54 protein-coding genes (2 of these 54 only partly in view) are annotated in these 55,067 nt (G+C 64.6%); 22 read left to right on the top strand and 32 right to left on the bottom strand.

Annotated elements, in window-relative coordinates; all coding sequences use genetic code 11:
- On the bottom strand, window positions 1–189 hold the 5' portion of the coding sequence (locus tag I6F33_RS06215) for a Lin0512 family protein (protein ID WP_225125733.1). 159 nt of this gene lie to the left of the window's left edge; only the first 189 of its 348 coding nucleotides appear in the window; its start codon is at window positions 187–189; the stop codon falls past the left edge of the window.
- A 213-nt stretch (window positions 190–402) separates the two neighbouring features.
- Complete coding sequence (locus I6F33_RS06210; protein WP_225141569.1) at window positions 403–2,058, bottom strand: acetolactate synthase large subunit; 1,656 nt, start codon at window positions 2,056–2,058, stop codon at window positions 403–405.
- A 162-nt stretch (window positions 2,059–2,220) separates the two neighbouring features.
- Here I6F33_RS06210 and I6F33_RS06205 point away from each other — a divergent pair, with 162 nt between their 5' ends.
- Together I6F33_RS06205 and I6F33_RS06200 are read left to right on the top strand one after the other, a co-directional pair.
- Window positions 2,221–3,093 carry a bifunctional helix-turn-helix transcriptional regulator/GNAT family N-acetyltransferase gene (locus tag I6F33_RS06205; protein WP_225140226.1) on the top strand — a complete coding sequence of 291 codons (873 nt, stop codon included), beginning with the start codon at window positions 2,221–2,223 and terminating at the stop codon, window positions 3,091–3,093.
- 55 nt (window positions 3,094–3,148) lie between these two features.
- Window positions 3,149–3,535, top strand: a complete 387-nt coding sequence (locus I6F33_RS06200) for an ester cyclase (RefSeq protein WP_109144036.1) — start codon at window positions 3,149–3,151, stop codon at window positions 3,533–3,535.
- Window positions 3,536–3,556: 21 nt separating this feature from the next.
- Here the strand turns inward: I6F33_RS06200 and I6F33_RS06195 are convergent, their stop codons facing one another.
- Window positions 3,557–4,777 carry an MFS transporter gene (locus I6F33_RS06195; RefSeq protein ID WP_225141568.1) on the bottom strand — a complete coding sequence of 407 codons (1,221 nt, stop codon included), beginning with the start codon at window positions 4,775–4,777 and terminating at the stop codon, window positions 3,557–3,559.
- 342 nt (window positions 4,778–5,119) lie between these two features.
- Between I6F33_RS06195 and I6F33_RS06190 the strand changes: the two genes are divergently transcribed.
- Window positions 5,120–5,575, top strand: a complete 456-nt coding sequence (locus tag I6F33_RS06190; RefSeq protein WP_109144039.1) for a cupin domain-containing protein — start codon at window positions 5,120–5,122, stop codon at window positions 5,573–5,575.
- Window positions 5,576–5,588: 13 nt separating this feature from the next.
- Here the strand turns inward: I6F33_RS06190 and I6F33_RS06185 are convergent, their stop codons facing one another.
- Together I6F33_RS06185 and I6F33_RS06180 are read right to left on the bottom strand one after the other, a co-directional pair.
- Window positions 5,589–6,164: a DUF308 domain-containing protein gene (locus I6F33_RS06185; protein ID WP_225141566.1), complete on the bottom strand. Its 576-nt coding sequence runs from the start codon at window positions 6,162–6,164 to the stop codon at window positions 5,589–5,591.
- Window positions 6,165–6,241: 77 nt separating this feature from the next.
- On the bottom strand, window positions 6,242–6,826 hold the full coding sequence (locus tag I6F33_RS06180; RefSeq protein ID WP_225141563.1) for a TetR/AcrR family transcriptional regulator: 585 nt from the start codon (window positions 6,824–6,826) through the stop codon (window positions 6,242–6,244).
- Between the two features lie 80 nt (window positions 6,827–6,906).
- On the opposite strand from I6F33_RS06180, the gene I6F33_RS06175 reads away from it, so the two are divergent.
- Entirely contained in the window at window positions 6,907–7,407 is a 501-nt protein-coding gene (locus I6F33_RS06175) for a peptide deformylase (protein WP_036034193.1), read from the top strand.
- 163 nt (window positions 7,408–7,570) lie between these two features.
- Here I6F33_RS06175 and I6F33_RS06170 read toward each other — a convergent pair whose 3' ends face one another.
- Together I6F33_RS06170 and I6F33_RS06165 are read right to left on the bottom strand one after the other, a co-directional pair.
- Window positions 7,571–7,933: a helix-turn-helix transcriptional regulator gene (locus I6F33_RS06170; protein ID WP_057028929.1), complete on the bottom strand. Its 363-nt coding sequence runs from the start codon at window positions 7,931–7,933 to the stop codon at window positions 7,571–7,573.
- A complete protein-coding gene (locus I6F33_RS06165) occupies window positions 7,933–8,595 on the bottom strand; it encodes an SRPBCC family protein (RefSeq protein WP_036000961.1) in 663 nt (220 codons plus the stop codon). The genes I6F33_RS06170 and I6F33_RS06165 overlap by 1 nt, the downstream gene beginning before the upstream one ends.
- Before the next feature lie 173 nt (window positions 8,596–8,768).
- On the opposite strand from I6F33_RS06165, the gene I6F33_RS06160 reads away from it, so the two are divergent.
- Entirely contained in the window at window positions 8,769–9,119 is a 351-nt protein-coding gene (locus I6F33_RS06160; protein WP_109144042.1) for a cupin domain-containing protein, read from the top strand.
- A gap of 161 nt (window positions 9,120–9,280) precedes the next feature.
- Here the strand turns inward: I6F33_RS06160 and I6F33_RS06155 are convergent, their stop codons facing one another.
- The 5 genes from I6F33_RS06155 to guaA form a co-directional block, all read right to left on the bottom strand.
- Window positions 9,281–10,537: a serine hydrolase gene (locus tag I6F33_RS06155; protein WP_225141562.1), complete on the bottom strand. Its 1,257-nt coding sequence runs from the start codon at window positions 10,535–10,537 to the stop codon at window positions 9,281–9,283.
- A gap of 307 nt (window positions 10,538–10,844) precedes the next feature.
- A complete protein-coding gene (gene cydB / locus I6F33_RS06150; protein ID WP_225141559.1) occupies window positions 10,845–11,855 on the bottom strand; it encodes a cytochrome d ubiquinol oxidase subunit II in 1,011 nt (336 codons plus the stop codon).
- On the bottom strand, window positions 11,852–13,297 hold the full coding sequence (locus I6F33_RS06145; protein ID WP_225141557.1) for a cytochrome ubiquinol oxidase subunit I: 1,446 nt from the start codon (window positions 13,295–13,297) through the stop codon (window positions 11,852–11,854). The genes cydB and I6F33_RS06145 overlap by 4 nt, the downstream gene beginning before the upstream one ends.
- Window positions 13,298–13,595: 298 nt before the next feature.
- Window positions 13,596–14,033, bottom strand: a complete 438-nt coding sequence (locus I6F33_RS06140; protein WP_225141555.1) for a nuclear transport factor 2 family protein — start codon at window positions 14,031–14,033, stop codon at window positions 13,596–13,598.
- Window positions 14,034–14,246: 213 nt separating this feature from the next.
- On the bottom strand, window positions 14,247–15,845 hold the full coding sequence (gene guaA / locus I6F33_RS06135) for a glutamine-hydrolyzing GMP synthase (protein WP_225141552.1): 1,599 nt from the start codon (window positions 15,843–15,845) through the stop codon (window positions 14,247–14,249).
- Window positions 15,846–16,104: 259 nt separating this feature from the next.
- Between guaA and I6F33_RS06130 the strand changes: the two genes are divergently transcribed.
- Together I6F33_RS06130 and I6F33_RS06125 are read left to right on the top strand one after the other, a co-directional pair.
- Complete coding sequence (locus I6F33_RS06130; protein WP_225141550.1) at window positions 16,105–16,437, top strand: DHCW motif cupin fold protein; 333 nt, start codon at window positions 16,105–16,107, stop codon at window positions 16,435–16,437.
- Window positions 16,438–16,700: 263 nt separating this feature from the next.
- Window positions 16,701–16,910, top strand: coding sequence for a cold-shock protein (locus I6F33_RS06125; RefSeq protein WP_008141931.1), 210 nt, complete (start codon window positions 16,701–16,703; stop codon window positions 16,908–16,910).
- A gap of 205 nt (window positions 16,911–17,115) precedes the next feature.
- On the opposite strand, the gene I6F33_RS06120 is transcribed toward I6F33_RS06125, so the two are convergent.
- Complete coding sequence (locus tag I6F33_RS06120) at window positions 17,116–18,417, bottom strand: RsmB/NOP family class I SAM-dependent RNA methyltransferase (RefSeq protein WP_225141549.1); 1,302 nt, start codon at window positions 18,415–18,417, stop codon at window positions 17,116–17,118.
- A gap of 28 nt (window positions 18,418–18,445) precedes the next feature.
- Window positions 18,446–18,868 carry an MAPEG family protein gene (locus I6F33_RS06115; RefSeq protein ID WP_036000992.1) on the bottom strand — a complete coding sequence of 141 codons (423 nt, stop codon included), beginning with the start codon at window positions 18,866–18,868 and terminating at the stop codon, window positions 18,446–18,448.
- Window positions 18,869–19,021: 153 nt separating this feature from the next.
- Here I6F33_RS06115 and I6F33_RS06110 point away from each other — a divergent pair, with 153 nt between their 5' ends.
- The 3 genes from I6F33_RS06110 to I6F33_RS06100 all read left to right on the top strand — a co-directional run bounded on the left by I6F33_RS06110 (window position 19,022) and on the right by I6F33_RS06100 (window position 21,281).
- Complete coding sequence (locus I6F33_RS06110) at window positions 19,022–19,636, top strand: acriflavin resistance protein (RefSeq protein WP_225141548.1); 615 nt, start codon at window positions 19,022–19,024, stop codon at window positions 19,634–19,636.
- 69 nt (window positions 19,637–19,705) lie between these two features.
- Window positions 19,706–20,548, top strand: coding sequence for a metallophosphoesterase (locus tag I6F33_RS06105; RefSeq protein WP_225141547.1), 843 nt, complete (start codon window positions 19,706–19,708; stop codon window positions 20,546–20,548).
- Window positions 20,549–20,750: 202 nt separating this feature from the next.
- A complete protein-coding gene (locus I6F33_RS06100; RefSeq protein ID WP_050995857.1) occupies window positions 20,751–21,281 on the top strand; it encodes a DUF992 domain-containing protein in 531 nt (176 codons plus the stop codon).
- 18 nt (window positions 21,282–21,299) lie between these two features.
- Here I6F33_RS06100 and I6F33_RS06095 read toward each other — a convergent pair whose 3' ends face one another.
- The gene (locus I6F33_RS06095) at window positions 21,300–22,241 is read right to left on the bottom strand and encodes an alpha/beta fold hydrolase (protein WP_225141546.1); all 942 of its coding nucleotides are present in this window, start codon (window positions 22,239–22,241) and stop codon (window positions 21,300–21,302) included.
- Between the two features lie 230 nt (window positions 22,242–22,471).
- On the opposite strand from I6F33_RS06095, the gene I6F33_RS06090 reads away from it, so the two are divergent.
- Entirely contained in the window at window positions 22,472–23,068 is a 597-nt protein-coding gene (locus I6F33_RS06090) for a phasin family protein (RefSeq protein WP_036001015.1), read from the top strand.
- A 174-nt stretch (window positions 23,069–23,242) separates the two neighbouring features.
- On the opposite strand, the gene I6F33_RS06085 is transcribed toward I6F33_RS06090, so the two are convergent.
- The 3 genes from I6F33_RS06085 to I6F33_RS06075 form a co-directional block, all read right to left on the bottom strand.
- Window positions 23,243–23,536, bottom strand: a complete 294-nt coding sequence (locus tag I6F33_RS06085; protein WP_225125753.1) for a hypothetical protein — start codon at window positions 23,534–23,536, stop codon at window positions 23,243–23,245.
- Window positions 23,537–23,793: 257 nt separating this feature from the next.
- On the bottom strand, window positions 23,794–24,816 hold the full coding sequence (locus I6F33_RS06080) for an NADP-dependent oxidoreductase (protein WP_225141545.1): 1,023 nt from the start codon (window positions 24,814–24,816) through the stop codon (window positions 23,794–23,796).
- Between the two features lie 187 nt (window positions 24,817–25,003).
- Window positions 25,004–26,569: a winged helix-turn-helix domain-containing tetratricopeptide repeat protein gene (locus I6F33_RS06075; RefSeq protein ID WP_225141544.1), complete on the bottom strand. Its 1,566-nt coding sequence runs from the start codon at window positions 26,567–26,569 to the stop codon at window positions 25,004–25,006.
- A gap of 195 nt (window positions 26,570–26,764) precedes the next feature.
- Between I6F33_RS06075 and I6F33_RS06070 the strand changes: the two genes are divergently transcribed.
- The 3 genes from I6F33_RS06070 to I6F33_RS06060 are packed head-to-tail and all read left to right on the top strand — an operon-like array spanning window position 26,765 to window position 29,048.
- Window positions 26,765–27,535, top strand: a complete 771-nt coding sequence (locus tag I6F33_RS06070; RefSeq protein ID WP_225141543.1) for an SDR family oxidoreductase — start codon at window positions 26,765–26,767, stop codon at window positions 27,533–27,535.
- The gene (locus tag I6F33_RS06065; protein ID WP_225141542.1) at window positions 27,532–28,353 is read left to right on the top strand and encodes an alpha/beta fold hydrolase; all 822 of its coding nucleotides are present in this window, start codon (window positions 27,532–27,534) and stop codon (window positions 28,351–28,353) included. The genes I6F33_RS06070 and I6F33_RS06065 overlap by 4 nt, the downstream gene beginning before the upstream one ends.
- A 47-nt stretch (window positions 28,354–28,400) precedes the next feature.
- A complete protein-coding gene (locus tag I6F33_RS06060) occupies window positions 28,401–29,048 on the top strand; it encodes a hypothetical protein (RefSeq protein WP_057028914.1) in 648 nt (215 codons plus the stop codon).
- A 129-nt stretch (window positions 29,049–29,177) separates the two neighbouring features.
- Here the strand turns inward: I6F33_RS06060 and guaB are convergent, their stop codons facing one another.
- A complete protein-coding gene (gene guaB / locus I6F33_RS06055; protein ID WP_036001027.1) occupies window positions 29,178–30,671 on the bottom strand; it encodes an IMP dehydrogenase in 1,494 nt (497 codons plus the stop codon).
- 453 nt (window positions 30,672–31,124) lie between these two features.
- Between guaB and I6F33_RS06050 the strand changes: the two genes are divergently transcribed.
- On the top strand, window positions 31,125–32,615 hold the full coding sequence (locus I6F33_RS06050) for an MDR family MFS transporter (protein ID WP_225141541.1): 1,491 nt from the start codon (window positions 31,125–31,127) through the stop codon (window positions 32,613–32,615).
- Between the two features lie 105 nt (window positions 32,616–32,720).
- Here the strand turns inward: I6F33_RS06050 and I6F33_RS06045 are convergent, their stop codons facing one another.
- Together I6F33_RS06045 and I6F33_RS06040 are read right to left on the bottom strand one after the other, a co-directional pair.
- Window positions 32,721–33,407: an RlmE family RNA methyltransferase gene (locus I6F33_RS06045; protein ID WP_225141540.1), complete on the bottom strand. Its 687-nt coding sequence runs from the start codon at window positions 33,405–33,407 to the stop codon at window positions 32,721–32,723.
- A gap of 2 nt (window positions 33,408–33,409) precedes the next feature.
- The gene (locus I6F33_RS06040; protein ID WP_036001035.1) at window positions 33,410–34,483 is read right to left on the bottom strand and encodes a Ppx/GppA phosphatase family protein; all 1,074 of its coding nucleotides are present in this window, start codon (window positions 34,481–34,483) and stop codon (window positions 33,410–33,412) included.
- A gap of 210 nt (window positions 34,484–34,693) precedes the next feature.
- On the opposite strand from I6F33_RS06040, the gene I6F33_RS06035 reads away from it, so the two are divergent.
- Window positions 34,694–37,066 (top strand): xanthine dehydrogenase family protein molybdopterin-binding subunit, encoded by a 2,373-nt coding sequence (locus I6F33_RS06035; RefSeq protein ID WP_225141539.1) that lies wholly within the window; start codon window positions 34,694–34,696, stop codon window positions 37,064–37,066.
- Window positions 37,067–37,236: 170 nt separating this feature from the next.
- On the opposite strand, the gene I6F33_RS06030 is transcribed toward I6F33_RS06035, so the two are convergent.
- Entirely contained in the window at window positions 37,237–38,037 is an 801-nt protein-coding gene (locus I6F33_RS06030; protein WP_225125768.1) for a hypothetical protein, read from the bottom strand.
- A 106-nt stretch (window positions 38,038–38,143) separates the two neighbouring features.
- Here I6F33_RS06030 and I6F33_RS06025 point away from each other — a divergent pair, with 106 nt between their 5' ends.
- Genes I6F33_RS06025 through I6F33_RS06015 form a run of 3 tightly spaced genes read left to right on the top strand, consistent with a single transcriptional unit; the run spans window position 38,144 to window position 41,532 of the window.
- A complete protein-coding gene (locus I6F33_RS06025) occupies window positions 38,144–38,635 on the top strand; it encodes a YaiI/YqxD family protein (RefSeq protein WP_057028908.1) in 492 nt (163 codons plus the stop codon).
- A gap of 2 nt (window positions 38,636–38,637) precedes the next feature.
- Complete coding sequence (locus I6F33_RS06020) at window positions 38,638–40,449, top strand: ABC-F family ATP-binding cassette domain-containing protein (RefSeq protein ID WP_225141538.1); 1,812 nt, start codon at window positions 38,638–38,640, stop codon at window positions 40,447–40,449.
- Window positions 40,450–40,452: 3 nt separating this feature from the next.
- Window positions 40,453–41,532: a D-TA family PLP-dependent enzyme gene (locus tag I6F33_RS06015; RefSeq protein WP_225141537.1), complete on the top strand. Its 1,080-nt coding sequence runs from the start codon at window positions 40,453–40,455 to the stop codon at window positions 41,530–41,532.
- Window positions 41,533–41,642: 110 nt separating this feature from the next.
- On the opposite strand, the gene I6F33_RS06010 is transcribed toward I6F33_RS06015, so the two are convergent.
- From I6F33_RS06010 to I6F33_RS05975, 8 genes are all read right to left on the bottom strand, one after another.
- On the bottom strand, window positions 41,643–42,860 hold the full coding sequence (locus tag I6F33_RS06010) for a TIGR03862 family flavoprotein (RefSeq protein ID WP_225142031.1): 1,218 nt from the start codon (window positions 42,858–42,860) through the stop codon (window positions 41,643–41,645).
- On the bottom strand, window positions 42,857–43,774 hold the full coding sequence (locus I6F33_RS06005; protein ID WP_225141536.1) for an SDR family NAD(P)-dependent oxidoreductase: 918 nt from the start codon (window positions 43,772–43,774) through the stop codon (window positions 42,857–42,859). Before I6F33_RS06005 ends, I6F33_RS06010 begins: the two co-directional genes overlap by 4 nt.
- A 118-nt stretch (window positions 43,775–43,892) precedes the next feature.
- Window positions 43,893–44,372, bottom strand: coding sequence for a MaoC family dehydratase (locus I6F33_RS06000; protein ID WP_036001055.1), 480 nt, complete (start codon window positions 44,370–44,372; stop codon window positions 43,893–43,895).
- Entirely contained in the window at window positions 44,373–46,091 is a 1,719-nt protein-coding gene (locus I6F33_RS05995; RefSeq protein ID WP_225141525.1) for an AMP-binding protein, read from the bottom strand.
- Window positions 46,091–47,011 (bottom strand): 3-hydroxyisobutyrate dehydrogenase, encoded by a 921-nt coding sequence (gene mmsB, locus I6F33_RS05990; protein WP_276324953.1) that lies wholly within the window; start codon window positions 47,009–47,011, stop codon window positions 46,091–46,093. Before mmsB ends, I6F33_RS05995 begins: the two co-directional genes overlap by 1 nt.
- On the bottom strand, window positions 47,007–48,071 hold the full coding sequence (locus I6F33_RS05985) for an enoyl-CoA hydratase/isomerase family protein (RefSeq protein WP_225141523.1): 1,065 nt from the start codon (window positions 48,069–48,071) through the stop codon (window positions 47,007–47,009). The genes mmsB and I6F33_RS05985 overlap by 5 nt, the downstream gene beginning before the upstream one ends.
- Complete coding sequence (locus tag I6F33_RS05980; RefSeq protein ID WP_109144067.1) at window positions 48,068–49,213, bottom strand: isobutyryl-CoA dehydrogenase; 1,146 nt, start codon at window positions 49,211–49,213, stop codon at window positions 48,068–48,070. Before I6F33_RS05980 ends, I6F33_RS05985 begins: the two co-directional genes overlap by 4 nt.
- A 120-nt stretch (window positions 49,214–49,333) precedes the next feature.
- A complete protein-coding gene (locus I6F33_RS05975; RefSeq protein ID WP_225140193.1) occupies window positions 49,334–50,830 on the bottom strand; it encodes a CoA-acylating methylmalonate-semialdehyde dehydrogenase in 1,497 nt (498 codons plus the stop codon).
- 101 nt (window positions 50,831–50,931) lie between these two features.
- Here I6F33_RS05975 and I6F33_RS05970 point away from each other — a divergent pair, with 101 nt between their 5' ends.
- Window positions 50,932–51,840 carry a LysR family transcriptional regulator gene (locus I6F33_RS05970; RefSeq protein ID WP_036001074.1) on the top strand — a complete coding sequence of 303 codons (909 nt, stop codon included), beginning with the start codon at window positions 50,932–50,934 and terminating at the stop codon, window positions 51,838–51,840.
- Window positions 51,841–51,978: 138 nt separating this feature from the next.
- Here the strand turns inward: I6F33_RS05970 and I6F33_RS05965 are convergent, their stop codons facing one another.
- Both I6F33_RS05965 and I6F33_RS05960 read right to left on the bottom strand, forming a co-directional pair.
- Window positions 51,979–52,599 carry a TetR/AcrR family transcriptional regulator gene (locus I6F33_RS05965; RefSeq protein WP_036001077.1) on the bottom strand — a complete coding sequence of 207 codons (621 nt, stop codon included), beginning with the start codon at window positions 52,597–52,599 and terminating at the stop codon, window positions 51,979–51,981.
- Window positions 52,600–52,663: 64 nt separating this feature from the next.
- Window positions 52,664–53,197 (bottom strand): PaaI family thioesterase, encoded by a 534-nt coding sequence (locus I6F33_RS05960; protein WP_192893237.1) that lies wholly within the window; start codon window positions 53,195–53,197, stop codon window positions 52,664–52,666.
- A 155-nt stretch (window positions 53,198–53,352) separates the two neighbouring features.
- On the opposite strand from I6F33_RS05960, the gene I6F33_RS05955 reads away from it, so the two are divergent.
- The gene (locus I6F33_RS05955; RefSeq protein ID WP_225140192.1) at window positions 53,353–54,123 is read left to right on the top strand and encodes an enoyl-CoA hydratase; all 771 of its coding nucleotides are present in this window, start codon (window positions 53,353–53,355) and stop codon (window positions 54,121–54,123) included.
- Window positions 54,124–54,393: 270 nt separating this feature from the next.
- Window positions 54,394–55,067 carry the 5' portion of an acetyl-CoA C-acyltransferase gene (locus I6F33_RS05950; protein WP_225141521.1) on the top strand. It continues 517 nt past the right edge of the window, so 674 of the gene's 1,191 nt are visible here — the first part of the coding sequence; it begins with the start codon at window positions 54,394–54,396; its stop codon lies beyond the right edge, outside the window.

Genomic DNA, 55,067 nt, shown 5'->3' with positions numbered 1-55,067 from the left:
TTCTGGATTCGGCACGCCGATCGTGACGTCCACGTACATGTCGTTCGCGGTCTTGCCGATCATCCGGAAGAAGCCGAGGCTGGAATGCCTGATGGCATCGGAGACCGCGCGCTTGGCCGCCTTGGTGGCGTCCCTGCCGTGGACGTCGACGCCCATGCCCATCTCGGTGACACAACGAACGCGAGGCATGCTTTATTCCTGTGGCTGGTTGGGTAGTGGAGAGTTTCGACGATCGGCACGCCCAACACAAGTGTGGTTGTCATGTTGAACCGAGACGTGCGCCACAGGCTCCGTCATTGCGAGCGCAGCGAAGCAATCCAGAATCTTTCCGCGGTGACAGTCTGGATTGTTTCGTCGCAAGGGCTCCTCGCAATGACGAACGGTGAGAGCGTCGCACAAAATTCACGCCTTCGCCTTCTCGTGCGCCCGCAGCTCGTCGACCAGCACCCGTACGTTCTCCGAATAATCGATCGGGACCACGACCAGATGCACGCCGCCTTCCCTGAAGGCGGCATCGAGCGTCGTGCCGAAGCTGTCGATGCTTTCGATTCGATGACCCTTGGCGCCATAAGCCTTGGCGTATAGTGCAAAATCCGGATTGCCAAACGTCATGCCGTAATCGGCAAAGCGGTCGACGGCCTGCTTCCAGCGGATCATGCCGTAGGCCTTGTCCTCCAGCACCAGCACGACCAGGTTGAGCTTGAGGCGGACCGCCGTCTCTATCTCCTGGCTGTTCATCATGAAGCCGCCGTCGCCGGCAACCGCAAGCACGCGGCGGTCGGGATAGAGCATCGCGGCCATCATCGCCGACGGCAGGCCGGCGCCCATGGTCGCCAGCGCATTGTCGAGCAGCAGCGTGTTGGCGACGCGGGTGCGGTAGTTGCGCGCAAACCAGATCTTGTACATGCCGTTGTCCAGGGCGACGATGCCGTTCTCCGGAATCACCTGGCGGATGTCGTGCACGATGCGCTGCGGCGTCGGCGGCCAGCGCGCTTCGGTGGCGCGGTCGGCGATGTGCTTCAGTATCTCTTCGCGCAGCGGCAGCAGCGCCGCGGCCTGCGGCAGCTTGCCTTCGAGGCGATCCGCCAGCAGCTCCAGGCTCGGGCCAACATCCCCGACGACCTCGGCATCCGGGAAATAGACCTGCTCGACGCTTGCCGGCGTGTAGCTGACGTGAATGACCTTTGGCCCTGACGGCCCCATGATGAATGGCGGTTTCTCGATCGGGTCGTGACCGATCGCAACGATCAGGTCGGCAGCGTCAATGGCATCATGCACATAGTCGCGCTCGGATAAGGCGGCAGTGCCCATGTAGAGATTGGTGCCGCCGGGCACGGTGCCCTTGCCCATCTGAGTCGTGAAGAACGGAATGCCGGTCCGCCGCACGAAGCTTGCGATGCCGTGTGTCGACCGCGGCCGGCTGGTCGCAGCGCCCATCATCACCAGCGGCCGCTTGGCGGCCATGATCATCTCGGCGGCGCGGTCGAGCGCGGCGCGATGGGCGACCGGGATTTCGATCGGATGGACCGGGATCACGGGGACCGCAGGCACCTCGTCCCCGGCAACGTCCTCGGGCAGTTCGAGATGCACCGGCCCGGGCCGCTCCTCCATCGCGACGCGAAAGGCGTCGCGCACCACGGTCGGGATGCTGGAGGCGCTGACGATCTGGCGCGACAGTTTCGTGAGCGGCTTCATGGTCGCCACCACGTCCACGATCTGAAAGCGGGCCTGCCGGCTGCTCATGATCGGCTTCTGGCCGGTGATCAGGATCATCGGCATGCCACCGAGATGCGCGTAGGCGGCGCCCGTCGACAGGTTGAGAGCACCCGGGCCGAGCGTCGACAGACAAACGCCGGGCTTGCCGGTCAGCCGCCCGTGGGTGGCGGCCATGAAGGCCGCGGCCTGCTCGTGGCGGGTCAGGATCAGCTCGATCCTCGAAGCACGCAGCGATTCGACCAGATCGAGATTCTCTTCGCCGGGGATGCCGAAGATGCGGTCAACACCCTCATTCTCCAACGCCGCGACAAACAGGTCCGATCCCTTCGCTTTGCGTTCCATCCCGCCCAATGCCGCCTCCGCTCGTTGTGAATTCAGACTCCCCGAGCGGCCGCATGGTAACGGCTCCCGACACGGGAACAACTCACAAAGAGGCGCGCAACTGCAACTCGATCAGCTCTCGCACGATTGACAAGCCGCGATATCTGACTAAAGTCAGATATCATGCTCAATCCCGTCTCCCGCGTTCGCCGCTTCAACCGCGCCGTCACCTCTGCCGTCGGAGCACTCGATACGTCGTTTCTCGGGCGCGGCCGGCCGCTGGGTGCCGCGCGCGTGCTCAATGCGATCGGGCACGGGCGATCGGACGTGGCGGAGATCCGCGACTATCTCGGTCTCGATTCCGGGCTGATGAGCCGGCTGCTCCGCAGCCTCGAGGACGAAGGGCTGATCGAGACCGCCGCACGCGAGGACGATGCGCGGCGGCGCATGGCAACGCTCACACGGGCGGGCCGGCGCGAGTTCGCAGCCTACGAGGCGCTGTCCAACGCGCAGGCCGAAGGCCTCCTCGCGCAACATTCGCAACGCGAGGCGTTGCTGGCGGCGATGGACCTGATCGCCTCCGCGCTGACGCGCGAGCGCGTCGCGCTGGAGGAGACGGATCCGCGCTGCGAGCAAGCGCGCTACTGCCTCGGCGAGTACTATGCCGAGCTCGGCCGCCGCTTCAGCCAGGGCTTTGACGTCTCGCTGTCACGCGACCCCGACGCCAAGGACATGCGCCGGCCGCGCGGCACATTCCTCGTTGCGATGTCGGACACGCTGCCGATCGGCTGCGTCGGCTTGAAGGGCACCGATCACGGCTACGCCGAGATCAAGCGGCTGTGGGTCGCGCCCGCCGCGCGCGGGCTGCGGCTCGGCCGCCGCCTGATGGATGCGGCCGAGAGCGCCGCGCGCGAGCTCGGCATCGCACTGCTGCGGCTCGACACCAACAGCGCACTGCCCGAAGCCGGTCAGCTCTATCGCAGCACGGGCTGGCGCGAGATCCCGCGGTTCAACGACGATCCCTATCCGGACCTCTTCTTCGAAAAGCGCCTCTGACGCTGGACCGGTTCGCGGTCCTCGCGCGTTGGTCGAGGCCGTGGGAGCTTCGATAATGATGAGAGACGACCTCGCCGACATCTACCGCGCCTACATCGCTTGCCTGAATCGGCGGGATTGGCCGGCACTCGGACAATTCGTGCATGAGGAGGCCACCCACAACGCGCGGCCCCTTGGGCTTGCGGGCTATCGCGCGATGCTGGAACGGGATGTTCGGGAGATCCCCGATCTGCAGTTCCATATCGAGATGCTGATCTCCGATCCTCCCCGCATCGCCGCCCGATTGAAGTTTGACTGCACACCGGTCGGGACATTCGTTGGTCTTGCGGTCAACGGGCGGCGCGTGTCCTTCTGCGAAAACGTCTTCTACGAATTTCTCGACGGCAAGATCCGGCAGGTCTGGTCGGTGATCGACAAGGCCGCGATCGAGGCGCAGCTCTGACGCCACGCCTCGATCTCGAATTCACGCCGCCGCGGGCGCCACCTCGCCTTGCGGCTTTGCGAAGGGGCGGAACGTCATGGCCATCAGGAAGGCCCCTAAGCCCATCGCCCAGGAGGCGATGTAGAGCCAGGCATAGCTGGAGAAGGCATCGTAGATCAGGCCGCCGGCGAGCGGGCCGGTCGCCATGCCGAGGCTGCCTGCCATCGCCGTGCCGCCGATCACCGTGCCCATCATCTTGAGCGGGAAGTTCTCGCGGATCAGAACGGCATAGAGTGGCATAGTGCCGGCATAGATGAAGCCGAAGATCGCGCCGACCGCATAGAACGTCGTCAGCTGTTGCGCGAAGACATAGGCGAGCGCGCCGAAGGCCTGCAGCAGCAGGCCCGAGACCAGCACGCGCTTGGCGCCGAAGCGGTCGCCCATCAGGCCGAAGGCGATGCGCCCGCCGAGGCCGGCAAATCCCTCGATGCTGTAGATCGTCACCGCTGCGACCAGCGGGATGCCGCAACTCACGGCATAGCTGACGGTGTGGATGATCGGGCCGGAATGCGTCGCGCAGCAGAAGAAGTTGGTGGCGAGGAGGATCAGGAATTGCGGCGAGCGCAACGCCTCGCCCATCGACATCTCGTTTTGTCCGGCGGTTTCGCCGGCGGGCGCGGCCGGACCTTGCGCGAGCGCCGGAGGACGGCGCACCAGGAACGAGACCGGGATCATGATGGCGCCGACCACGAGCGCGATGATCTGCATCGAGGTGCGCCAGTCGTGGCCGGAGACGAGCCAGGCCGCCAGCGGCGACATCGTCATCGGCGCCATGCCCATGCCGGCCGAGACCAGCGACACGGCGAGGCCGCGATTGGTGTCGAACCAGCCCGTGACGGTCGCCATCATGGGCGCGAAGATCGCCGCGCAGGCGGCGCCGACCAGCAGGCCGAACACGATCTGGAACACGAGAAGCGAGGTGGCGTGGCTCGCCGCAAACAGGCTGAGCGTCAGCACGACCGATCCCGTCACCACCACCGGCAGCGGCCCGAACCGGTCGGACAGCGTGCCCCAAGCCATGCTGGTGAAGGCCATGGCCAGAAAGCCGATCGTCATCGCGCTGGAGATGCCGGTCACCGACCAGCCGGTGTCCTTGGTGATCGGCTGCAGGAACACCGGCAGCGAAAACATGCCGCCGATCGCGACGCAGCCAAGCACGCCGCCGGCGGCGACGATCACCCAGCGATAGTTGGACGAAGTCATTTCAGTCTCCCGTCAGGTCTGTCTCGCGTGAAAGACGAACGGGAACTGCGCCCGCCGACAGGCCGACGTCATTTTTGCCGCACGCTTTCGTGAGCGGCCAGCAAAACTCGAAAAACAACCCCATGCACAGTAGCCGGCGCTAGCGGGATCAATGACTTACCTACCAGGAACGACAGCTCAGCGGCTCCCTGTCCTCGCGCGACATCATCACAGATCGGTTTGACACGTCGGGCAAAACAGCCGCAGAATGACAGCATCCCACACATATTGATCTGGTCCGCGATGTTCATCGTGATGATGCTTCGCGCCGCCGGTCTGTTGGTGGATTGCAGGGAGTCCCACATGCCAAAGATCGACGTCGCCGCCGTGCCGGCCCGCAAGGGCTCCGGCTATCCGGCGCCTTTCAATGCGCCTTGCGCCGAGCGCATTCGCAAGCGGCTCGGCGATGCCGGAGGCTTGTCGGATTTCGGCGTCAACCTGATGCGCCTGCCGCCGGGCACCTGGTCGAGCCAGCGGCACTGGCATTCGCACGAGGACGAGTTCGTCTACATTCTCGAAGGCGAAGTGACGCTGATCGAGGATGGCGGCGAAACCGTGCTGCACGCCGGCGATTGCGCCGCCTTCCCCAAGGCCAGCGGCAACGGCCATCACATGATCAACAGGTCGAGCGTGACGGCGGTCTATCTCGAGATCGGCTCACGCTCGCCAGCCGACCTCATCACCTGCTCCGACATCGACATGATGAGCCCGGCATCGGATGGCCGCTTCCTGCACAAGGACGGCACGCCCTATCCGTAAGTGACATTGCGGCTCACAGGGCCGCACTACGGCGCCAGTCGCCGACCGTGAGCCAGACCGCCGAGACCAGGAAGTAGATCGCGCCGACGGCGGCATAGCCCGCGACATTCGCAATCGACGGCACCGCAGGCGTCGCGGCCTGGAAGATGAAGAAGCCGCCCGCCAGGGCCGACTGGCCACCGCTGAGCACCATGGCCCATTGCGCGCCGAGACGCTTCCAGCGCCGCACGGCCGTGCCGAGCTGGAGCAATCCGGACAGGATCGCCCAGGCTCCGAAGATTCCGAGCACCCAGTTCATGCTGACCTGCAAGGCCAGGATGACCGCAATGGTGGTGGCGAGGCTGACCAGCACGTTCAGGCCCTGCGTGCGGTTCTGGTTCAAGCCACCGCTCCAGAGCGCGTCGAGATAATTGGCGGCAGCGTCCCAGGCCGGATAGGCAACGAGCAACGTCGCTGCGATCACTGCCGATGACGGCGCGATCGCGAGGGCCGCAATGACCCAAGCGACGGAAAACGCGGCACGCATGAAGTAGTACCGTTTCAGCCATTCCGCCTGGTCGGCGCCCAATGCCATCTCCCTGGTTCTCATTTTCTGCTCCTTACCTACTAGTTGGTAGTTTACGTACGACGCCGAAGCACCGCCCTGCCCTGCCTGTGCCGATCTCGTCAGTGCCTGGTGGAAAGCCGCTCCAGCAGCGGCCGGGTGATTGTCCCGAAGATTTTTGGATCGCCATAGGCCCGCGCCGACAGCATCGCGCCGTGAACGGTTGCCATGAATCCCTCCGCCTCGGCCCGCGCGGTGCCGGAGAGATGGAGCCGGCCTTGCCGCTTGCCGCGCTCCATCACCAAAGCCAGCCACGACGACACGGAGCGGAAATGCGCGCGGACTTCGAGCGCCACTTCCTCGGGCAGAATCGGAAGCTCACTGGCAAGGAGCGCGCAGACGCAGAAGGGAGCCGTCGCATCCTTGATGCACGCCTCCCAATAGGCGATGTAGCTTTTGAGCTGCTCGGCGGGGTCGGCGACATTGCGCTCGAGCGCCGACAGCCCTGCCTGGGCCTCCTCGCGATAGCGCGACACCAGGGTGCGGACCAGATCGACCTTGCTGGCAAAGTGGTGGTGGATGCTCGGCTTGCGGATGCCGACGACATCGGCGATGTCGGCGTAACTGAAGCCGTTGTAGCCGCCCGCGATGATCAGCGTACGGGCGCAGCCAAGAATGTCGTCTGCGGTCGAGGAAGCGGTGCTCATGGCGCTTAGCTACCTTCCAGTAGGTAGGCGGTCAAGCGAGGATGCTTCAATGATCCGTGAGTGAGTGGTAGGAGCCCTGCATGACCATCCGCCCGATCGTGCGCTATCCCGACCGCCGGCTTGCGCTGCCGGCCCGCCCCGTCACCGCGTTCGACGATTCCTTGCGCGAGCTCGCGCAGGATCTGCTCGACACAATGCGCGCCGCGCCCGGCATCGGCATCACCGCGCCGCATATCGGCGTGCCCTTGCGCGTCGTGGTGCTGGAGCTCGACGCGAAGGACGGCCCGCAGACCTACGTCAATCCGGAGATCACATGGGTCTCGCCGGAGATGATCATGCACCGCGAAGGCAGCGTCTCGATGCCGGGGATCAACGACGAGGTGCAGCGACACGCGCGGGTGCGGATCAGCTATCGGGATCTCGACGGCAACATGCACACCGAGGAGTCCGAAGCCCTGCGAGCTGTCTGCCATCAGCACGAGATCGACCAGCTCGACGGCATGTTCTGGATTCAGCGGCTGTCGCGGCTGAAGCGGGAGCGGCTGGTGAAGAAGTTCGAGAAGATGTCGCGGAATTCGTAGGGTGGATTAGCGCAGCGTAATCCACCTGAGTACGACAAAATGAGAGAGATGGTGGATTACGCCGCCCGCTGCGCTTCGCGGCGGCCTGCTAATCCACCCTACGCTACTGCCTGTGTGGGACACCCCGGATTACGCTGCGCTCCATCCGGGCTACGGAGCCCGATTACGCCCTCTTCCCTGTCCGCTTGATGATCGGCGCCTTGCGACGCTCGCGCTTGCCGCGCGCGATCTCGGTGGCGAGCGCGTCCAGCTTCGGCTCCCAGAAGATCCTGAACTGGCCGACCCAGGCATCGACCGCTTGCAGCCCGGCGGCGTCGACCGAATAGAGGCGCCTTTGCGCCTCCGCCCGGACGCTCGCAAAGCCGCTCTCGCGCAGCACCTTGAGGTGCTGCGAGACGGCGGCCTGGGTGATGCCGAACTCGGCTCCGATGACTTCGACGACCTCGCCGGACGCCATCTCCTTGAGGCCGAGCAGCTCGAGGATGCGGCGGCGCACGGGATCGGCGAGGACCTCGAAGGCGTGCATCAGCTTCCGGTGCCGGGATGAACGATGTCGGGCGGCATCTCGCCGCGATAGAATGCGATGGTGCGGTCCGAGCGCTGCTTCGCCTCGTCAGGATCGACCCCGCTTGCGACATGCGCCGCACGCCAATATTCGCCGCTCGTCGTCATGAAGTCCTTGCCCTCGGGCGAGACCATCCACGCCTCCGCCGTTTCATGATCGACCGATGCCCCGGTCGCAAGATATCGCTCAAGTCCCGCAAGCGCGAGGTCCCAACCGATACCGACCGCACCCGGACCGAACTGATTCCAATGATCCTCGATGATCGCGGTGTGCTCAAGCGTCAGGCGCGCCTGGCTCCGCTCGGCTTTCAGGCTGACGTCGATCCAGCTCGTGGCGCCGCCGAATTCCCAGGTCGCGGCGAAATGGGTGGGCGGCGTGCAGGACGTGATGGTGCCGCCGGCATTGCCCTTGACCTGGTAGCGTCCGCCGAGCCGGAGGTCGCCCTCGACCGGCGCAAACCAGCGCGGGATCCGCTCCCTGCTGGTCACGGCGTCCCAGAGATCGTCGACGCTGGTGTCGTAGAGCCGCGTTAGCGTCACCGCGCTAGCCGGCTTGCCGTCTCTCTCCAAGCTCCTCACCGAGCGCGTCACAAGCCCCAAGACCCTGGCGACGTCGATCTGCATTTTCGGTTCTCCCTGTGGTTCATCCGCCGAACAAATATCGATCGCGACTAATATAAGTCAATACTTATATTGCGCGACGTTCCGCTGCGTCAAACCGCCCGCGAGGCGGAACCAAACAACGGCCACGGCGTCTATCGGTGCCCTCCCCCAGCCCCACAAGACGGAATGACCTCATGAAAGTTCGCAAATTCGCCATCGCCGACGCCTCGCTCGAGCGCTCACCGGGACAGGATGGCGATATTTTCGTCGCCAACATGGTCGACCAGCGCCACGGCGGACCTATCACGATCGGCTTCGGCCGCTACGCGCCGAACCAAAATCTCAAGGAGACGATGAAGGTCGACGATGTCATGATCGTGCTCGAAGGGAAGCTGTCGGTCACGAGCGACGGCAGCACCGTGACCGCGGGGCCCGGCGAGATCGTCCATATGCCGAAGGGCGAGACGGTCACGATCCGCTCGCACGAGCAAGGCGCCGTCACCGCCTATGTCACTTATCCGCATTGGCAGGAGGCGCATGAGTGAGGCACGAGCTGCGACGCCCTACCCGCCGGGCATCAGCGCCTTCGCCAGCTCGTAGGGCGGATTAGCCGAAGGCGTAATCCGCCATCTGCCAACACGGCGCGGCGAGAGATGGTGGATTACGCCGGCGGGCTGCGCTTCGCGCAACCGCAGGCTAATCCACCCTACCCGCCCGTCACTAGCGCCTTCGCCAGCGCCATATAGGCCGGCAGCGTCACGGGATCGTTGGCGGCGTTACCCGCCATCGGATGCGAGGCGTAGCGTGCGATCACCATCTCGGCCTTGGGATCGATGTAGATGCCCTGGCCGTAGACGCCGCGCGCCATGTAGGCGCCGTGCTCATTGTGCGTGATCCACCATTGATTGCGGTAGGAGGCGCCCGGCAGTGTGGTGTAGCCGGCCGGCTTGAATTTTTCGGGATCGCCGCCGCGCGCGATGTCCTCGACCACCTGCGACGGCACGATCTGGCGGCCGTTGAAGCGGCCGTGGTTGCGCATGGTCTCGCCGAAGCGGGCGAGATCGCGCAACGTGGTGGAGAGGCCGCCGCCGCCGCTCTCGGTGCCGATGCGATCGACGTGATAATGCGCATCCTCCTCCGCGCCCATCGGCTGCCAGATCCGCTCCGACAAGAGATCGGACAGCGTCAGGCCGCTGGCGCGCCTGATTATCCACGCGAGCACGTCGGTGTTGACGGTCTTGTAGGCAAAGGCCGTGCCGTGCTCGCCTTGCTTCTTCTGCGCGATGAGGAAATCGAAGATGGTGGTGGGGCCGTCATAGCCCGGAGGGATCGGCGCCATGCCGTTGGCGCGCCTGAGGCCCCACACGTCCGAGTTCTTGTCGGTGTAGACCTCGGTGTAGAGCAGCCCCGTGGTCATATCCATGACCTCGTGCACACGCGCATCGCCGAACGCGCTTGGCTTCAGCTCCGGAACATAGTCGACGACGGGCGCCTGCGGATCGACCTTGCCCTCAGCGACCAGAATCCCCGCGAGCACGCCGGTGAACGACTTCGTCACCGACATCGCGATATGCGGCTTGTGCGGCTTCAACGCGCCGAAATAGCGCTCATAGATCAGCCTGCCCCGGTGCAGCACGGCGATGCCGTCAGTGTAGGTCTCCTCCAGCATCTTTTCGAACGTCATGGGTCGGCCGTCCATCGTGACCGAGGCAACCCGGCCGATGTCCTGCTCCGCCCGCGGCAACACCGACGCCGGCCCTGCCCCGCGCCAGACGTTCACGGTCGGCACGAGCTGGCGGATGTTGCTCCAGGCCCAGCGCAGCTCGGGGAAGCTGCGGAAGGAGCCGTCCTGGAAGGTAATGAGGCGGTCGGGGGATGGCGGGAAGCCGCGCATATAGCCGAGGGTTTCGGGGTCGGTTTCAGCGGCAGCAGGCTGCTGGCTGGCGGCAGTCGCGACGGACATTAAGCGGGCTCCTTGGAGACGATGCGGATGTCGTATCACGGGAGCAGAGGTCGGGCATCCGACGTTTGTGCCGGGTAGCTACGCAAAGTCGAGATGACGTGGCCAAGCATGGCACGCGAACGGCTCGCAGCGCCGCACTATGCCGAAAGAGGAGTGGCAGCCTGCCGATCCTGCCCGCTCCGGATTCCTCATCCCGCCTTGAGCAACCACCGGATCGGCAATGCGACCACGAAGAGCGTGGTGACACCTGCAGCCCACAGCGTCACGAACCATAGCAGCTGCCTCCAAGTCCGCGATGCGCGCAGCATCAGTGATACCCCTCGCCGTGCCGCACCTTGCCGCGGAAGATCCAATAGACGTAGCCGGTATAGACAAGGATCACCGGTACCAGCACCGCCGCGCCGACGAGCAGGAATAACTGGCTGCTGGGATGCGTGGCTGCCTGCCAGATCGTAATCGAGGGCGGCACGATCATCGGCCACATGCTGATGCCGAGCCCGACGTAGGACAGCACGAAAAAACCAAGTGCGCACAGGAACGGCACCCCATCCTCGCCCTTTGCGAGCGCGCGGTGAAAGCGCCATGCCAGCAGGGCCAAGAGAACTGGCACAGGCGCTGCGTAAAGCATGTTCGGCAGCGTCAGCCATCGCTCCCGGAACGCAGGGCTTTGGATGACCATCATCAGTGATATGAGGGCGATGAAGCCGAGTGTCGCAAATCCGAGAACGCGTGCGTAGTTGCGGCAGCGTGCCTGAAGCGCGCCGTCGGTCTTCCAGATCAGCCAGCATGCGCCGAGCAGGCCGTAGCCGACGACAAGAGCAATACCGGTCAAAACCGAGAAAGGCGTCAGCCAGTCCCACCACCCGCCGGCGTAAGCACGCCCCTCCACGCGGATGCCCTGCACGATGGCACCAAGGCAAACGCCCTGGAGCAATGCGGCCGCAAAGCTGCCCCACGAGAAGGCGCGGTCCCACCATATTTCACCAGCCGACGTCCGCGCTCGAAACCGCATTTCGAAGGCTACTCCGCGGAACACCAGCGCCAGCAGCATCAGAATGAGCGGCATATAAAGCGCAGGAAAAATCGTCGCGTAGGCCAGTGGAAACACGGCGAACAATCCGCCGCCACCGAGGACGAGCCAGGTTTCGTTGCCGTCCCAGACCGGTGCCACCGAGTTGACCATGACATCGCGATCGGGCCTCGCCACCTCGGCCGGAAACAGGATGCCGACGCCGAGGTCGAAGCCGTCCATCACGACGTAGAGCAGCACGGCCGTGGCGATCAGGAGCGCCCAAATCAATGTGAGGTCGATGCTCATGGCCGGATCCCCGCTTGCCGCGGCTCTGGTCTGTGCGTGTCTGACCCTGCTATCAAGGCTGGCGCCGGCGTGATGCCGGCCGTGCGGACCGGCTGGCCTTGTGGCGGTCCGTGCTCGCCGGCTTCAGGGGTCTGGCGGAAGAGGTGAAACAGATAAGCAATCCCCGCGCCGAACACGACAAAGTACACGACAACGAATGCCGCCAGAGACGCGGCCACCGCCGGCGCTGCGATCGGCGCCACGCTATCGGCGGTCCTCAGCAGTCCATAAACCGTGAATGGCTGGCGTCCCGCTTCCGTCACTGTCCATCCAGCCGTCACAGCGATCAGCCCCGACGGCCCCATGGCCACGGCAAAGCGGTGCAGCCATGGCGTGTCGTACAGAGCGTCGCGCCAACGCAGAACGAGCGAGGCCATGCCGAGCACGATCATCAGAATCCCCAAGCCGACCATGATGCGGAACGCCCAGAAGACGAGCGGAATGTTGGTCGGCCAGGTGTCTTTCGGGAAAGCCTTGAGCCCCTTGACCTCTCCATCAAGGCTATGCGTGAGATAGAGGCTCGCAAAGCCAGGAATGGCAATTTGGCCGCGCGTCACCCCGGCTTCGGCGTCCGGCATTCCGAACAGGATGGAAGGCGCGCGGCGCTCGGTCTCGAAGTGACCCTCCATGGCGGCGACCTTGGTGGGCTGGTGGTGATACGAATTCACCCCATGCAGATCGCCGATCAGAAGCTGTAGCGGGGCCACGATCGCGGCCATCCACATCGCCATTGAGAACATGATGCGAGCGCGTTCGTTCATCCTGTTCCGCAGCAGGTGCCAGGCGCCCACGGCTCCCACGATCATCGCGGTGGTCAGGTAAGCCGCGGTGACCGTATGGGCGAACCGATAGGGGAACGACGGATTGAAGATGATCGCGAGCCAGCTCTCGGGGATGAATTGGCCGTCCGCTCCCATCGCGTGTCCTGCCGGCGTCTGCATCCAGGAATTTGCGGCTAGAATCCAGAAGGCCGAGAGCAAGGTGCCGCCCGCGACGAAACAGGTCGCGACGAAATGCAGGCGCGGGCCAACGCGTCCCAGGCCGAAGAGCATGACTCCAAGGAAGCCGGCCTCGAGAAAGAATGCCGTCAGCACCTCGTAGCCGAGGAGCGGCCCGAGCACCGGGGATGTCTTGTCGGCAAACACCGACCAGTTCGTGCCGAACTGGTATGACATGACCAAGCCCGACACCACGCCCATGGCGAAAGCGACGGCGAAAATCTTAAGCCAATAGCGGTAGGTATCGAGATAGGCGCCGCGGCCCGTCCACAGCCACAGCCCTTCGAGCACGGCAAGATAGCTCGCCAGTCCGATGGTGAAGGCCGGAAATAGGAAGTGCCAGACCACCGTGAAGGCAAACTGGAAGCGCGCGAGATCCAACGCGCTGGGTAATAAGTCGGACATAGCTCCGCCCCCGACATCAAGTGCGGCCCGCAGCTAACGCTTTCAACCTACGCTTGTTCCAGCTGCCTCGAACATCCGATGTCGAGGGTTTTAAGCATTCTCTGCGGGCGCTGTCCTTGAAGGCTATCCTCGGCACATTACCATCTCAATATGCCGGAATGTCCTACCCCGCGCACGGCCTGCAACGGACGAGTTGCGGTTGAGTTCGACGCGCAGAGGCCGTTCTGCCGGCTTCGAAGAGCCGGCGCCGAGCTTCTTTGATCAATGCAAGTTCTGGCGCGCTGCCGTTGGGCAAGCCTCACAAGAGGCCATTGTCCTTGAGCAGTTGAACTTCATCACCCGTAATCCAGCCGAAAACCTTCAGCAGCCCATCATTCCGCTCAAGCAGATAGGCATTGGTAAAAGGCACGTCGATACGCCTGCCATCTTTCTCGAATTCGCTGCTCCAGCCCACGTGGACAAGGCAATGTGTTTCATCGATCGAATGCATCTCGATCTCGGAGACGGTGACCACCTTGTTTCCGATCTGACGGTAGCGCTCGTATCCTTTTGAAATCCGCTCGACAAAAGCGTGATCGTTGTCCCCTGCCATGACACCCTTTGGTCCTGCAGCGATATATTGGGTGGAAAAAAGCGAACGAAAAAACTCCTCATCAAGAGTACCGTCCAAGCCATCTCTGAAGGCTTGGGCATATCGTTCAAAGAACTGTTCCACTTCGCTTGTCGAGATGGTCATCGCAACTCCTCCTTCGACTTCGAGAAAATGTTGCCAGATCCGCCGCAAGCTGACGGTGCGCTACCTATCGATCTTGGCAAAGATGGACCCTGTGCCAGCGACGCGAGTCTTGCCGGCGCTCGCAAGCACCAGCTTGAAAACGAAGAAGCCCGCATCTCTGCGGGCGTTCCAGGGTTTCACCTTTCTGGTTCCGGGCCGTGCCAACCAACCAGATCACTCCCACTCGATCGTCCCCGGCGGCTTGCTGGTCACATCATACACCACGCGGTTCACGCCCTTCACCTCGTTGATGATCCGCGTCGCGGTCTCCCCTAAGAACTTCATGTCGAACTGGTAGAAGTCCGCGGTCATTCCGTCGGTCGAGGTCACGGCGCGCAGGCCAACGACGTAATCGTAAGTGCGGCCGTCGCCCATGACGCCGACGGTCTTCACGGGAAGCAGCACGGCGAACGCCTGCCAGATTTCGTCGTAGAGGCCGTGCTTGCGGATCTGGTCGATGTAGACGGCGTCGGCCTTGCGCAGGATGTCGAGCTTGTCCCGGGTGATGTCGCCGGGGCAGCGGATGGCGAGGCCCGGGCCCGGGAACGGGTGGCGACCGACGAAGATTTCGGGCAGGCCGAGCTCACGGCCGAGCTTGCGCACCTCGTCCTTGAACAGCTCGCGCAGGGGCTCGACGAGCTTCATGTTCATGCGCTCAGGAAGGCCGCCGACATTGTGGTGCGACTTGATCGTGACGGAAGGTCCGCCGGTGAAGGAGACGCTCTCGATCACATCAGGATAGAGCGTGCCTTGCGCCAGGAAATCGGCGCCGCCGATCTTCTTGGCTTCCTGCTCGAACACCTCGATGAAGAGGCGGCCGATGGTCTTGCGCTTGGCTTCGGGGTCGGTGACGCCCTCGAGCTCGCCGAGGAATTGCTTGGAAGCGTCCACGTGGACGAGCGGGATGTTGTAGTGGTGGCGGAAGAGGTCGACGACCTGCTCGGCCTCGTTGAGGCGCATCAAGCCGTGATCGACGAACACACACGTCAGCTGATCGCCAATGGCCTCGTGGATCAGGACGGCCGCCACGGCCGAATCGACGCCTCCGGAGAGGCCGCAGATCACCCTGCCCTTGCCGACCTGTGCACGGATTTTTGCGATCTCCTCCTCGCGGAAGGCGCGCATGGTCCAGTCGCCGGTGAGGCCGGCGATCTTGCGCACGAAGTTGCGGATGAGCTTTGCGCCGTCGGGCGTGTGCACCACTTCGGGGTGGAACATCAGGCCGTAATATTTGCGCTTCTCGTCCTGGATGATTGCGAAGGGCGCATTCGGCGAGGTGCCGGCGACGGAGAAGCCCGGCGGCATCCTGGTGATGCGGTCGCCATGGCTCATCCAGACCTGGTTCTTGCTGCCTGACGACCAGACGTCTGCGAACAGCTGGCTCTCGGCCTTCACCTCGACATCGGCGCGGCCGAATTCGCGGTGATGGCCGCCCTCGACCTCGCCCCCTAACTGGGCCGCCATGGTCATCTGGCCGTAGCAGATGCCCATCACCGGCACGCCGGAATCGAAGATGAGTTGCGGGGCGCGGGGTGATCCGGCTTCATGCACCGACTCGGGGCCGCCGGAGAGGATCACCGCTTTCGGCTTCATCTCCTCGAAGGCGGCTTCCGCCTTGTTGAACGGGACGATCTCGCAATAGACGCCGTCCTCGCGCACGCGACGCGCGATCAGCTGCGTCACCTGGCTGCCGAAGTCGACGATGAGAATCTTGTCGTGCGCCGAGGCCACCGAGGGCGTCGACGCGGAGCGGTCGTTCTGTGCTGCTGTCATGGCCAGCCAATACGCTGGCGGCGCGCGGGCCGCAACCGCGGTGGTGGAGCGCCCACATGCTTCTTTGGGCATGGACACCAGGGCTTAGGTAAGTAATATTTACCTAATTTGTTCAACGCAAACGTCGTCGCAACGCTAACGAGCGCTCCAAGAAAAAGCGGCCACATCGGGGCGACGATCAACGCCTCGCGCCCGCAATGACGGAGGCAACAGCGTGCGCTAACAAAAGCGGCGCCGGCTCCGAGACAGGATCGCCCCCATGAAACTCCCCACCTCCCCCTTCACCGTCACCGACTGGAGCAAGGTTGAGCCGACCACGCATCCCGGCGAGAGCGGCGAGGCCACATGGCGCACGCTCAACATCGGCGAACTCCGCGTGCGGATGGTGGAGTACTCGCCGGGCTATCTCGCCGATCACTGGTGCGATCGCGGCCACGTGCTCTATGTGCTGAAGGGCGAGCCCGACTCTGAGTTGCGCGACGGGCGCAAATTCAAGCTCACGGCGGGGATGAGCTACCAGGTATCGGACTTCGGCGACGCCGCGCACCGGTCCTCGACGACGACGGGGGCGACGCTCTTCATCGTCGACTGAAGCGCGCCGACGGTTAATTTGCACCGCGAAATAGCAAAGTGGCGGGACGTTTCGGGCCACGGGTGGTGCCTTGAAGTGGCCCCAAATTCTCGCTATATTGTGATCATCGATACTTGGCCGAACGACTGGGCCGCTTCGCTTCGTTGCTGACGGGCGCGCACGCTTCAGATGAATTCTCCAAACATCGACTCATCAGGGACTATGGGCGCAATGCTGCGTACCGGTCTGCGTGCGTACCTCTCTAACTAAACAAGGAAATTCCCATGGCTATGGGCACCGTGAAGTGGTTCAACACCCAAAAGGGTTATGGTTTCATCCAGCCGGATGACGGCCAGAAGGACGTGTTCGTTCACATCAGCGCCGTCGAGCGCGCTGGCCTCTCCTCCCTCAACGAGGGTCAGAAGGTCTCGTTCGACATCGTCGCCGACCGCCGCAGCGGCAAGTCGTCGGCTGACAATCTCCGCGTCGGCTAACGCCCTCGCACCGTTCTGACCGCGGACGTACCGGCAGAACGTTGGAACTCGAAAGCCCCGCGACCGGGATCGGTCTGCGGGGCTTTTGTTTTTGATGTCATTCCGGGGCGCCCGCAGGGCGAACCCGGAACCCATGGACCCGCGGAGACCGCCGCACGATGGATTCCGGGCTCGCGCTACGCGCGCCCCGGAATGACAACGTCGATCAGCCGGTCTTTTTCAGCACCGACACGAAAAACCCATCCGTCCCGGTCCGGCGCGGCGTCATCAGCCAGCCCTCGGCTGACTGCAGCGCAGCCTCGCCAAAGGCTTCCGCCTTGTCCCAGAGCACGCTTGCGGTCTGCTCGGGCGGGACAACCGAGAACTCGCCATGTCGGCCGACGAACGCCCTCACCTGCTCGCCGTTCTCCTCCGCCAGCACCGAGCAGGTGATGTAGGCGATGCGGCCGCCCGGCTTGACCAGCGGAACCGCGCGCTCCAGCACCTCGGCCTGGTCACGCAGGCGGATCTCCAGCGCACCGGGGCGCATCCGCCATTTGGCATCGGGGTTGCGGCGCCAGGTGCCGGTTCCGGTGCAGGGCGCGTCGATCACGACGAGGTCGGCGGTGCTGCGGATGTCGGCAAGCGAATCGGCGTCGCCCTTGGGCGTGCGGATTTCGGCGTTGTGGACGCCGGCGCGCGACAGCCGCTCATGGATCGGCGCGAGCTGGCGCTTGTCGCGGTCGGTTGCGATCAGCCGACCCTTGCCCTGCATCAGGGCGGCCAGCGCCAGCGTCTTGCCGCCGGCGCCGGCGCAGAGATCGATCACCTGCTCGCCGGGTTTTGCCGCGGTGAACTGGGCCGCAAGCTGCGATCCCTCATCCTGCACTTCAATTGCGCCCTTGATGAAATCCTCTTCCGCCTGGATGCCGGGGTTGCGCGCATCGGCCGAAAGCTCGATGCGCAGGCCGGTTGCGGACCAGGGCGTCGGTTTTGCATGAAGATGAGAAAGCGCCTTCAGCGCCTTGTCGCGGTTGGATTTTAGCGTGTTGACGCGCAGGTCCAGCGGCGCCCGGCTCGCCATGGCGGCCGCCTCCGCGGCGCGGTCCTCGCCGAACACTTTTGCAAGGTGCGGGTCGAGCCATTCCGGGTAGTCGCCGGCGACGGCGGCAGGTGCGTCCTGGAGGGAGCGCGAGGCGAGCGCAGCCTGCTCGGCCTCGGTCAGCGGCGCCGGCGCAAAGCGGCTGCCGTCGAACAAGGCGCCCATGGTCGCCGTGTCCATGTTGCGCTCGAGGCGGAGCATGCCGATCAGCCGGGCCCGTGCGGTATCGGAATCCATCAGCCAGGCGCTCGAGGCGTAGCGGCGCAGCACATCCCAGACGAGGCCGGCGATGGCGGCGCGGTCGCCGGAACCGGCGAAGCGGTGCGCGGTGCCCCACTCCTTCAGCGCCTTCGCCGCGGGCACGCGGTCCCTCTCGATGGTGTCGATCAGTTCGATGGCTGCGGACAGCCGGGCAGCAGGGGTCATTCGCGTTCTTTCAAGTGGTGCGCAGCGCCTAGATCAGCAGCAAAAGCTTCAGCGCGAAGTAAATCCACATCGCGAGCAGCACCAGCACGCCGGCGAGCCAGACCGTGGAGCGGCGGCCGAGATCGTTGGAGGAAACGAACACGCCGGCATGGGCAAAGCGCGTCACCACGAACACCCAGGACATCAGCACGATGAAGAGATCGGCGCGGCGCAAGGGCAATGCCAGCGCAATCAGGACATAGAACAGCACCGGCAGCTCGAACTGGTTGCGGTAGCAATTGGCGATTTGTGTGGCGCCCTTCGGCCAGTTCGGCTCGCCGAGCGCAATGTCACGGATCTTGGTCTCGCCGGAGACCAAGGTCTTGCGGCGCGCCAGGACCATGCCGATCAGCAGCGCGAAGGTGAGAGCGACCTGCACGAAGACCGGCAGCAGGACCATTTGAACGGACATCGGAACTTTCCCGGGAGGCGAAATGCCGCCGACGTCATTAGCCGCGACTTTTGGCGCTGACAATGAACGACTTGAACCGGCATTCCCGCTTCCCCGACCAACCCCAGATTGTTGAAGCGATTTCGGCCCCTTGGGCCCCGAGGCGAGACAGCCATGAATTCCTTGTCCAGCTTGTTCAGCGAAGCCGCCGCGGGCCAGCTCGGCCTCCTGATGTCGGCACTGTCGGGGATCGCGGCAGCGCTCGCGGTCGCGCTGGCCATGACGGTCTACTTCCGCCTGAGCTATCGGACCTGGCGCGACGTCATCAGGCATGGCCTGGCGACCTTGGCCGCGCTCGCGCTGTTCGCCTTTGCCGCCTACGACATGCGCCATGCGGCGCTCGCCTATCTCGGCCTCAATCCCTCCAAGCCCGCCGTCGAGTTCGAGATCCGCATGCCCCGGGAGATGCTGACGGCGGTGAACGACAGCCAGATCGAGCTGCACACCGACCGCAACCAGACATTGGCGCTGGTGGACGGCGTGCGCGACCTCTCGGACGGCCGGGCCGTGCTGCGCGGCGCAGTGGTGCTCAACCACCGCACGGCCGATCGCGTTCTGGTCGTGAACCTCTCAGGCAAGGGCGTCTTCGAGTTCCGCCTCCGCCTGCCGGCCGAGCCGCATCGCTCCGGCCAGTTCGGCCCCTGGCACCTCGCCGACCGCATCGCTTCCCCGCTCGCCGGAGCCGTCGCCCCGCAGGACGGCTACACCATCCGCTACCGCGTGCTTTAAACTTTGTTCGCTGCGATCCATACCCGCGCCGTCATCGTTCCGACGCGCGGCGACGGGTAGGATGATCGCATGTCCGAATTTCGTCTCACGCAGATTTCCGACACCCATCTTGGCCGGCGCTTTCCCGGCCTGATCGCCAACTTCGCGGCGATCAGCGAGCATATCGACGCCGGTAGGCCCGATCTCGTCGTCAACACCGGCGATGTCTCGTTCGACGGGCCGACCAGCCGCGACGACCTTGAATTCGCGAAAGGCCTGCACGACGCCCTGCCGGTCACCTGCCGCTATCTCCCCGGCAATCACGATATCGGGGACAATCCGACCGCGATCGGGCCGGCGCCGAAGCCGCCGGTCAGCGAGACGCACCGCCAGCAGTTCTGCGACATCATCGGCGAAGATCATTGGGTGTTTGACGCCGCGGGCTGGCGCTTCATCGGCCTCAATTCGCTGGTGATGAATTCGGGCCTCGCCTTCGAGGCCGAGCAGCTCGACTGGCTGTCTCAGGAAATCTCGCGCGTGAACGGCAGGCCGGTCGCGCTGTTCCTGCACAAGCCGCTGTTCCTCAACCTGCCCGACGATCCCGAGACGCCGGAGACGTCGATCCGCTACGTGCCGCAGCCGGCGCGGGCGCGGCTGATCGAGATGTTCGGCAAGGTCGACCTGCGTCTCATCGCCAGCGGGCACGTGCACCAGCGCCGCGACTTCACCTTCCGCCACACCCGCCACGTCTGGGCGCCGTCAGCGGGCTTCGTCATCAACGATCAGCGCCAGGACCGGATCGCGATCAAGGAAGTCGGCCTGGTCGAATACCGCTTCCAGGCCGACAGTCTCGAGGTCCGCCACATCAGGGCGGCCGGCCAGGTCGATGTCGATATCGAGGAGCTGCTCATCCAGATGGGCGACGGGCACTGATAAAATCGGCTGCGTGCAGTAGGCGCGCTTGATGTCCGCCTGTCACTCAACACCTAGCGCAGAGCCGGACACGCGTGCTCCACATCCCGACCCCGTAAGCGAGGCCTGTCTCGTGGTTCTGGAGCTTCGGCTTGCGACCAACAGGAACATCGCTGGCTCCGCGCGCATTGAAGGACGATCAGACTACGTCGATGGAGGCCCCATGACCAGGACAACGCTGAATGAAGCGAGGCTGACCAATTTGGCCACGGCTTGCGCGGCCTTGGCACTCGTCCTCACGATGGTTCCGGCAACGGCGCAGGAGGCTGGGCGCTCGAGAGTCGGCACACTCACGTGCAACATATCGCCCGGAGTCGGCATGATTGTTGCGGGACAACGGCAGCTGAGCTGCATCTATGCATCGGCACGAGGCAGGGCGCGCGAGGCTTACGAAGGCACCGTCAGCACGCTTGGTCTGGACATAGGAGCCACGTCCGGCGGTCAGCTCGTTTGGACCGTGTTTGCGCCAACGACAGTTCGCCGGGCAGCCTTGGCCGGAACTTATGCGGGCGCGACCGCCGGCGGCACTGTCGGCGCCGGAGTTGGTGCCAACCTCCTGGTGGGCGGCTCGGATCGTACGATTGCCTTGCAGCCGGTGTCCGTCCAGGCGCAGACAGGTGTGAACGTCGCAGCAGGCATATCAAGAATGGAATTGCGGCCGGTTGCTGCGCCTGCACGCGGCAAGGCCCAGTGACGGCCGTCGCTGCCGATCTCAGGAGTTCGTCATTGAGTTGACGACCTCCACGATGGCGGCGGGGTCTGCGTACGTGACCATATGCCCGGCATTTGGAACAAGGTGAAGATCGGACCGAGGCAGTGCTTGATGTAAATCCTGCGCTTGTCTGAATTCGACCACTTGGTCCTCTGTTCCGTGGAATATCTGCACTCGCTCGCCGATGGCTGGATAATAAGCTTGGAATTGTGTTGCAGTTGGAATGAGGAGTGCACTTTCCTCCGCAGCCGCCCTCAACTGTGTGGGCCTGAGCACCAAAGACGCTGGAAATTCATTCCTGAACGTCTGCGGGACAGAACGGGGCGCAAAGATCTTGCGAAGAGCTCCTGGCAGGACGGCCCACGAAACGATCGGCGCGACAGTGTAACTGACCAGGTCGCCCAGGACCGGTATGGCTGGACCTGACATCAGCCACACGTCCAATCGGCCGGTCGGGAAATAGTACCCTGACGCAAGCACAAGACCCTGGGTCGGATAATCCTTTCGCACGGCGAGAGCGATAGCGACCAAGGCGCCCCAAGAATGGCCGAGCACAACCGGATTGCGGATTCCAAGTTGATTGAGCGCCTTCGCCAACAGAGCGGCTTGAGCTGCCGCGGTCCATATTCGGAGCCGCGGCCGCTGACTATAGCCAAAGCCTGGGCGATCGAAGCACACCACGCGATTGGTGCGGGCAAGAAGATCGACCAGACCGCTGATCGTGAAGTCGTGGATCATGGATCCGTTGCCATGGAGCAGCACGACGCAAGGAGCGGCCGGATCCCCTCGATCGACATAGTGGAGCACTACGCCGTCGCATTCGAGGAACTTGCCGATTGGTGGATTCCTCCACTCGGCCAGTTTGGAGAAGCCGATGTTACCGACGATGAGAAGCGCCAATAACAAGGCAGCGATGAGCAACACGGTTTCAGCGGTGGTCATTACTGACCCTTGATGATCGAGGGTATGAACATGAGACCCGCGGTGCCAAGCAAGTGAACCAATCCATGGAGTAATTGGAAGTTGAAGCGCTCGTTCCTGCGCGCGATCGCGGAGGATTGATTAAAAATCACGTGCCCCGGAACGGTCCAGAAATGCCCACGTTGGCCGCTAAGGATCGCACCTGTGACGGAGAGGATCCGACGTCACCAACAATAATCAAGGAGCAACAGATGGCTAATCCACGCCAGGAGGAAAAGTCTACGCAAAGCCCTGAGGACACAATGCGCCGCGCCGCCGAAAGGACCGCTGAGCAAACCAGACGGATCGGCTTAGCTACCGCTGAGGCCAGCGAGGAGGTGGCCCAAGCCAGCAGTCACCTGCTGCAACAGAATGCCGAGATGTTGCAAAACAGTTGGCGCTTCGGCGTCGACATGGCCACTGTGATGTTGGGCCGGTCTGCTGATCAGCTTGGTCGCACGTTCGGTGTGACGGGCAATGAAACGGAGCAGGCAACAGAACGATCGGTCCGCAACGCTGAAGCAATCATGTACTCTACAACCGCGGTCGTCAAAGGAATGAACGGCGTCTCACGCGAGTACTTCGATTTCGTTCGACAGCAGATCGAGAGGACCATGGACCGTATGAATGAACTCTGGCGCTGCCGAACTCCGCAGGATTTGGCGGCTGTGCAGACCGATCTGATGCGCGATTCGATCAGAAGCGCCCTCGATACCAGCCGCCGGATGGCGGACATGTCTTTGAAGGTCGCTGACGATGCAGGAAACCATATTACTCAGAGTATCGAACGCATGCGGCACGCCGCCTAAAGCGCGATGCGACTAGGATGAATCGTCATCGCGCTTTGGGTTACTGTTTGAGCATGAGCTTTTCGGAAAACCGCTACCCACTTTTCCGAATCATGCTGTAGCGGGCTGTCACAGCCATGGCGCACATGTGCGGCTGAACCTCAGCCGCTCTTGTGTTGCGGCCTCGCGGAAGACTCAAGCCACGCTTTTGAGATCCTGCTGGATCGCGGCGAGCAGCGATTGCAGTGCGGCGCTGTTCACCGGCTTGGCCTCGGTGCTGGCTGGCTGGGCAGCGGGGCGCTGCGCAGCTTTCACGGGACGCTTCGGGAATGGCGGAGGCGCAGGCATTGCGGCCGGGGCGAATTCGCCCTCGTCCTCGGCGTGAACGAACTTGCCATGGATGACGTCGTCGCGACGGCCCATGATGAACATGGTCGCCCAATAGCCGACGGCCAGGAGGATGACGCAGAAAATACCAATCTCTAACATCGCAGCACCTAAAATATGCGCGATGATTCAATGCCTTCGTCCGGCCGTCAATGAACAGGCGGTCACACCCGCGGCTTTTGCGGGCAGGTGTGACCATTTGGTGACTCTTTCTTAACTATCCCCACGCGGCGTGTGGCCGCGGGGCCACGTGAGTCCCATTCCCTGTCGCCTAAAGCGCGATAAATGCGCTCGCGCTTTAGGTTGTTGTTTGGGCATGATCTTTCCGGAAAACCGCTTCGCACTTTTCCGGAGCATGCCTAGGCCTTGTCCGGCCCGACCCGGACCAGCTGCTTGCCGAAATTGGCCCCCTTCAGCAGGCCTATGAAGGCGCCGGGGGCGCTTTCCAGGCCCTCGGTGACGAACTCCTTGTACTTGACCTTGCCGTCGCGAACCCAGCCGGACATGTCGCGCAGGAAGTCTCCGTGGCGGGCGGCGAAGTCGGAGACGATGAAGCCGCGGAAGGTCAGCCGCTTGGTCAGCGTGGCGCGCATCAGGCTGGCGGCCCATTTCGGCGGCTTGGCCTCGGTGTCGTTGTAATGGGCGATCAGGCCGCACACCGGCACGCGCGCAAACGGGTTGAGCAGCGGGAACACCGCCTCGAACACGGCACCGCCCACATTTTCGAAATAGACGTCGATGCCCTTTGGGCAGGCTTCCTTCAGCTTGGCGGCGAGATCGGGATCGCGGTGATCGATGCAGGCATCGAAACCGAGCTCCTTCACGACGTAGTCGCACTTGTCCTTGCCGCCGGCGATGCCGACCGCGCGTGCGCCCTTGATCTTCGCGATCTGCCCCACCGCCGAACCGACCGCGCCGGACGCACCGGCAACGACGACAGTCTCGCCCGGTTGCGGCTTGCCGATGTCGAGCAGGCCGGTATAGGCGGTCATGCCGGGCATGCCGAGCACGCCGATCGAGGTCGAGATCGGCCCGAGCTTGGGGTCCACCTTGATCAGGCCCTTGCCGTTCGAGATCGCATGAGTCTGCCAGCCCGAGCGGATGCGCACGATGTCGCCGACCGCGAAATCGGGATTGTTGGAGGCCGCGACCTCGCTGACCGCCTCGCCTTCCATCACGCCGCCGACGGGCACCGGAGCTGCATACGAAGGCCCCTCGCTCATGCGGCCGCGCATATAGGGATCGAGCGACAACCAGATCGTGCGCAGCAGGACTTCGCCCTGCCCTGGCGTCGGAACGGCGAATTCCTCCAAACGGAAATCAGACGGCTTGGGTTCGCCGACGGGACGCGCGGCGAGAACGATGCGTTTGGCTTGGGCCATGGCTTCCTCCTTTTGTCTTTCGACATGGACGGAAGCGGAGGCAGGTAGCTGCGTCAACACAAAAGCGGTGGAGCGGTTGGCTCCTCGGCGCCGAGGGCGCGTCGGCGTCTAATCAAGGCCTATCGCCGATCAAGCCTGTTCAGATCTATTGTCGCCGTTTCCAGCACTTGTGCCGACACGGCGCTCTTCATTCGGGTAGCCCGGCCATCCGCATGCCCTCCGAGGCAAGCGCGAAATCCTGCGGACGGCGGACGAGCAGCCAATCCTCCAAAACGCCAACCCGTAAAGTCGGATCCAGCCTGCGAACGTGGGCCATCGCTTCTCGGGCGTCGTCCATCCGCCCGGCCAGCGCATGGCTCGCCGCCATGAAGGCGGCCACCCGCAGGACGTTCGGCATCTGCCGCGACGCCCGCTGCAGTGACGCCACCGCCTCGTCGAAGCGGCGGCAATACAGATGTCCCATCGCGATCCCGGTCTGCATCTGAAATATCTCGGGGTCGAGCGGGCTGAGCCGCATGGCGCGACTGAAATAGTCGATCGCGCTGTCGTGTTCGCCCATCGAGATTCGTTGATACCCGCCGAGATACCAGATCGTCGACGAATTCGGATTGAGCACCAGCGCGCGGTCTACATGGGCGACGCAGGTGTCCAGATCGCCGCCGAAATGGGGCCATGCGTGGCCGCCACGGCACAATGCAACTGCGTCGTTCTTGTTCAGCGTCACCGCGCGCTGGCACAACCGCGCCGCCTCGGCGCCATCGGCGGCGCGGTCTGCGAGCCAGCGATTCATCTTGCGCCAGTAAAAGCACCACGCCGCCATGCCATAAGCCGCAGCAAAGTCCGGATCGCGATCGATCGCCCCGTAGAACAGTGGCAACGCCGCATCGATTCCGTCGCGGGTCGCGGTGTGGAATTGCGCCAGCCCGCGGAGATAATAGTCGTAGGCATCGAGGCTTTCGGTCGGTTTGCGCTTGGCGCGTTCGATTTCGGCGAGTTCGAGCTGCGGCGCAATCGCGCCGACGACGCTGGCGGTGATCTGGTCCTGCAGTTCGAAGATGTCGTCCATCGCGCTCTCGAACCGCTCAGCCCACAGATGAGCGCCGGTAGAGGCGTCGATCAATTGTCCGGTGATGCGCACGCGGCCAGCGGAGCGGCGCACGCTGCCTTCCAGGACGTAGCGCACGCCCAGTTCGCGGCCAATTTGCTTCACATCGACCGCGCGGCCCTTGTAGGTGAAGCTGGAATTGCGGGCGATCACGAACAGCCAGCGGATTCGCGACAGACCGAAGATGATGTCTTCGACGACGCCGTCGGCGAAGTAGTCCTGAGCGGGGTCCCCGCTCAGGTTCAGAAACGGCAGCACAGCGATCGAGGGCCGGTCGGGCAGGTCGAGCGCGGCAACCGGCTTCTCCGCCGACGGCACGATCGCGATGCGCTGATCGGCCGCTACGTGCACCTCGCCGACAAAGCGGAACCCCTTGCGCGGAACGGTTCGAATCAGCCGCTGCCCCTCTCCACTGTCTTCCAGCGCCTTGCGCACAGCGTTGATGTGGCTGGCCAGCGTCGATTCCGAGACGATCCGCCCGCCCCAGACCGTGTCGAACAGATCATTCTTGCTAACGACGTGGTCGCGGTTGCGCACCAGATACAGCAGCAGATCGAAAGCCTGCGGCGTGAGGCTGACAGCCCCGGAGTCCCGCCGCAACTCCCGCCGGTCCTCATCGAGGACATAGGCTTCGAAGGTGAACCGCACCACAAAGACCCTGATTGAAATCGAGCGGCATCCCGCTCTCGGCGCACCCCAGCCGAGGCTGCTGCGCCCTGTTTGGACGAAACTGCAAGCAGATTTCAAGCGAAAACCAAGGGCGCTGCACGTCCCTACCAAGGTCTTGGGCCGGATTCCGGCGCATCCTTGCCGCCTCTGGAGCGAACGAGACGCGAGGGCACAATGAAGATCGTGGTGATCGGCGGCAGCGGCCTGATCGGAAGCAATGTGGTGCGCAGGCTTCAGGCCAAAGGCCACCAGGTGGTCGCGGCCTCGCCCTCCTCCGGCGTCAACACGTTGACCCGCGAGGGCCTCGCCGAAGCAGTCGACGGTGCACAAGTCGTAATCGACGTCGCGAACTCGCCGGCCTTCGACGACAAGACCGCGATGGATTTCTTCCGGACCTCGGGCCGCAACCTGCTGGCGGCCGAAACCGCCGCCGAGGTGAAGCATCATCTCGCGCTGTCGGTGGTGGGTACCGACCGACTGCAGACGAGCGGCTATTTTCGCGCAAAGCTTGTGCAAGAGGAGCTCATCCAAGCATCAAGCCTTCCATACACCATCCTGCGCGCGACCCAGTTCTTCGAATTCATCGACGCGATCATCGCAGGCGGCGCTGAGGGCGACGTGATCCGGCTGTCGCCGGCGCATCTCCAGCCCGTCGCTGCCGACAACGTCGCGGCCACACTGACCGAATTGGCGCTCGGTCCGCCCCGCAACCGCATAATCGAGATCGCTGGTCCCGAAAGGCGTGGCCTCGATGAGTTTGCACAGCAGGTTCTGGCCGCCAGGGGCGACACACGCAGAGTGATCCCCGATATCCGGGCGGACTATTTCGGCCTGCCCCTGAACGATCAGTCGCTGACGCCGGGCGACGAGCCGCAGCTCGGGCGGACCCGGCTCGCCGACTGGCTCCACAACTCTCTCCTCACCCCAAAGGACGCAAAACGATGAGCACGATCACCACTAGGGACGGCACCGAGATCTATTACAAGGACTGGGGCCAAGGCCCCGTCGTGACCTTCTCGCACGGCTGGCCGCTGAATGCAGACGCCTGGGACGGCCAGATGCTGTTCCTTGCCCAGCACGGCTTTCGCGTCGTCGCGCACGACCGGCGCGGGCATGGTCGCTCCAGCCAGGCCTCGGAGCACAACGACATGAACGGCTATGCCGACGATCTCGCCGCGGTGATCGAAGCGCTTGATTTACGGGACGCCACGCTGATCGGCCATTCCACCGGCGGTGGCGAGGTCGCGCGCTATATCGGCCGCCATGGTACCGGTCGCGTCGCCAAGGCGGTGCTGATCGCGGCGGTGCCGCCGATCATGCTGAAGACCGAAGCCAACCCGGAGGGACTTCCGGTCGAGGTGTTCGATGCCATTCGTGCAGGCGTCGCCGGCGACCGGTCGCAATACTACAAGGATCTGGCGATTGCCTTCTACGGCGCAAACCGGCCGGGTGCAAAAGTCTCGCAGGGCACGCTCGACCAGTTCTGGCTGTGGAGCATGCAGGCAGGCGCCAAGAATGCCTATGAGAGCGTCAAAGCTTTCTCGGAAACTGATTTCACCGAGGACCTGAAGAAGTTCGACGTGCCGACCCTGGTCCTGCACGGCGAAGACGACCAGATCGTGCCGGTCAAGGACTCCGCGCGCAAATCGGCGAAGCTCATCAAAGGCGCCAAGGACGTCTACTACCCGGGAGCCCCGCACGGCCTGACGGCCACCCATCAGGATCAGATCAACGCCGAGCTGCTGAAATTCATCCGGAGCTAGCGATCTCGTTCACCTGAATTGCAGACCTCAACGAGAAAGACAGCAGCATGGACAAACCTGCCCACCGCACCCTCGCGGGCGTCGTCGTTCCCGACACTCCCATAGTCGATGCCGCAATCGAACATGCGCGGCAGCACTGCGCGCCGTATCTGTTCAACCACGTCGTCCGCTCGTGGCTGTTCGCGGCAAGGCTCGGACAATTGCAGAACGTGGTGCACGATGAGGAGGTGCTCGCGGTCGGCACCCTGCTGCACGACATCACGCTGAATGAAAGCTTCGCCGGACCGCGCCGCTTCGAGGTCGAAGGCGCGGACCTGGCGCGGCACTTTGCCGCCGAGCGCGGCTTCGACCGGCGCCGCGCCCAGCTGATCTGGGACAGCGTCGCGTTGAACTCGACCCCGTCGATCGCTCTCTACAAAGAGAGCGAGGTTGCACTCGCCACGGCCGGCATCTGCTTCGACGTCATCGGGCTGCAATACGACATCATCCCCGCCGCCGAAGTGTCGCGGATCGTCGCCGAATTCCCGCGAATGCAGATCAAGCGGCAATTCCGCCGCTGCTTCTGCCATATTGCAAGCACCAGGCCGGAAACAAGCTACGACAATTTCATCCGGGATTTCGGCGAACGCTTTGTCGAAGGATACAGCGCGCCTTCGGTGGTTGATCTGGTGGATGCAGCGCCATTCGCCGAGTAGGATTGCATCTCAACCTTACCTGAGCGACAGCGACGACGAGCTTATCCGAAATCCGGTCGCGGGCCGCTCCGGTCGAATTAAGCACGGCAGTATCTTATCGCGCGCAAAACGCGCGCGCGACCGAAGCGCCTAACCCCCGCCCGGATAATTCGGGCTCTCGCGCGTGATGGTGACGTCGTGGACGTGGCTTTCGCGCAGGCCCGCGCCGGTGATGCGGACGAACTGGGCCTTGTCGTGCAGCTCCTTCATGTCGCGCGCGCCGACATAGCCCATCGCGGCGCGCAAGCCGCCGGCGAGCTGGTGCATGACGTTACCGACCGGGCCCTTGTAGGGCACCTGCCCCTCGATGCCCTCGGGCACGAGCTTGAGCGTGTCCTTGATGTCCTGCTGGAAGTAGCGGTCGGCAGATCCCCGCGCCATCGCGCCGACCGAGCCCATGCCGCGATAGGCCTTGTAGGAACGGCCCTGCCACAAAAACACTTCGCCGGGCGTCTCGTCGGTGCCGGCGAGCAGCGAGCCGACCATGGCAATGTCGGCGCCGGCCGCGAGCGCTTTCGCAAGGTCGCCGGAATATTTGATGCCACCGTCGGCGATGACGGGGATGTCGGCCTTCTTCGCCGCTTCGACCGCATCCATGATCGCGGTGAGCTGGGGCACGCCGACGCCGGCGACGATGCGCGTGGTGCAGATCGAGCCCGGGCCGATGCCGACCTTGATGCAATCCGCGCCCGCATCGATCAGCGCCTGCGCGCCTTCCGTGGTGGCAACGTTGCCGGCGACGACCTGCACCGAATTGGACAGGCGCTTGATGCGGTTCACCGCCTGCAGCACGTGACGGGAATGGCCGTGCGCGGTGTCGACGACGACAAGGTCGACGCCGGCATCGATCAGCCGCTCGGTGCGCTCGAATCCGGTATCGCCGACCGTGGTGGCGGCAGCGACGCGAAGACGCCCCTGCCCGTCCTTGCAGGCGAGCGGATGAGCAACCGCCTTCTCCATGTCCTTCACGGTGATGAGCCCGACGCAGCGATATTGATCGTCGACCACCAGCAGCTTCTCGATGCGGTGCTGGTGCAGCATCCGCCGCGCCTCATCTTGGTTGACATTCTCACGGACCGTGACGAGCCCTTCACGGGTCATCAGCTCGGAGACTTTTTGCCGGCGGTCGGTGGCAAAGCGCACGTCGCGGTTGGTGAGGATGCCGACCAGCTTGCCGGGCGTGTTCTTGCCGGCGCCGGTGACGACGGGAATGCCGGAGATGCCGTGATCGCTCATCAGCTTGAGCGCGTCGTCGAGCGTGGCGTCGGGGCTGATGGTGAGCGGGTTCACCACCATGCCGGACTCGTAGCGCTTGACCTGCCGCACCTGGGCGGCCTGCCCTTCGGGATCGAAATTGCGGTGGATGACGCCAAGGCCGCCGGCCTGCGCCATGGCGATCGCCATGCGGGCCTCGGTGACGGTGTCCATGGCCGAGGCCATGATCGGGATGTTGAGCGGAATGGCGCGGGTGACGCGAGAGCGAATGTCGACCTCGCCCGGCATGACGTCGGACAGGCCCGGCTTCAACAGCACGTCGTCGAACGTAAAGGCTTCGCGGATGCCCTGAAGTTGCACCGTGGCCATCTGCCAACTCCTTCCTGCGGCCCTGCCGCAAATGCTAATGGATGAGCGCCGCCCTCGGCGTCCCTTGCGGCAACGCCTTGAGAATCGGAGCCCATCGGTGGGGTTGACGCGGGTCGATAGCACGGCCGCGTGACGAATCAAAGCAATTCGGGCCGCTGGCCAGCCATGCACAGGGGTTTTTTGGCCGATTCAGCGGGGTTGGGCTCGGTACGCCGTCCCTCCACCGGTCATTCCGGTGCGCGACGAAGTCGCGAGCCCGGAATCCATCGCGCAGCGGATGCTGCAGTCCGATGGATTCCGCGTTCGCGCCAAGTGGGCGCGCCCCGGAATGACGAAAGACGGTCACACCGTTGTTACGCGGGATTTAGGTACCATGCATGGATCCGCAATGGTCGGCGGCGGACGGCGGTGATAAGCCGCAACTCCACTCCTCCTTCCGATTTCATTGCCCTCATGGTCGACAAACAACGCGTCATTCCGCTGATCGTGGCCACGGCTCTCTTTATGGAGAACATGGATTCGACCGTGATCGCCACCTCGCTGCCGGCGATCGCGGCCGACATCGGCACCAGCCCGCTGACGCTGAAGCTCGCGATCACCTCCTATCTGCTGTCGCTCGCGGTTTTCATTCCGGCGAGCGGCTGGACCGCCGACCGGTTTGGCGCGCGGATGGTGTTCGCGATCGCCGTCGGCGTGTTCATGGTCGGCTCGGTCGGCTGCGCGCTCTCGACCTCGGTCACCGACTTCGTGTTCGCGCGCATCCTGCAAGGCATGGGCGGCGCCATGATGACGCCGGTCGGGCGCCTCGTGCTGCTGCGTTCGGTCGATAAGAGCGCGCTGGTCAACGCCATGGCTTGGGTGACGGTCCCTGCCCTGATCGGTCCCGTGATCGGCCCGCCGCTCGGCGGCTTCATCACGACCTATGCGTCCTGGCACTGGATCTTCCTGATCAACATCCCGATCGGGCTGCTCGGGATCTTCATGGCGCTGAAGTACATCGACCCGATCAAGAGCGAGGAACGCGAGCCGTTCGATCTCTACGGCATGGTGCTCTCTGGGCTGGGGCTCGCAGGCATCGCCTTCGGCCTTTCCGTCGCCGGCCTCAACCTGTTGCCGTGGAGCACCGTCGCCGCGTTGATCGTGGGCGGTGCGATCTCGATGACGCTCTACGTCATCCATGCGCGGCGGACCGGATCGCCGGTGCTGGACTTCTCGCTCCTGAAGCTGCCGACGCTGCGCGCCGCCGTGTTCGGCGGCTTCCTGTTCCGGCTCGGCATCGGCGCACTACCGTTCCTGCTGCCGCTCCTGATGCAGATCGGCTTCGGCCTGTCGCCGTTCCATTCCGGCCTCGTCACCTTTGCCTCCTCGCTCGGGGCGATGGGCATGAAGACGCTGGCGGCGCGCATCATCCGCACCTTCGGCTTCCGCAATTTGATGACGGTGAACGCGATCGTCAGCGCGTTCTTCCTCGGCGTCTGCGCGCTGTTCACGGTGACGACGCCGCTGCTCATCATCATGGTGATCCTGGTGGTCGGCGGCTTCTTCCGCTCGCTGCAGTTCACCGCGATCAACACGGTCGCCTATGCCGACGTCGAGACCGCGCAGATGAGCCGCGCCACCACCCTCGTCAGCGTCAACCAGCAGCTCGCGATCTCGGCCGGCGTCGCCGTCGGCGCGGCCTGTGTCGAGACCACGATGTGGTTCAGCCATGTCAGCGAGCTCAACGCCACGGTGTTCGCGCCCGCCTTCGTCGTGGTGGCGCTGACCTCGGCGGCCTCGAGCTGGTTCTTCTGGCAGATGCCCGCGGACGCAGGCCACGAGATTTCGGGGCGCAAGGCGGTGGAGATCGCGAGCCGCAAGGGCGCCGGCAAGGGCGCAGAGAAGGCCGCGGTCAAGGCGGCGTCCGAGGATACGCAGGACGTGCGGGATCAGCGGCTGGGGTAGTCTCCTCCCGTCATTGCGAGCGAAGCGAAGCAATCCAGAATCTCTCCGCAGAAGCACTCTGGATTGCTTCGTCGCAAGAGCTCCTCGCAATGACGGAGTACGTAGCTACGCCGCTCCGCCGCCTCGAAATCCCGTCGCCAGCACATAGCGTTCGGACGAATCCTGCCGGCTCGCCGCCGGCTTGACGTGACGCACCGTTGCAAAGTCGCGCTTGAGCTGGGCGAGCAGCTCGGCATCAGCGCCGCTCTGGAACGTTTTCGCCAGGAACGTGCCGCCGGGTTTGAGCACGTCGCAGGCAAAGGCCGCCGCGGTCTCGACCAGGCCGACGATGCGGAGCTGGTCGGTCTTGCGGTGGCCGGTGGTGTTGGCGGCCATGTCGGACATCACGACGTCGGCTTTGCCGTCCAGCATCGCGGTGAGCTTCTCGGGCGCGTCGTTGTCCATGAAGTCGAGCTGCGCGAAATCGACCCCGGGAATCTCCGGCATCTCCAACAGATCGATGGCGACGACCTTGCCCTTGCCTTCCAATGATCCGACGCGCTTTGCTGCGATCTGGCTCCACCCGCCGGGTGCCGCGCCGAGATCGACCACGGCCATGCCGGGCTTCAAGAGCCGGAACTTGTCGTCAATCTCCAAGAGCTTGAACGCGGCGCGCGAGCGATAGCCCGCCGCCTTGGCCTTGGCGACATAGGGATCGTTGAGCTGCCGCTCCAGCCACAGCTTCGACGACAATTTGCGCTTGCCGCCGGTCTTGACCTGAACGTGCAAGCGGCCGGTGGTGTCCTTGGCCATACTCACCAGCTCCTGAGCGCGCCGTCCTCGCGCATCATCTCGACCAGCATGCCCTCGCGCAAGCCGCGGTCGGCGACGCGCAGGCGCGGCAGCGGAAAGGCGCGGCGGATAGCGTCGAGGATGGCGCAGCCCGCCAGGACGAGATCGGCGCGCTCGACGCTGATGCAGCTGTTGGCGGCACGCTCCTCGTAGCTCATGCCGAGCAGCTTGTTGATGGTCGCGGTGATGTCGGCATCGTTCATCCAGATGCTGTCGATGCGGCGGCGGTCATAGCGCGCGAGGTTGAGATGGATGCCGGCCAGCGTCGTCACCGTGCCCGACGTGCCGAGCAGGTGCATGTCGGCGAGATCGCGGCCGTGCTCCTCGGCGAATGGCGCGACGTGGCTTGCGACCTCCTGCTCCATGGCGGCATAGATCTCTGGCGTGACGTCGCGTCCGCCGAACTGCTCAGCGAGCGTGACCACACCATAGGGAATCGACATCCAGGCTTTTATGCGCGGCTCCGGATTGGTGGCGTCGCGCTCGATCCGCACCAGCTCGGTGGAGCCGCCGCCGATGTCGAACAGGATCGCGCCCCGCCCCCTGGGGTCGACCAGCGGCGAGCAACCCAGCACGGCGAGCGCGGCCTCGGTCTCGCGGTCGATCACCTCGAGCTCGATGCCGGTCTCGGCCGCAACGCGGCTGCGGAAACCTTCCGCGTTCGAAGCCGCGCGGCAGGCTTCGGTCGCGATCAGCCGCAGCCGACGCGCCTTCCGCAGATTGATCTTGTCGCGGCAGATGCTGAGCGCGGCGATGGCGCGCTCGATCGCGGCGTCGCTAATGCACCCCGTCGCCGAGACGCCCTCCCCGAGCCGGATGATGCGCGAGAAGGAATCGACCACACGAAAGCCGTCCTGAGTCGGACAGGCGATCAGCAGCCTGCAATTGTTGGTGCCGAGGTCCAGCGCCGCATAGACGCCGGTTCCCGGCGCCTGCGCGCCGACGGCCGGATTGGTGGCCAATGCCACCGCCGCCATCGACCCCTCCAGCTCGCTATGCGGCGCATGGCCGTCGCGGAGCCGCGTGTGGTCATTCATACAAACTGTCTTTCCGCGGCCGGTCGGGCCGGTCTGGAATTGATTATTCGCCTGAAACATTAGCAGCGCGGCAGGCCTGCGCAACAACGCATCACATGGGACCATGTCCAATCGTGCGTTGTCGTGAACGGGGGTGGTGGGTTATTTGAGGGAGTCCGGTGCTCCGCTGCCGCGAAAATGCGCAAATGCCGGCTTTTCAGGTCAATTCCCATGCAAGAACACACCAAATCGTCGACGCTCGAGAACGCTATTGCACTGCAAAAGTATGGCGTCGGGCAACCGGTCCGCCGCAAGGAGGATGACACGCTGGTGCGCGGCAAGGGCCGCTACACCGACGATTTCAACCTGCCGAACCAGGCCCATGCCGTAGTCGTCCGCTCGACCCATGCCCATGGCATCATCCGCAGCATCGGCCTCGATGCCGCCAAGGCCATGCCGGGCGTGCTGGGGGCGTGGTCCGGGAAGGATCTTGATGCCGCCGGCTATGGCCCCTTCACCTGCGGCCTGCCGCTGAAGAGCCGCGACGGCTCGCCCCTGCTCCAGACCAACCGCCAGCCCCTGGCGACCGACAAGGTCCGCTTCGTCGGCGATCCCGTCGCCTTCGTGGTGGCCGAGACGCTGGCTCAGGCGCGCGACGCGGCCGAGGCGGTCGAGCTCGACATCGAGCCGCTGCCGGCGGTGACGGACCCGGAGCAAGCCGCCAAGCCCGGCGCGCCGCAGCTCTATGACCACATTCCTGGTAACGTCGCGCTCGACTACCACTATGGCGACATGGACAAGGTGAACGCCGCCTTCGCCAGCGCCGCTCATGTGACCAAGCTCGACATCGAGAACACCCGCGTTGCCGTGGTCTCGATGGAGCCGCGCGTGGGGCTTGCCTCCTACGACAAGAAGACCGAGCGCTACACGCTTCAGGTGCCGACGCAGGGCGTTGCCGGCAACCGCGCCAACCTCGCCAAGAACCTGAAGGTGCCGAACGAGAAGGTGCGCATTCTCACCGCCAATGTCGGCGGCTCCTTCGGCATGAAGAACATCAACTATCCCGAGTACATGTGCATTCTGTATGCGGCGAAGGCACTGGGACGCCCGGTGAAGTGGCTGGACGAGCGCTCCACCAGCTTCCTCTCCGACAGCCACGGCCGCGCCCAGAAGATCCACGCCGAGCTCGCGCTCGATGCCGAGGGGCAGTTCCTCGCGGCAAAGCTATCCGGCTACGGCAATCTCGGCGCCTACATCACCGGCGTCGCGCCGGGGCCGCTTTCGCTCAATACCGGCAAGAACTTCTCCAGCGTCTATCGCACGCCGCTGATGGCGGTCGACATCAAGGTGGTGCTCACCAACACCACGCTGATGGGGGCCTATCGCGGCGCCGGCCGGCCCGAGGCGAACTATTACATGGAGCGGCTGATCGACCGCGCCGCCGACGAGATGGGCATTAACCGGCTGACCTTGCGCAAGCGCAACTTCATCAAGCCGAACCAGATCCCGTTCGCGGCGTCCTCCGGCGTCACCTATGACAGCGGCGACTTCCAGGCCGTGTTCAACAAGGCGCTCGAAATCTCCGACCACGAGAACTTCGCCAAGCGCAAGAAGGAGAGCAAGAAGGCGGGCAAGCTGCGCGGCATTGCGGTCGGCTCCTATCTCGAGGTCACGGCGCCGCCGAGCCCCGAGCTCGGCAAGATCGTGTTCGATCCTGACGGCACCGTGCAGCTCATCACCGGCACGCTCGACTACGGCCAGGGCCACGCCACCCCGTTCGCGCAGGTGCTGTGCGATCAGCTCGGCGTCCCCTTCGAGAGCGTCAAGCTCGTGCAGGGCGACAGCGATATCGTCCACACCGGCAACGGCACCGGCGGCTCACGCTCGATCACCGCGACGGGCCAGGCCATCGTGGGGGCCGCAAAGCTCGTCATCGAGAAGGGCAAACGCGCCGCTGCACATATGCTGGAAGCATCCGAAGCCGATATCGAGTTTGCCGACGGCAGCTTTACGATCGCCGGCACCGATCGCAGCATCGACATCATGGAGCTCGCCAAGCGTCTGCATGACGGCAAGGTGCCGGAGGGCGTGCCTGACAGCCTCGATGTCGACCACACCAGCGAACCGGTCGCCTCGGCGTTCCCGAACGGCTGCCACGTCGCCGAGGTCGAGATCGACCCGGACACCGGTGTGGTGCAGATCGTGCGCTACAGCGCGGTCAACGATTTCGGCACGGTGATCAACCCGATGCTGGTCGCGGGCCAGCTCCATGGCGGCGTGGTCCAGGGCATCGGCCAGGCCCTGATGGAGCACATTCGCTACGACGACAATGGCCAGCCGATCACGGGCTCGCTGATGGACTACGCCCTGCCCCGCGCGGAGGACGTCCCCAACATGACGGTCGGCGACCACCCGGTGCCCGCCACCACCAACCCGCTCGGCAGCAAGGGCTGCGGCGAAGCGGGCTGCGCCGGCAGCCTGTCGACGGTGGTGAACGCGGTGCTCGACGCGCTGTCGGAGTACGGCATCAAGCACATCGACATGCCGCTGACCCCCGAGCGGGTGTGGCGCGCGATCCAGGAGGCGAAGGCCAAGGCGGCGTAAGGGGCACTGTCGTCGCCACAAACTCTACTGTCATCGCCCGGCTTGACCGGGCGATCCAGTACTCCGAGACGGCAGCGATTGACCGAGAAGCTGCGGCGTACTGGATTCCCCGCCTTCGCGGGGAATGACGACGTCCTTGATTGACGGGCGTGGGCTTTCCCAACTGTCCGCTACGCCGCCGCCTGCTCGCGCGGCTGGTAGATCGCGGTGTGCTGGCAATGCGCGAGCGGCGTCGTGCCGTTGGCGACGACCAGCGCGTCGAACTCGACGAAGCGGTGGCCCTTCTTCTCGTAATTCGCAGTGACCTTGGCCCGCGCCGTGATCTCGTCGCCGGCGCGCGCGGCGGACAGCAGCTGCATGCGGCTGCCCACGTGGATCCAGGGACCCAGGATGGTGTTGTCCACCAGGACGCGGTTCATGACGCGCTGGATCAGGCCGGGATGGCCGAGGCTCTCGCGGGCAAAAATCGGATCGGCCTCCCTGACGTCAGTGAGATAGTCGGCCGCATCCTGCCCGGCCCACCGGCGCGGCGTCGTGCCCAGCCATTTGCCCAGCTCGAATGTCGCAGGACTGACAGGCTTGCGCTCGGCGGCGGCGGGGACTTCGACATAGTCGCTCAACGACAATGCCGGCACCGCCGCCGGCAGCGACGCCGTTCCCGTGGCACACAGCTCGGTGCGACTGAACACCTCGATGGTCAGCAGGCCGTTGTGCTCGGTGGCATCGACATCGGCGGTCTCGCCGTCATAGACCGGCTTGATGAAGCGGGCCTCGACCAGCCCGCGCGACAGGAAGTCCCGCCCCCAGCGCGCGATCGGCACGTGCATCATGTAGGCGAAGACGTCGACGCCGGGGACCAGCCCGCCGGAAAAGCCGAAGCGGCGGGCCACATTGTCGTCGTGCATCTTGTTTTCGGATTGTTTGGCGGTGTTGTAGGCCGTGACGCGATAGGTTTCGAGCCGGTTCGGCATGACTGGCCTTTCCCTGTTCTTGTTGTTTCAGGAGCGATCGTAGGGCCTGAGGAACTGGGGTCAATCCCCTCGCCTTTGCGGCCCGAATGCGGTACCACGCGGCGGAATGACCGAGACCCCGACCCGCATCTTTGTCGACGCCGACGCCTGTCCGGTGAAGGACGAAATCTATCGCGTCGCGATCCGGCACGGCGTGCCCGTGAGCGTGGTCGCCGGCAATTTCATCCGCGTGCCGCAGGACCCTCTGATCGAGCGCATCGCCGCGGGCAGCGGCATGGACGCCGCGGACGACTGGATCGCCGAGCGCGCCAGGCCCGGCGACGTGGTTGTGACCTCGGACATTCCGCTGGCGAGCCGCTGTGTGAAGGCGGGCGCCGACGTGATCGCGCCGAACGGCAAGCCGTTCACCGAAGAATCGATCGGGATGACGCTGGCGGTGCGCAATCTGATGACGGACCTGCGATCGGCCGGCGAAGTCACCGGCGGCCCGCGCTCGTTCTCGCCGCGAGACCGCTCCAGCTTCCTCTCGGCGCTCGACCAGACACTGCGCCGGATCCAGCGCCGCCGCGCAGATCAGGCCGCAACGAGCCAAAGTTAGCCATGGCCCCGCCGCTGATCCAACTCAAAGACATCAGGCTGACCTTCGGCGGCACGTCGCTGCTGTCGGGCGTCGAGCTCAACGTCGCGCCATCCGAACGGGTCTGCCTGATCGGCCGCAACGGCTCCGGCAAATCGACCCTGCTGAAGATCGCGGCCGGCCTGGTCGAGCCTGACGCCGGCACACGCTTCGTGCAGCCCGGCGCAACGGTGCGCTACCTGCCGCAGGAGCCGGATTTCGGCGCGCACAAGAGCACGCTCGCCTATGTCGAGTCCGGGCTCGCGCCGGGGGACGACCAGCACCAGGCGCGCTATCTCCTGGAGCAGCTCGGCCTCACCGGCGAGGAGAACCCGCACAACCTCTCCGGTGGCGAGGCGCGCCGCGCGGCGCTGGCCTTCGTGCTGGCGCCCTCGCCCGACATCCTGCTGCTGGACGAGCCGACCAACCATCTCGATCTCGCCACCATCGAATGGCTGGAGCAGGAGCTCGACTCCAGGCGCAGCGCGCTCGTCATCATCAGCCACGACCGTCGCTTCCTGACCAATCTCTCGCGCTCCACCGCTTGGCTCGATCGCGGCCGGATCAAGCAGATCGATCGCGGCTTTGCCTCGTTCGAGAGCTGGCGCGACGAGGTGCTGGCCGAGGAGGAGCGCGACCAGCACAAGCTCGACCGCAAGATCGTCGACGAGGAGCACTGGCTGCGCCACGGCGTCTCCGGCCGCCGCAAGCGCAACGTCAAGCGGCTCGCCAATCTGCATGCGCTGCGCGCCCAGCGCCGCAACTATCGCGGCACCGCCGGCAGCGCCAACCTCGCAGCCAGCGGAGCCGAGCAGTCCGGCAAGCTGGTGATCGAGGCCAAGGGCATCACGAAATCCTACGGCGAGCGCAAGATCGTCGAGAATTTCTCCACCCGCATCCAGCGCGGCGACCGGCTCGGCATCATCGGGCCGAACGGCGCCGGCAAGACCACGCTGGTCAACCTGCTCACCGGCGGCATGCAGCCGGATTCCGGGACGATACGTCTCGGCGCCAATCTGGAGATGGCGACGCTCGACCAGCATCGCGAAAGCCTCGATCCGAAATCGACACTGGCGGAAGCGCTCACAGGCGGCCGCGGCGATCAAATCATGGTCGGCGGCAAGCCGAAGCACGTCGTCGGCTACATGAAGGACTTCCTGTTCGCGCAGGAGCAACGCGGCACACCGCTGGAGGTGCTCTCGGGCGGCGAGCGCGGCCGGCTGATGCTGGCGCGAGCGCTGGCAAAGCCGTCGAACCTCCTGGTGCTGGACGAGCCGACCAACGATCTCGACCTCGAAACGCTCGACGTGCTCGAGGAGATGCTTGGCGACTACGAAGGCACCGTCATCCTGATCAGTCACGACCGCGACTTCCTCGACCGCGTCGTCACCTCGGTGATTGCGCCGGAGGGTAACGGCAAGTGGACCGAATATGCCGGTGGCTACAGCGACATGCTGAGCCAACGTGGCGCCGATTTGAAGCGCGAGGCGCCGAAAGCGCCACCGCTGGCGGAGAAGAAGGACGAGCGCGCAGCGGTCCCCTCGTCCGCGCCCAAGCGCAAGCTCAGCTTCAACGAGAAGCACGCGCTGGAAACGCTGCCGAAGAAGATGGAAACGCTGCACGCCGATATTGCAAAATTGCAGCGTGTGCTCGACGACCCCGGTCTCTATGCGAAAGATCGCAAAAAATTCGACGACACCTCGGCTGCCATCGCCAAGGCGCACGAAGAACTGTCCGCCGCCGAAGAGCGCTGGCTCGAACTCGAAATGCTCCGCGAAGAGATTGAACAGGCATAACTCATGACAACAACTCTTGCAGCCAAGATCGCCCGCGAATACGGCACACCGTGTGCCGTCATCGACATGGACAGGGTCGAGCGCAACATCGCGCGGATCCAGAAGGCCTGCGACGACGCCGGAATCGCCAATCGCCCCCACATCAAGACGCACAAGAACCCGACCATTGCCAAGATGCAGGTCGCGGCCGGCGCCAAGGGCATCACCTGCCAGAAACTGGGCGAAGCCGAGATCATGGCCAATGCCGGCATCGACGACATCCTGATCAGCTACAATCTGCTGGGCGATGAGAAGATGGCGCGGCTCGGCGCGCTGCAGGCGAAGGCCAACATGACGGTGGCGGCCGACAATTCGACCGTCGTCGCCGGCCTGCCCAAGGCGGCTGCGGCGTCAGGCCGCCCGCTCTCGGTCGTGGTCGAGTGCGACACCGGGCGCAAGCGCGCAGGCGTCGAGACCCCGGCCGAGGCCATTGCGCTGGCGCGCGAGATCGCGGCCTCCAAGGGCCTCGAGTTCGCCGGCTTCATGCTGTATCCGACCGAGACCGGCTGGGCTGAGGCCCAAAAGTTCTACGACGAGGCGCTGGCTGGCGTGCGCGCGCACGGGCTCGACGCCAAGATCGTCTCGACCGGCGGCACGCCGAACCTCGTCAATATCGGCAAGCTCAAGGGCGGCACCGAGCACCGCTTCGGCACCTACATCTACAACGATCGCATGCAGGTCGCCGCGGGCTCGGCGACCTGGGACGATTGCGCGCTGCACATCTATTCGACCGTGGTGAGCCGCGCCGCGCCCGAGCGCGGCATTCTCGACGCCGGCTCGAAGACGCTGACCACGGACACCGGCGGGCTCGACGGCCACGGTCTGATCCTGGAACACCCCGAAGTCAAAATCGCGAAGTTCGCCGAGGAGCACGGCTTCCTCGACCTCTCCCGCAGCAACACACGGCCCAATGTCGGCGACGTCGTGCGCATCGTGCCGAACCATGTCTGCGTCGTCGTCAACATGATGGACGAGGTGGTGATGGTACGCGGCGAGGAGATCATCGGCACGCTGCCGGTGGCGGCGCGGGGGAAGCTGCGGTAACGACACTCTGCTTCCGCGACGTCATTGCGAGGAGCTCTTGCGACGAAGCAATCCAGACTTCCGCGGAGGAGGGATTCTGGATTGCTTCGCTGCGCTCGCAATGACGGGGGTTAGCGTTTGAGCCACTCCAGCGCGCCCCTGCCCGCGGCAGCCCCAGTCGCGAAGGACGCCTGCAAGAGATAGCCGCCGGTCGGCGCCTCCCAATCCAGCATCTCGCCGGCGGCGAACACACCTTGCAATTTGCGCAGCATGAATTGCTCGTCGAGCTCGTCGAACATAATTCCACCCGCGGTCGAGATCGCGCGATCGATCGGCGCCACTCCGGTGAGCTGAACTGGAATGGCATTGATCAGCCCTGCGAGCTCCGCCGGCGAGTACGATGCGAGCGGGCGGCTGGAGGCGATGGCGGCCTCCTGCATGAGGCCGATGCCGACCGGCGACAGCTGCGCTGCCTTGCGCAAAAAGTTCGCCAGCGATTGCTTGCCACGCACGCCTGACAGCCGCGTGGTCAGCGCAGCGGCGTCGAGATCGGGCCGCAACCCGATCATCAGCGTCGCCTGTCCGAGATTCAGCACAGCCTCGCGCAGTTCCGCCGACAACGCGTAGATCGCGCCGCCTTCGATGCCGCTGCGGGTGATCATCGCCTCTCCGCGCACCGTGTGCGCACGAAGCGTCAGCGCCACGCCCTTGAGCGGCTGGCCTTCGAAACGGTCACGGAACACTTTGGACCATGCGACCGTGAAGCCGGAATTGGCCGGCCGCAGCTTCGAGACGGCAATGCCCTTTGCAGCGAGGATGTCGACCCAGCCGGCGTCCGAGCCGAGCCGCGGCCAGCTTGCGCCGCCGAGCGCGAGCAGCGTGGCGTTCGCTTCGATGGCGGAGACGCCTTTCGGCGTCTGAAAGATCAACCGACCCTCGCCGTCCCAGCCGATCCAGCGATGGCGAAAAGCAAAGCGGACACCGGCGGCATCGAGCCGCCGCAGCCAGGCGCGCAGCAAGGGCGAGGCCTTGAACGTTTTCGGAAACACGCGTCCGCTGCTGCCGACGAAGGTCGGCTCGCCCAGCGCCTCGCTCCAGGCACGCAGCGCATCGGGCGAAAATGCCTCGACCGCCGCCTGCAGCTTCGGTGCGGCCTCGCGGTAGCGCGCCATGAATTGCGGCAGCGGTTCGCTGTGAGTGAGGTTGAGTCCGCCGCGGCCGGCCATCAGGAATTTGCGTCCCGCCGACGGCATCGCGTCGTAGACAGTGACGCGGGCGCCGCCTGACGCCAGCACCTCCGCCGCCATCAGCCCGGCGGGACCTGCGCCGATGACGGCGACGTCGGTCAGAGCTTGATCCCCGCCCGCGCCGCGGCCTGGGCGACGTATTTCTGCGTCTGCTCGAACGCGCCCTGCAGCGCCCTGGCCTTCGACATGTCGCTGATCTCGGCGAAATGCGCGGCGATCGCATCCGGCGTCCACTCGCTCTCCGGCAGGTTGATACCTTCGCTCTCCAAAATCTTGATCACCGCAAACGAGCCGGCGCCCGCGCCCATGATGGTGCGGGTCGGTGCATCCTCGCTCAGCATGTACTCGACCGCAGGCGTGATCGCGTTCGGCTTCATCAGCTGCAGCGCCTGCGGCGGCAACAGCTCCTCGGTCATGCGGGTCGCCGCGGTCGGCGAGATGATGTTGACGCGAATGTCGTTCTTGCGGCCCTCCTCGGCGAGCACGTTCATCAAGCCGACCATGCCGGATTTCGCGGCGCCGTAATTGGCCTGGCCGAAATTGCCGTAGAGGCCCGAGGACGACGTCGTCAGCACGATGCGGCCGTAATTGCGGTCACGCATGCCGGCCCAGGCTGCCTTGCAGCAATAGAAGGTGCCGACGAGATGCACGTCGAGCACCTTCTGGAAATCGGCCACCTCCATCTTGCCGAACGACTTGTCGCGCAGGATGCCGGCATTGGCGCACAAGAGATCGACGCTGCCCCACTCCTTGGTAGCGCGCTCGACCATGGCGGTGACCTGCTCGAAATTGGAGACGTCGGCGCCGTCGGCCATCGCGATGCCGCCGGCCTTGCGGATCTCCTCGACCACGGCCTCGGCCGGCGACAGCGAGCCTCCGGTGCCGTCGCGCGCGCCACCGAAATCGTTGACCACGACCTTGGCGCCGCGGCTCGCCAGCCCCAGCGCATGCGCGCGTCCGAGACCATTGCCCGCGCCGGTGACGATGGCGACGCGTCCGTCGAACCTGATTGGCATAGTGGGTTTCCCAGATGTTAGCCGTCATGGCGGGGTTTGACCCGGCCATCCATCAAAATCGACAGGCTTTTGAGCAGCGATGGGTTGCCGGGTCAAGCCCGGCAAGGACGGCACGGGCCTACTCGAAATAGATCAGGCCGAGCCAGTCGGCGACGAGCGCCGGTTTATCCTCGCCCTCGATCTCGACCGTGACGTTGGTGCGGGACTGGAGCTCGCCTGGCTTGCGGAGCTTGGCTTCCGCCAGCACGAAACGGCCACGCACGCGCTTGCCTGAGCGCACCGGCGAGATGAAGCGCAGCCTGTCGAAGCCGTAATTCACGCCCATCGTGGTGCCCGCAATCACGGGCATCACCTCGTAGGACATGATCGACAGCAGCGACATCGTGAGAAAACCATGCGCAATGGTAGTGCCGAACGCGGTTTCCTTCTTCGCGCGTTCCGGATCGACGTGGATGAACTGGTGATCTTCGATCACGTCGGCATAGCTGTCGATGCGGGGCTGATCGATCAGGTGCCACGACGATACGCCGATCTCCTTGCCGATCATGGCCTGATAGGCCTCGAGCGTAACAGGCGGCTTCTTCCAGACTTCGTTCACTTAGGTCTCACTCCGTGTCTTCGCCAGCTCCGGAAAATCCTCCTCACGGAATTCCCGGCCGCGCAAGGGATCGCTGCGATCGTCGTCGCGTTCGAGCCGTCGTAGCTGGACGCGGCGGATCTTTCCAGAGATCGTCTTCGGCAGCTCGGTGACGATTTCGAGGCGGCGGATGCGCTTGAACGGGGCCAGACGCGCGTGCAGGTGCTTGAAGATCGATAGCGCGGTTTCCGGCGAGCGTTCTGCACCCGCGGTCAGCAGCACGAACGCCTTGGGGATCGCGAGCCGGATTGGATCCGGGCTCGGCACCACCGCAGCTTCCGCGACCAGCTCGTGCTCGAGCAGGACGCTCTCCAGTTCGAACGGGCTGATGCGATAATCGGAGGATTTGAAGACGTCGTCAGAGCGGCCGACGAAGGTCAAGTAGCCGTCCTCATCCGCGAATACGACGTCGCCACTGCGATAGAGCGCGCCTGCGGCGCCGGACAATTTGCCGTCGTCGCCCTGATAGCCCTGCATCAGGCCGGCGGGGCGGTCGGCGCCGAGCACCAGCGTCACCTCGCCCTCCTTTGCGGGATGGCCGTCGGCATCGCTGATCTGCACGCGATAGCCCGGCAACGGACGGCCCATCGAGCCGATCTTGATCGGCTGGCCCGGCGAATTGCCGGCGAGCGCCGTGGTCTCGGTCTGGCCGTAGCCGTCGCGAATGGTGAGGCCCCAGGCCGCCTGCACCTGATCAATCACCTCGGGATTGAGCGGCTCGCCGGCGCCGCAGACCTCGCGAAGCGCCACCTTGAACGAGGCGAGGTTCTCCTGGATGAACAGCCGCCACACCGTCGGCGGCGCGCACAGCGTGGTGACGCCGCAGCGGCCGATGGTGGCAAGCAGCGACTTGGCATCAAAGCGCGGCTGGTTGACCACGAACACGGTCGCACCCGCATTCCACGGCGCGAAGAAGCAGCTCCAGGCATGCTTGGCCCAGCCGGGCGAGGAGATGTTGAGATGGACGTCGCCGGGCTTCAGCCCGATCCAGTACATCGTCGAGAGATGGCCGACGGGATAGCTGCGCTGACTGTGTCGCACCAATTTTGGTTTTGCTGTCGTACCCGAGGTGAAATACAGCAGCATCGGATCGTCGGCATTGGTCGGACCATCAGGCGCGAAGCTTTCGGAAGCTTTTGCTGCTTCGTCATATGCCAGCCAACCGTCGGAGGCCGCGCCGACGACGATGCGAACGACATTCTCGGCGCCTAGGCTCGTGAATTTCGCGACCTGGTCCTGCGCGGCGACCACTGCCCTTGCCTTGCCGCGATCGAGCCGGTCGCGCAGCTCGTCGGCGGTCAGCAGCGTCGTGGCGGGAATGACGACCACGCCGAGCTTCATCGCGGCAAGCATCGTCTCCCACAGCGGAACCACGTTGCCGAGCAGCAGCAGGAGATGGTCGCCGCGCCGGAGGCCCTGCGCGCGGAGGAAGTTGGCGACCTGGTTGGAGCGGCGCGACAGCGCCGCAAAGGACAGCTTCGTCTGCTTGTCCTGGGCGGCATCGACGATCCAGAGCGCGGGCCGATCCTTGCTGTCCGCATTGGCCGCGAGCTCGGCGTCGAACCAGTCGAGCGCCCAGTTGAAAGGAACCGGATCAGGCCAGCGGAAACCTTTGACCGCAGCCTCGTATTCCGTGCGGTGTTGCAGAAGGAACGCGCGTGCTTCCTGGAATGTGGTCATCAAGCTTTCCCGGCTAAACTCCTAACGTGCTTGATAATTCCGGAAAAATCCACCCCGCCCTGGCCGGCTGCGTCGAAAGACTGATAGATCTCCTGCGCATGCTTGCCGAGCGGCGTCGCCGCGCCCGCAGCCTTGGCCGCATCCTGCGCCAGGGTGAGGTCCTTCACCATCAGCGCCGAGGCAAAGCCCGGCTTGTAATCGTTGTTGGCCGGCGAGGTCGGCACCGGGCCCGGCACCGGGCAATAGGTCGTCAGCGACCAGCACTGGCCGGACGAGGTCGAGGCCACATCGAACAGCGCCTGATGCGAGAGCCCGAGCTTTTCACCGAGCGCAAAGGCCTCGCTCACCGCGATCATGGAAATGCCGAGGATCATGTTGTTGCAGATCTTTGCGGCCTGGCCGGCACCGGCACCGCCGCAATGCACGATCTTCTTGCCCATGTTCTCGAGCACGGGCTTGGCCGCGGCAAATGCCTTCTCCTCGCCGCCGCACATGAAGGTGAGCGTCGCACCCTTGGCACCGCCCGTGCCGCCGGAGACCGGCGCATCGACCGAGAGCACGCCGTGCTTGGCGGCGAGCGCATGCGCGGCCCGCGCGCTTTCAACATCGATGGTGGAGCTGTCGATGATCAGCGCACCCTTGGTCATGGCGGGCACGACCTCGTTCCAGACGCCGAGCACGTGCTTGCCTGCGGGCAGCATGGTGACGACGACATCGGCGCCCTTCACCGCGGCCGGGGCGCTGTCGGCGATGCTGGCGCCATCGGCCTTGGCCTGATTGCGCGAGGCTTCGACAAGATCGAACGCCACCACCTTGTGGCCGGCCTTGACGAGGTTGGCCGCCATCGGGCCGCCCATGTTGCCGAGACCGATGAATGCGATCGTGGCCATTGTCGTTTCCTCCGCTACAGCGTTGTTAATTGAACTTCAGCTCGTCCGCGCCGATCTCCGCGAGATAGGGCGCAAGCATGTCCGGCGTCACATCCTCGATCCGCGGCGGCGACCAGGTCGGGTTGCGGTCCTTGTCGATCACGGCGGCGCGCACGCCCTCGCGAAAATCATCGCTCCGAAACACCTCCAGCGCGGCGCGGTATTCGCGAACCAGGCACTCTTCCAGGCTCGATCCGCGCGCAAGGCGCAGTAGCTTCAGCGTGACCACCATGCCGCGCGGCGATTTTTCGTTCAGCGTCTTCAGCGTGGCCAGCGCGAACTCGGAACCATCGCGCTTCAGCGCAGCGACAATGTCCTCCATGCGGTCGAAGCCGAACAACGCATCGATGACCGGCTCCCTGGCGGCGACCGGCCCCGCAGTCTCGCCGGAGGCGAAGCCGTCGATGAGCTTGCTGACATCGGCTGCGGTCGCACCGGACCGCAGCTTGGTCAGCGCCTCGCGCAGCTCCGGCAATCTCGCCGCCGGCACCACCCAATCGGCAAACTTCGCGTGGATCGCGTCCGGCCCGTTCATGGTCTGGCCGGTCAGCCCGAAATAGGTGCCGATCTCGCCCGGCGAATGCGACAGCAGATAGGTGCCGCCGACATCGGGGAAGAAGCCGAGGCCGACTTCGGGCATCGCGAGCTTGGTCCGATCGGTGACGATACGATGGCTGGCATGCGCTGAAAGCCCGACGCCGCCGCCCATCACGATGCCGTCCATGAAGGCGACATAGGGCTTTGGAAACTTCTTGATCCGGGCATTGAGGATGTACTCCTCGCGCCACAGGATCTTGCCGAGATCGCCACAAGCCTTCGAGCTTTCCCAGAGCGTGCGGATGTCGCCGCCGGCGCAAAGGCCGCGCTCGCCGGCGCCTTCCAGCAGGATCACGGCAATTGCAGGATCAACTTCGAAGCGATCGAGCGCCTTGTCGATGTCGCGAAACATCTCCAGCGTCACGGCATTGATCGCCTTGGGACGATTGAGCCTGATGATGCCGGCGGCGCCTTCGACGCGCGCGACGAGATCGCCCTCTTCCGCTCCGCTCATCGCGCGCCCTCGATCAGTTTGCGCGCCACGATGAGCCGCATGATTTCATTGGTGCCTTCGAGTATCTGGTGCACGCGTAAGTCGCGCACGATCTTCTCAATGCCGTATTCACTGAGGTAGCCGTAGCCGCCGTGAAGCTGCAACGCATGGTTGGCAACCTCGAACCCGACATCGGTGCCGAAGCGTTTAGCCATGGCGCAGAGCATGGTGGCGTCGGGGTCTTTGCGATCGAGCGCCGCGGCGGCGCGCCACAGGAAAGTGCGCGCAGCCTCCAGCTCGATGGCCATGTCGGCGAGACGGAATTGCAGCGCCTGGAATTCGTCGAGCCGCTTCCCGAACGCCTTGCGCTCCTTCATGTAGGCGCGCGCCTTGTCGAGTGCTGCTTGCGCGCCGCCGAGCGAGCACGCCGTAATGTTGAGACGGCCGCCGTCGAGGCCGGCCATCGCGATCTTGAAGCCTGTGCCCTCCTCGCTCAGGCGATTGGCCACAGGCACGCGGGCGTTCTCGAATATCACCGCGCGGGTCGGCTGCGCGTTCCAGCCCATCTTTCGCTCATTGGCACCGAAGGAGACACCCGGCGCCTTGCCGTCGATGACGAGGGTCGAGATGCCGCCGGGACCGTCGCCACCGGTACGTACCATCGCGACCAGAATATCCGTGCCGCCAGCGCCGGAGATGAATTGCTTCTGGCCGTTTAGGACGTAGTGGTCGCCGTCGCGCACGGCGCGCGTGCGCAGCGCCGCGGCGTCCGAGCCGGCACCCGGCTCGGTCAGGCAGTAGCTTGCGATCAGCTCCATGGTGCAGAGCTTCGGCAGCCATTGGTGGCGCTGGGTGTCGCTGCCGAAGGCATCGATCATCCAGCTCGCCATATTGTGGATGGAGATGAAGGCCGAGGTGGTCGGGCAGCCCGTCGCCAGCGCCTCGAAGATCAGCGCTGCGTCGAACCGCGTCATGGCGGAGCCGCCAACATCGTCGCGGATATAGATGCCGCCCATGCCGAGCTTGGCGGCTTCGCGCATCACCTCGACTGGAAAATACTTCTCCTCGTCCCAACGCAGCGCGTGCGGCGCGATCTTCTCGGCCGCAAACGCCAATGCCATGTCGCGAACCGCGATCTGATCCTCATTCAGAGCGAACTGCATGCCGGGCTGCTCTTTCTTTCGTCATTGCGAGCAAAGCGAAGCAATCCAGACCGTCTCCGCGGAAAGATACTGGATTGCTTCGTCGCTACGCTCCTCGCAATGACAGGCTGGGCTACAGCCTTACTTCATCAGCGGGATCGAGAACTCCGCACCTTCCTTGACGCCGGACGGCCAGCGCGAGGTCACCGTCTTGGTCTTGGTGTAGAAGCGGATCGAATCCGGGCCGTGCTGGTTGAGATCGCCGAAGCCCGACTTCTTCCAGCCGCCGAAGGTGTAATAAGCGATCGGCACCGGGATCGGCACGTTGATGCCGACCATGCCGACGTTGACTCTGGCCGCGAAGTCGCGCGCGGCATCGCCGTCGCGGGTGAAGATGGCAACGCCGTTGCCGTAATCGTGGTCGGAAGGCAGCGCCAGCGCCTCCTTGTAGTCGTGCGCGCGCACCACCGAGAGCACCGGGCCAAAGATCTCTTCCTTGTAGATCCGCATGTCCTTGGTGACGTTGTCGAACAGCGAACCGCCGAGATAGAAGCCGTTCTCGTAGCCCTGCATCTTGAAGCCGCGGCCGTCGACGGCGAGCGTCGCGCCTTCCTTGACGCCGATGTCGATGTAGCTCTTGACCTTCTCGACCGCCTCGCGGGTCACGAGCGGACCATAGTCGGCCGACGGATCGATCGAGGTGCCGATCTTGAGCGACTCGACGCGCGGGATCAGCTTTTCCATCAGGCGGTCGGCGGTGGACTTGCCGACGGGGACCGCGACGGAAACGGCCATGCAGCGCTCGCCGGCCGAGCCGTAGCCGGCGCCGATCAGCGCGTCGACGGCCTGGTCCATGTCCGCGTCCGGCATGACGATGGCGTGGTTCTTGGCGCCGCCGAAGCACTGGCAGCGCTTGCCGGTCTGCGCGGCGCGCTCGTAGATGTATTGCGCGATCGGCGTCGAGCCGACGAAGCCGATGGCCTTGATGTCGGGATCGTCGAGGATGGCGTCGACCGCCTCCTTGTCGCCGTTGACGACGTTGAGGATGCCGGCCGGCAGGCCCGCTTCTATCATGAGTTCAGCGAGCAGCATCGGCACGCCGGGGTCGCGCTCCGAGGGCTTGAGAATGAAAGCGTTGCCGCAGGCGATCGCCGGCGCAAACTTCCACATCGGGATCATCGCCGGGAAATTGAACGGCGTGATGCCTGCGACGACGCCGAGCGGCTGGCGCATCGAATAGATGTCGATGCCGGGGCCAGCGCCTTCGGTGTATTCGCCCTTCATCAGATGCGGAATGCCGCAAGCGAATTCCGCGACTTCTAGGCCGCGCTGGATGTCGCCCTTGGCGTCGGGGACGGTCTTGCCGTGCTCGCGCGCGAGCAGCTCGGCGAGCTTGTCGTAATCGCGCTGGACCAGCTCCACAAATTTCATCATGACGCGGGCGCGGCGCTGCGGATTGGTCGCGGCCCATTCGGGCTGTGCCGCGCGCGCGTTCTCGACAGCGGCGCGGACTTCGGCCTTGGACGCCAGCGCCACCTTGGCCTGGACGTCACCGGTCATCGGCTCGAAGACGTCGGCAGTGCGGCCCGAGGTGCCCTTGACCTCCTTGCCACCGATGAAATGTCCGATTGAACGCATGGAATGGTCTCCTTCAGGCGAGCGTGGTCGCTTTGACAAATCCTATTGACCTGCATTTTATAGGATTCAAGTCTGAGATAATGCACCATAGATGTGCGAAAATGCTGGATCAAGGCGCTATCGATTGGGACGACTTTCGCTTCGTGCTGGCCATCGTGCGGGGCGGCTCGGTGTCGGCTGCGGCAAAACAGCTGGGGGTCGACCATGCCACCGTGATCCGCCGCGTCGACCGGCTGGAGAAGCACCTCTCGGCCAAGCTGTTCGACCGGCGCAAGACCGGCTACCTCCTCACCGAGGCCGGCCAGCGCGTCGCCGACAGCGCCGAAGCCATGGAATCGACCATTGTTGCCAATCAGGAGCAGGTCGGCGGCTCCGTGGCGCGGCTGACCGGGACGGTGCGGATCGGCGCGCCTGATGGGTTCGGCACCGCCTTCCTGGCGCCGCGGCTGACGCCGTTCGCGGACCGCTATCCCGATCTCGACTTGCAACTTGTAGCAACCGCGCGGCTGTTCAGCCTCTCCAAGCGCGAGGCCGACATCGCCATCAGCCTGACCATGCCGAAGGAAGGTCGCATCGTCGGGCGCAAGCTGCTCGACTACCGCCTCGGGCTCTACGCAGCCCCCGCCTATCTCGACCGCTTCCCGAAAATCGCCTCGCGGCAGGATCTGACGCAGCACCGCTTCGTCGGCTACATCGAGGAACTCTTGTTCACGCCTGAGCTCGACTATCTGCCGCAGGTGTCGCCGCGGATCTCGGCGCGCTTCCGCAGCGCCAATCTGATCGCGCAGCTCAACGCCACCCTCTCCGGCTTCGGCATCGCGGTGCTGCCGCATTTCATGGCGAGCGACTATCCGCAGCTTGTCGCCGTGCTGCCCGAAGAGATCTCGATCACGCGGACGTTCTGGATGCTGATGCACGCCGACAGTAAGGACCTGGCGCGGATCAGGGCCGTGGCGGATTACATCTCGGAGATTGTCGAGCGCGAGCGGGCGTTGTTTGCTGGGCGGTGAACGGCGGTCTCGTAGGGTGGGTTAGCCGAAGGCGTAACCCACCTCTTCCGTCTCCGCGGACGAACACAGTGGTGGGTTACGCCAAGCGAATGCGCTTCGCGCAATCGCATGGCTAACCCACCCTACACGGCATTTCGCCTAGTTCTGTTTCGCCTTCTTCGCGGCCGCCACCTTCGACTCACGCTTCGCTCCCTCGAGCGCGTGGTCCCGGCCGGCCTTCAGCATCTCGTCGGACAATTCGCTCGAGCCGGCGATGCGCGCCAGCAGCATGGTTCCGGCCATCGTCGCGAGCGTCGCGATCGCCTGCTTGCGTGCCGCCTTGCGGGGCATGTTCGGGATGGTGTCGGTCAGGGCCTCGATCATCTCATCCAGCTTGCCGGCAAAGGCCTTGCGTGTCTTCGGACTCTCGCGGGCGATCTCGGCTCCCAGCGCGGGAATCGAGCAGCCGTGACCGGGATTGTCGCGATGCAGCGTGGACAAATAGCTTTCCGCGATCAGCGCCAGCCGCTTTTCCGGAGCGACCTCGCCGGTGAGCTTGCGCCAGTGTTCCATCGAACGGTCCATCGCGTAGGCAAAAGCCTCGATCACCAGCGCCTCGCGGGAATCGAAATGCGCGTAAAAGCCGCCGTGGGTCAGGCCCGCCTCCTTCATGAGGTCGGCGACGCCGATACCGTGGGCGCCCTTCTCCCGCAGCCGCACCGAGGCCTTCTTCACGATGCGATCGTGGGTTTCCTGCTTGTGTTCCCGGGAATAGCGCATGCGGATCTCATTGAATGTCGGAGATCATCTCATAACACGCAAATGCCGCGATGGGTGCATTAATTCATGTCAAGTTGCTTCCGATCATGGAGAACGTTGCAGTTGCGTGCACCGCGAGGGCCCCCTTCCCGTCGCGAACGAAACCCTCGGTATAGCTGGTCTGCCGCCCCAGCTTGATGATCTTGCCCTCGGCCGAGATCAGCCCCGAGCGAACCGACAGGGGGCGGAGAAACGTCAGCTTCAGATCGAGGGTCACCGAGCTTTGTCCGGCCTCGAGCCGGGTCGAGATGGCACATCCCATCGCGGTATCGAGCAGCGCCGCGGCGGTCGCGCCGTGGAGAAGACCGATGGTGTTTTCGAGATCCTCGCGCGGCTGCAGTTCCATGACGATACGGCCCGGCTCGACCACGGCCATGGTGAAACCTATCAGCTTGGCGAAGGGCGGCGGCGGCAGGCGGCCGTCACGGATGCCCAGCATGGCATCCATGCCCGACAGGCCCATCGCCGCCCGCGCCACCGGCGCAGGCACCTGCCAGTCCACTACGCGTTCCCGCCTCTGCGCGGGCGAAAACAGGTCGGGTTGATCGTCACCGGTCATGGCAGCCTCTTTAGATGATATTCGTCATACTATGCCACGGACTTCACGCTGGCAACCCGCCCTCCCCGCCGCTTGACAAGACGTACGTTTCGGCCCGGAAGTGATCCCGACCGGCGCGCCCCGCGCATGTCCACGAAACCTTTCGAGATCCCACGATGGAAATGCTCAACAATCATTGCGGCGTGACGCGCGATGCGCGCGGCGTCGTTCATGTCGCGATCTGCAACGCCGGCCCGCTCAACATCCTCGGCTCGCCCGTGACCGACGCCGTGCGCGAAGGCCTGCAGCAGTTCGCATCCGACCGCAGCATCCGCGTCGTGGTGCTGCGCGGACAGAGCGAGAAGAGCCTGATCGGCGGAGCCGACATCAAGGAGATGGCCGGGCTCGACCAGATATCCGCCGAGGCCTTCATCAGCCGCCTGCGCGATCTCTGCGAGGCGGTGCGCGCCTTCCCTGCCCCGATCATCGCACGCATGCCGGGCTGGTGCCTCGGCGGCGGGCTCGAAGTGGCGGCGGCCTGCGACTTCCGCGTCGCCGCGCATGATGCCCATTTCGGCATGCCCGAGGTGCGTGTCGGCATCCCCTCGGTGATCCATGCCGCGCTGTTGCCGCGCCTGATCGGTTGGGCCCGCGCGCGCTGGCTGGTGATGACGGCGGAGAACATCGATGCAGCCACGGCCCTGGCATGGGGCCTGGTCGACAAGGTCGCTGCGCCCGGCGAGCTCGATGCCGAGGTCGAGCATCTAGTGAAGGCCTTGCTCGAATGCGGCCCCGAGGCGCTGCGCTCGCAAAAGGCGCTGCTGCGGCAATGGGAGGAACTGCCGCTGACCGAGTCGGTGAATTTGAGCGTGAAAGTGTTCGGCGAGTCATTCCTGACGGACGAGCCGACGCGGCTGATGGGCGCGTTTGTCAACCGGAAGCGGTAGGATGCAGGTTGCCGTGCCCCGGACGCAGCGCAGCGCCCGCTTGGCGGTGCGCTGCTGAGCCGGGGCCCATGCACCGATGAGGTCGGCGCGATCTGGGTCCCGGCTCTGCGTCGCAACGTTGCACGTCGCGCCGCGTCCGGGACACGGACGAGGGAGTGACCAAATCTCATCCGACCCACGACATTTTCTCATCCCAACCGCGGTTGCATTTTTTGCGCCGCATCATATGATGGTCATCATCTTACACGTCATCGCCAGGGAGTTCTCGTCATGGCCGAAGCCGCCGATCCCGTCGTCATCGTCTCCGCCGCACGCACCCCGCTCGGCCGCTTCATGGGCGAGTTGTCGCCGCTCCCGGCCCACAAGCTCGGCTCACACGTAATCGGGGCGGTGCTCGAACGCGCCAAGCTCGCGCCCGAGAAGGTCGACGAGGTCTTCATGGGCTGCGTGCTGCCGGCAGGCCAAGGCCAGGCGCCGGCGCGCCAGGCCGCACGCAGCGCCGGTCTGCCTGATGCGACCGGTGCCACCACCGTCAACAAGGTCTGCGGTTCCGGCATGAAGGCGACCATGCTGGCGCACGACATCATCCGCGCCGGCTCGGCCGACATCGTCGTCTCCGGCGGCATGGAGAGCATGAGCAACGCGCCCTACCTGCTCGCCAAGGCGCGCGGCGGCTATCGCGTCGGCCACGACCGCATCATCGACCACATGATGATGGACGGCCTGGAGGACGCCTACGAGACCGGCCGTTCCATGGGCGATTTCGGCGAAGCCACGGCGGAAGCCTATCAATTCACCCGCAAGGATCAGGACGCCTATGCGATGGAGACGCTGAGCCGCGCCCGCAAGGCCGTCGAGGGCGGCGCGTTCAAGGCCGAGATTGCGCCGATCACGCTGACCGAAAAGGCCGGACCGCGCGTGATCGCCAATGACGAGCATCCGCT

The sequence above is a fragment of the Bradyrhizobium sp. BRP20 genome (assembly GCF_020194215.1).
In the GTDB taxonomy this organism is placed as follows: domain Bacteria; phylum Pseudomonadota; class Alphaproteobacteria; order Rhizobiales; family Xanthobacteraceae; genus Bradyrhizobium; species Bradyrhizobium yuanmingense.
Note: the sequence above shows the minus strand (reverse complement) of the source record. Positions and strands in the feature narration are given on the sequence as shown.

What these genes read in the sequence shown, in the direction of transcription:
- guaB (WP_036001027.1), bottom strand. Translation starts at nt 30,671, where the DNA reads ATGGCCACGGTGCAACTTCAGGGCATCCGCGAAGCCTTTACGTTCGAC.
- I6F33_RS06080 (WP_225141545.1), bottom strand. Translation starts at nt 24,816, where the DNA reads ATGGCCCAAGCCAAACGCATCGTTCTCGCCGCGCGTCCCGTCGGCGAA.
- I6F33_RS06100 (WP_050995857.1), top strand. Translation starts at nt 20,751, where the DNA reads ATGACCAGGACAACGCTGAATGAAGCGAGGCTGACCAATTTGGCCACG.
- I6F33_RS05980 (WP_109144067.1), bottom strand. Translation starts at nt 49,213, where the DNA reads ATGCAGTTCGCTCTGAATGAGGATCAGATCGCGGTTCGCGACATGGCA.
- I6F33_RS06050 (WP_225141541.1), top strand. Translation starts at nt 31,125, where the DNA reads ATGGTCGACAAACAACGCGTCATTCCGCTGATCGTGGCCACGGCTCTC.
- I6F33_RS06140 (WP_225141555.1), bottom strand. Translation starts at nt 14,033, where the DNA reads ATGACCATCTCGACAAGCGAAGTGGAACAGTTCTTTGAACGATATGCC.
- I6F33_RS06115 (WP_036000992.1), bottom strand. Translation starts at nt 18,868, where the DNA reads ATGTCCGTTCAAATGGTCCTGCTGCCGGTCTTCGTGCAGGTCGCTCTC.
- I6F33_RS06165 (WP_036000961.1), bottom strand. Translation starts at nt 8,595, where the DNA reads ATGCAGATCGACGTCGCCAGGGTCTTGGGGCTTGTGACGCGCTCGGTG.
- I6F33_RS06105 (WP_225141547.1), top strand. Translation starts at nt 19,706, where the DNA reads ATGTCCGAATTTCGTCTCACGCAGATTTCCGACACCCATCTTGGCCGG.
- I6F33_RS06070 (WP_225141543.1), top strand. Translation starts at nt 26,765, where the DNA reads ATGAAGATCGTGGTGATCGGCGGCAGCGGCCTGATCGGAAGCAATGTG.
- I6F33_RS06210 (WP_225141569.1), bottom strand. Translation starts at nt 2,058, where the DNA reads ATGGAACGCAAAGCGAAGGGATCGGACCTGTTTGTCGCGGCGTTGGAG.
- I6F33_RS06190 (WP_109144039.1), top strand. Translation starts at nt 5,120, where the DNA reads ATGCCAAAGATCGACGTCGCCGCCGTGCCGGCCCGCAAGGGCTCCGGC.
- I6F33_RS06025 (WP_057028908.1), top strand. Translation starts at nt 38,144, where the DNA reads ATGACCGAGACCCCGACCCGCATCTTTGTCGACGCCGACGCCTGTCCG.
- I6F33_RS05970 (WP_036001074.1), top strand. Translation starts at nt 50,932, where the DNA reads ATGCTGGATCAAGGCGCTATCGATTGGGACGACTTTCGCTTCGTGCTG.
- I6F33_RS06030 (WP_225125768.1), bottom strand. Translation starts at nt 38,037, where the DNA reads ATGCCGAACCGGCTCGAAACCTATCGCGTCACGGCCTACAACACCGCC.
- I6F33_RS06045 (WP_225141540.1), bottom strand. Translation starts at nt 33,407, where the DNA reads ATGGCCAAGGACACCACCGGCCGCTTGCACGTTCAGGTCAAGACCGGC.
- I6F33_RS06090 (WP_036001015.1), top strand. Translation starts at nt 22,472, where the DNA reads ATGGCTAATCCACGCCAGGAGGAAAAGTCTACGCAAAGCCCTGAGGAC.
- I6F33_RS06015 (WP_225141537.1), top strand. Translation starts at nt 40,453, where the DNA reads ATGACAACAACTCTTGCAGCCAAGATCGCCCGCGAATACGGCACACCG.
- I6F33_RS06205 (WP_225140226.1), top strand. Translation starts at nt 2,221, where the DNA reads ATGCTCAATCCCGTCTCCCGCGTTCGCCGCTTCAACCGCGCCGTCACC.
- I6F33_RS06005 (WP_225141536.1), bottom strand. Translation starts at nt 43,774, where the DNA reads ATGCCAATCAGGTTCGACGGACGCGTCGCCATCGTCACCGGCGCGGGC.
- I6F33_RS05955 (WP_225140192.1), top strand. Translation starts at nt 53,353, where the DNA reads ATGGAAATGCTCAACAATCATTGCGGCGTGACGCGCGATGCGCGCGGC.
- I6F33_RS05960 (WP_192893237.1), bottom strand. Translation starts at nt 53,197, where the DNA reads ATGACCGGTGACGATCAACCCGACCTGTTTTCGCCCGCGCAGAGGCGG.
- I6F33_RS06040 (WP_036001035.1), bottom strand. Translation starts at nt 34,483, where the DNA reads ATGAATGACCACACGCGGCTCCGCGACGGCCATGCGCCGCATAGCGAG.
- I6F33_RS06095 (WP_225141546.1), bottom strand. Translation starts at nt 22,241, where the DNA reads ATGACCACCGCTGAAACCGTGTTGCTCATCGCTGCCTTGTTATTGGCG.
- I6F33_RS06160 (WP_109144042.1), top strand. Translation starts at nt 8,769, where the DNA reads ATGAAAGTTCGCAAATTCGCCATCGCCGACGCCTCGCTCGAGCGCTCA.
- I6F33_RS06180 (WP_225141563.1), bottom strand. Translation starts at nt 6,826, where the DNA reads ATGAGCACCGCTTCCTCGACCGCAGACGACATTCTTGGCTGCGCCCGT.
- I6F33_RS06110 (WP_225141548.1), top strand. Translation starts at nt 19,022, where the DNA reads ATGAATTCCTTGTCCAGCTTGTTCAGCGAAGCCGCCGCGGGCCAGCTC.
- I6F33_RS06185 (WP_225141566.1), bottom strand. Translation starts at nt 6,164, where the DNA reads ATGAGAACCAGGGAGATGGCATTGGGCGCCGACCAGGCGGAATGGCTG.
- I6F33_RS06065 (WP_225141542.1), top strand. Translation starts at nt 27,532, where the DNA reads ATGAGCACGATCACCACTAGGGACGGCACCGAGATCTATTACAAGGAC.
- I6F33_RS06170 (WP_057028929.1), bottom strand. Translation starts at nt 7,933, where the DNA reads ATGCACGCCTTCGAGGTCCTCGCCGATCCCGTGCGCCGCCGCATCCTC.
- I6F33_RS06145 (WP_225141557.1), bottom strand. Translation starts at nt 13,297, where the DNA reads ATGTCCGACTTATTACCCAGCGCGTTGGATCTCGCGCGCTTCCAGTTT.
- I6F33_RS06120 (WP_225141549.1), bottom strand. Translation starts at nt 18,417, where the DNA reads ATGACCCCTGCTGCCCGGCTGTCCGCAGCCATCGAACTGATCGACACC.
- I6F33_RS06200 (WP_109144036.1), top strand. Translation starts at nt 3,149, where the DNA reads ATGATGAGAGACGACCTCGCCGACATCTACCGCGCCTACATCGCTTGC.
- I6F33_RS06195 (WP_225141568.1), bottom strand. Translation starts at nt 4,777, where the DNA reads ATGACTTCGTCCAACTATCGCTGGGTGATCGTCGCCGCCGGCGGCGTG.
- I6F33_RS05985 (WP_225141523.1), bottom strand. Translation starts at nt 48,071, where the DNA reads ATGAGCGGAGCGGAAGAGGGCGATCTCGTCGCGCGCGTCGAAGGCGCC.
- I6F33_RS05965 (WP_036001077.1), bottom strand. Translation starts at nt 52,599, where the DNA reads ATGCGCTATTCCCGGGAACACAAGCAGGAAACCCACGATCGCATCGTG.
- cydB (WP_225141559.1), bottom strand. Translation starts at nt 11,855, where the DNA reads ATGAGCATCGACCTCACATTGATTTGGGCGCTCCTGATCGCCACGGCC.
- I6F33_RS06175 (WP_036034193.1), top strand. Translation starts at nt 6,907, where the DNA reads ATGACCATCCGCCCGATCGTGCGCTATCCCGACCGCCGGCTTGCGCTG.
- I6F33_RS06060 (WP_057028914.1), top strand. Translation starts at nt 28,401, where the DNA reads ATGGACAAACCTGCCCACCGCACCCTCGCGGGCGTCGTCGTTCCCGAC.
- I6F33_RS06020 (WP_225141538.1), top strand. Translation starts at nt 38,638, where the DNA reads ATGGCCCCGCCGCTGATCCAACTCAAAGACATCAGGCTGACCTTCGGC.
- I6F33_RS05995 (WP_225141525.1), bottom strand. Translation starts at nt 46,091, where the DNA reads ATGACCACATTCCAGGAAGCACGCGCGTTCCTTCTGCAACACCGCACG.
- I6F33_RS06125 (WP_008141931.1), top strand. Translation starts at nt 16,701, where the DNA reads ATGGCTATGGGCACCGTGAAGTGGTTCAACACCCAAAAGGGTTATGGT.
- I6F33_RS05975 (WP_225140193.1), bottom strand. Translation starts at nt 50,830, where the DNA reads ATGCGTTCAATCGGACATTTCATCGGTGGCAAGGAGGTCAAGGGCACC.
- guaA (WP_225141552.1), bottom strand. Translation starts at nt 15,845, where the DNA reads ATGACAGCAGCACAGAACGACCGCTCCGCGTCGACGCCCTCGGTGGCC.
- I6F33_RS06130 (WP_225141550.1), top strand. Translation starts at nt 16,105, where the DNA reads ATGAAACTCCCCACCTCCCCCTTCACCGTCACCGACTGGAGCAAGGTT.
- I6F33_RS06155 (WP_225141562.1), bottom strand. Translation starts at nt 10,537, where the DNA reads ATGTCCGTCGCGACTGCCGCCAGCCAGCAGCCTGCTGCCGCTGAAACC.
- I6F33_RS06085 (WP_225125753.1), bottom strand. Translation starts at nt 23,536, where the DNA reads ATGTTAGAGATTGGTATTTTCTGCGTCATCCTCCTGGCCGTCGGCTAT.
- I6F33_RS06035 (WP_225141539.1), top strand. Translation starts at nt 34,694, where the DNA reads ATGCAAGAACACACCAAATCGTCGACGCTCGAGAACGCTATTGCACTG.